Origin of the sequence: Psychromonas sp. Urea-02u-13, assembly GCF_002835995.1 — a bacterium.
In the GTDB taxonomy this organism is placed as follows: Bacteria; Pseudomonadota; Gammaproteobacteria; order Enterobacterales; family Psychromonadaceae; genus Psychromonas.
The window spans coordinates 1-57,671 of sequence record NZ_PJBZ01000070.1 but is presented as its reverse complement, the minus strand read 5'-3'; the positions used below and the strand labels follow the sequence as shown (position 1 = coordinate 57,671).

Sequence of the window (57,671 nt, the reverse complement as noted above, 5' to 3'; positions counted from 1 at the left end):
ACTCTAATTTTAGCCTACTGCTTAGCTAAAGGTAATTTTATAATCAATATTACTTGCGAGCCTTCACACTTTTATGGGAATTTAAAATCAAAAAAGGCCACTAAAAATGGCCTTTGAATTTTTCTTGTTTATCTTTTATCTATGCCCTGCTACTTGGAGATACGGACTAAAAAGCAAAAACAACATCAAACCATAATTCATTATCGTCATTCCAATGTGCGCCAACGGCAAAGGCACCAGAAATTTGCGCCCCAACATCTAAGGTTGTATCCCATTCATTTACGTCATAGCCTTTCATTGCATAGGTATAAGTTGGGGTAATACCAACCCAAAAGATATGATTTATTTTGTAGCGTGTTGTTGCTTCGAACTGGATGTAAGTCGTTGTATTATCAACATATTCACCCCATAACATGCCTAAATTAAGTTTTGGGTAAACGATAAGTTTACTTTCCATCAAAGGTATTTTCGCAAATACACCGACCACAGAATCATTCGTATCGGTTAAATCCCAAAGGTCCCTTCCCCAGCTTGTCTCAACAGTAAAACCAGAGTTTGTCACCGCATTTAACAACAAGTAATTCACATTGTAATAATCAAGGTCGTTCATCGCTTCAACGGTAATTTTATGCTTATACTGGCCGTTTAAATAGCCACCATAACTCGCACTAACGTCAACGCCTTCACTGCCACCACCCACGTTCACATTCGAATAAACAGCAAGAGGATCACTCAGGTCATGCCATACTTCTCCATTCTCTCCCTGCTGATTAGCGAATAATGAACTAGAAACGAGGGCAAGTAATGCAATAGAACTTTTTTTAGCAAACGTTTTAATAAACATTTTTTATTTCCAGATAAAGAGATTAAATAGACGTTTACCGCGTTTAATTAGCGTGTATTGACCAAACAAAGCATCTGCTTTTTGCACTAACATTTCGCTATCCGTCGCTTTTACACCATTGATGCTCACTGCACCATTTTGAGTAAATTCACGTGCCATTTTATTTGATTTTGCAAGCTCACAGCTGGTCAATAATTCAACCAAGCTTTTTTCAGACTCTGTTACTTGTGTTGATGGTAAACCATCCTGTGCAAGTTGTTTAAGATCTGATTCACTTAATGCGCTTAAATCACCAGAGAACAAAGCTTCTGTAATACGCTCAGAAGAAGCTAATCCTTCTTCGCCGTGCACTAAACGAGTGACTTCTTTCGCTAAAATAGCTTGACCTTCAGGACGCCCTTTTATCGCTTTATCTTTTGCTTCAATCGCTTCAATTTCACTAATAGAAAGGAAAGTAAAGAAACGTAAGAATTTGTAAACATCTGCGTCTAATGTAGTGATCCAAAATTGGAAAAAGGCATAAGGAGACGTTTTTGTTGCATCAAGCCAAATCGTACCTGATTCTGTTTTACCAAATTTAGTGCCGTCTGCTTTTGTTACTAGTGGCAGTGTTAAACCAAATACTTTTTGTTGGTTCATGCGACGAGTAAGGTCAATACCACCGGTGATATTACCCCATTGATCAGAGCCACCAATTTGTAGAGAACAGCCATTCATTTTATTAAGCGCTGCAAAATCATAAGACTGTAGCAACATATAGCTAAATTCAGTAAAAGAGATACCCGCGCCTTCACGGTCGATTCGTTGTTTAACAGACTCTTTTTGAATCATAGCGTTAACACTAAAGTGTTTACCGACGTCACGCAAAAATGAAATGGCATCCATCTCACCAATCCAATCAAGGTTATTAACCACTTCAGCCGCATTTTCTTGCTCGCCGAATTCAATAAAGGCACTGACTTGCGCTTTTATTTTAGCCACCCAGTTTTCAACAACATCATCAGTATTAAGTTTACGTTCAGCCGCTTTAAAACTCGGATCGCCAATCAGTCCTGTTGCACCGCCAACTAAAGCCAATGGCTTATGACCCGCTTCTTGGAAACGTTTAAGCGTTAATAGGGGTACTAGGCTACCTATATGTAAGCTATCCGCTGTTGGATCAAAACCACAATATAGCGTCTGACAACCACTTGATAAATGTTCGTGTAACTCTTCATCGGCTGTTGTTTGTGCAACAAGTCCGCGCGCTTTTAAATCTTCAAGTAAAGCATTCATGCTTATGTTCCCTAATCATTAAACTATTTCATAAATATGCTGTCGATTTTACACAGTTAATAGAAACAAAAAAACCATTCCGTGAAGAAGTTGTGCCGATTGTGCTAACATTAGGCTTTTATAATGAAATTACAGAGAGTTAAGCAATGAAAATAGGCATTATCGGGGCAATGGATGAAGAAGTCAGCATCCTAAAAGCAAAATTGGAAAATATACAAACAACAAATATTGCAGGTTGTGAATTTTACCAAGGCCAACTTAATGGCAAAGAAGTTATTTTAACTAAATCAGGTATTGGTAAAGTTGCAGCAGCAGTCGCAACAACATTATTATTAGAGCGTTTCCAACCAGATACCATTATTAACACAGGATCTGCAGGCGGTTACGATACAAGCTTAAATGTTGGCGACATTGTTATCTCTACCGAAGTACGTTTTCACGATGTGGATTTAACTGCTTTTGGATATGAAATTGGTCAAATGGCGCAACTGCCAGCAGCCTTTGAAGCCGATAAAGCATTAATTGCTGTTGCCCAAGATGCAGCACAAACGATAGAAGACCTTAATATTATTCAAGGCCTTATCTGTACCGGTGATATCTTTATGGCAGATCCGAAAAAAGCAGAAATTGCACGTAACAACTTCCCAACAATGGCTGCATGTGAAATGGAAGCAGCGGCCATTGCACAGGTTTGTCATCAATTTAAAGTGCCTTTTGTCATCATTCGCTCTTTGTCAGATATTGCAGGTAAAAAATCAGAACTTTCATTTGAACAATACCTACCGATTGCAGCTAAAAATGCCTCAGTACTGGTAGAAGCTATTGTTGATAGATTAAGTTAAGTGGACTCTTTGATAAGCTTTATAGAGCAGTACAGCGTCTACTTTTCAATAGTAACCGTTGCCCTGCTCTCATTCTTTGTGTCCCTACCCAAAGACCTTAATCCGCTTTCAGCCGTTGAACTTATTTTTAAGCAGATTGCAGTCAAAGTTAATTTGGACACTCGCAGTGATGGTTATAAACGCTTAGCGAGCCTGTTATCCATTAGCCTTATTTACTTCCCCACTATTCTTATTGTCAGCCAATTGTACAATATTGTGTTTCAACCTATCACTATCGATATAGTCATGCTTTTTGTCTTACTTTCATGGCATGATAAAAAGCTAGTTTATTTACAAGTCAGTAATGCCTTAAAGCGTAATAACTTAGCCCAAGCAAAATTCAAGCTAGATGCGATTACCGAGCGAGAAACAAAACCGTTATCATTAATGGGTGTTAATAAAGCGACGATTGAATCCATGGTTTTACAACTGTGTGCATCTTGGTTTGCCGTTCTTTTTTGGTATATGGTTGCAGGTATTTATGCGGCTATTTTCTACCGCACGGTACAAATTTGTGCGCAGCAATGGAACGCTAAAAACAATGCATTTAAGGCATTAACAACATTTCCTAGCCTTTTTTACAGCATTATGTTGTTCCCCGTCCATTTGTTAGTCAGTTTTACCTTTTCTCTCTACGACAAACCATTACAAAATCTGCCTAAGAAATTCAAACAAAGCATACATTGGCACCATTTTTCTTCTGGGTTGATGTTATCTAGCTTTGCATTAAGTATGCAGTTTGAGCTCGGTGGTGTACGCCTTTATAAAGATCAAAAGATAACCTATGCAACCTTGGGTAATACTAGCGCACCAGAGATAGAACAAATCGATCTCTCATTACAACGCCTCAGTTTAAGTGCCTGGTTCTGGTTATTCTGTTTTAGCGGCTATACCTTCTTCCCCTTATTACGTGAATTTATGCAGATCTGATCCCTTCAATCTGCCTGTTAAATTGGCTTAATTCACAAATAATCAACACAACCTCTTTACTGTTTAAATAAACAGTATTAGACTGTTTATTTAAACAGTCTTTTTGAGGTGTGAAAAATTATGCTTAATCAATTAACCGTGCAACATTTTGCCATTGTTCAATTTTTAGAATTAGAATTTAGTCACGGTATGACCACAATCACTGGTGAAACTGGCGCTGGTAAATCAATTGCCATTGATGCACTTGGTTTATGCCTCGGTTCACGAGCAGATGCAAACATGGTTAGAGTCGGTACCGACAAAGCAGAAATTAGTGCTCGTTTTACCTTAACCGATACCCCACACGCAAAACAATGGTTAGTGAATAACGATCTTGAAAGTGACGACGATATAAACGACTGTTTATTACGTCGCACAGTCAATAAAGAGGGTCGCTCACGTGCTTACATTAACGGCACACCAGTCCCTGTTTCACAACTCAAAAGCCTGGGCCAATTGTTAGTGAACATTCACGGTCAGCACGCACACCAAAGCCTGCTTAAAAGCGAAATCCAACTGTCCATTATTGACGAATATGCTGCACATCATCAGCTATTACAAAAAGTAAAAGATACTTATCAAGGTTGGCACTTTTTAAATAAACAGTTAAAACAGCAACAGTTAAATCAACAAGAAAAACAAGCACGTAAGCAACTGCTGGAATATCAAATACAAGAACTCGATGAATTCACATTAGCGGAAGAGGAGTTTGAACAGATTGAAGTTGAACACAAACGCTTAGCAAACGGTGGCGCACTATTAGAAAGTTGCCAGTTAACGTTGAATCATCTTAGCGAAGGTGAACAGACAGATGCGTTGACATTGTTACGTAGTAGTATCAGTGCACTTGAAGCACAAGTTGAAAATGATAAAAACTTAGAAAACATTATCGCTACACTACAAGAATCACTGATTCAAATAGAAGACGCGAGTTATGAATTACGTAATTTCAGCGAAAACCTAGAACTTGACCCTGAAAAATTTCAACAGTTAGAATCACGTATGAGTGATGCCCTTTCGCTGGCGAGAAAACATCAAGTTCAACCCGAATTTCTGTACTCGCATCATCAAAAACTAAGCAAAGAATTTAAACAACTTAACAGTGGCGAATTACAAATTGAGCAACTTAGCGCGGATTTAGAAGTCGCAGAAAATAGCTATTATCAACATGCTAAAAAATTGAGCCATAGTCGTAATCGTTACGCAAAAGAGCTAAGTAAAAAAATAACCTCCAGTATTCAAAAATTGAATATGCAAGATGGTATTTTCCATATTCAGCTAGTTGAAAACAGTCATCATGCGCTAAGCCCATTAGGCCTTGATAATATTGAATTTCAAGTTAAAACCAATGCAGGTCAAACACTACAAAGTTTAGCCAAAGTCGCCTCTGGTGGTGAGTTGTCGCGTATTGGATTGGCAATGCAGGTTATTATCAGCCAACGTGTTGCGACCCCTACGCTTATATTTGATGAAGTCGATGTGGGTATTAGTGGCGCAACTGCTGCTGTCGTTGGAAAGTTATTACGTAGTTTGGGTGAACAAACACAAATATTTTGTGTGACACATCTTCCTCAGGTTGCCGGTAATGGTCATCAACAAATGTTTGTCGCCAAGCAAAGTAATGGTAAAAACACCAATACAACTATGGTTAAATTAAGCGAGAAAGACCGCCTTAATGAATTAGCACGATTAGTCGGTGGTGATAACATTACAGCGCATACGCTAGCCAATGCAAAAGAGCTGTTAGTGAATACGGTTTCGTAAAAAGTAATCATTTATTAGTCTTCAGTGACAAGATATTCTTTTTAAAGTCACTTTTAAAAGAATATCTTGTGCTAATAAACCTCAGTAAATACAGTAGTCACCTCAGTAGTTAATACTATTATGTTGTAAGGCATGAGTACTCATGTTTCGAGATTTTCTTTAATCATCTGCGGCTTTTTTTTCAACTAACCTAGCAATACTCATTAAACACTTACTATTTGAATTCAAGGTGTAAAGAAATAAAGCCAAAGTAGATTATAAAATGCCTTTGTTAATTCCTCCGTTAAAACCCTCAACTGACATTAAACAGTTATCCTCCTTTCAACATTCATCACGCAGATAACACTCGTCAAGACTGAGAACAGATGTAATCAGGTTGCTATTACTACCCGCCCCATTCATTTAACGACCTGAATTTACACAGGAAAAAGAAGCTGCTTATAAAACATTTCGTTTCGGGGTGAAGAGTTTGTTATTTTGGTGAAATATTACGATGCTATCGATGTAATGTAGGCGTTCGAGCGTAGTAGAGTTGTTATCGCGACACATCAATATGCAAAAATAGCTTCATTAACTATCAGTATAGGAGGCACTGAAATTACCACACAAACAGATCCTAGAAACGTTATTGAAGCTACTGATTGTGCGTTATATTATGCCAAGCAACAGGGCAGAAACCAATCTCATATCTACTAAAAGTTAATACTAGAAAATAAAATCAGTGCGCCGAATGACAGTTTTAGTGATTCAGAGGTTGACTTTTTTTGAACTGAATTACAAAAAAAGTCGATAGCCATACCGTCATAGAGCACAATCAATTATGATAGAGCCATGTGAACGCTCACATGACTTCAAGCAATAGGCTTCAGGCAATAACAAAGCAACGACCATCACCAACAGGCAGATATAACTAACATGAAATTGCGCTTTTTTTATCTCTTATTCCCCCTCATTTTTACGGGCTGTGCCCTTCCTCCTGATCCAGAGTTGCAGATCAATAATTCATGGGAGTCACACAAAAACCAACTTGAGCAATTAACCGATTGGTCTCTTTCTGGAAAATTGGGTATTTTCTCACCCGAGGGTCGAGAGTCGGTCAATATAAATTGGCAACAGTCTAAAAATGGCTTTCATATTCGCCTTAATGGCCCGCTGGGTATCAATGTATTAGACATACAAAAGGTAGATAACAACAACGTCATTATTGATGGTGAAAAGTACCATTCAAATAACCCAGAGCAATTAATTGCAGAGCTATCTGGCATGGTGTTACCAATAGAACAATTACAACAATGGATAAAAGGTAACCCAAGTGGTGCAAGTTATCAGTTAGACGATAACCACCAACTGAGCAGTTTATTAGGCGGACAAACAAGCACTGGCTTGTGGTTAATAAATTATGCGGATTATCGCACCATTGAGCAGATAAATTTACCTCATAAGCTGCAGTTAACACGTGGTGATTTACGCTTAAAATTCAAAATATCAAACTGGCAAATACCTATACAAAGACCTGTGCAAACACCTTCACAACAATAAATAAAATAAGAAGTAAATTATGTTAAAAACTGACGCTATCCGATGGCCCGCGCCCGCTAAATTGAATCTCTTTCTCTATATCAACGGCCAACGTGAAGATGGTTACCACGAATTACAAACTCTTTTTCAGTTTATTGATTTATGTGATTATTTAACCATGACAGCCAATACGTCAGGTGAAATAGTTATCAGCCCAGACATTGAAGGTTTGCCAATGCAAGATAACCTTATCTTCAAAGCAGCCACAATGTTAAAGCAATATGGTGATGTAAATTTAGGCGTAAATATCCACCTTGAAAAAAACCTACCGATGGGAGGAGGCCTTGGAGGCGGATCGTCAGATGCAGCGACCACATTACTAGCATTAAATTATCACTGGGATCTCAATTTAACAAGAACACAACTGGCACAAATTGGGTTGTCTTTAGGCGCTGATTTACCTATATTTATCGCCGGTAAAGCATCCATTGCAGAGGGTGTAGGAGAACAACTCACAAGTGTCTCGCCCCTAGAGAATCACTACTTAGTAGCGACACCTGATTGCCATATATCGACACCCGCGGTGTTCCAAAATACGGACCTTATTCGTAACACACCTAAGCGCTCTTTAGCACACTTAATGCATCAAGATTGGCTCAATAATTGCGAACCTGTCGTAAAAAATAGTTATCCTAAGGTTGCCAAGGTTATCGACTGGTTGGTAGAATACGCACCGACTCGATTGACTGGCACTGGTGCATGTGTTTTTAGCACATTCCCCACAGCCCAAGAAGCACAAGTTGTATTAGATAAGAGCCCTTCATGGTTAACTGCTTTTTCCTGCAAAGGATTAAACACTTCTCCCGTTAATGCGCTTTTATCGACGTTAGAATAATATTGTGGTTGATTTAACGGTCAGCTACTCATGTTAATAAGCATGTTGCTTTTTAACATCAAATCCCAGGATTACAGAGGTCCTCAAAGTGCCAAATATGAAACTATTTGCAGGTAACGCGACACCAGAATTAGCTCAGAAAATTGCTGACCGTCTTTTCATCAAACTAGGAAGCGCTGAAGTTGGCCGTTTTAGTGATGGCGAGATACACGTACAAATTAATGAAAATGTACGTGGCGATGATATTTTCATCGTGCAATCAACGTGTGCACCAACCAATGATAACTTAATGGAATTAATCGTAATGATTGATGCAATGCGTCGCGCTTCAGCTGGCCGCATTACTGCTGTTATCCCTTACTTTGGTTATGCTCGTCAAGATCGCCGTGTTCGTTCAAGTCGTGTTCCAATTACTGCAAAAGTTGTTGCTGACTTCTTGTCTAATGTAGGTGTTGATCGTGTATTAACGGTAGACTTACACGCAGAGCAAATTCAAGGTTTCTTTGATGTGCCTGTTGATAACGTATTTGGTAGCTCAGTACTACTTGAAGATATGTTAGAGAAAAAATTAGATAATCCAATGATTGTTTCGCCTGATATTGGCGGTGTTGTACGTGCACGTGCTCACGCAAAATTATTAGATGATGCTGATCTTGCTATTATCGACAAACGTCGCCCTAAAGCGAACGTTGCACAAGTAATGCACTTAATTGGTGATGTTGAAGGTCGCCATTGTATTATCGTAGATGACATGATTGATACCGGTGGTACTTTATGTCAAGCAGCCGTTGCACTAAAAGAACGTGGTGCCCTTTCTGTTTATGCTTATGCTACGCACGCAGTATTTTCTGGAAAAGCAGCTGAAAACATCAAAAACTCTGCCATTGATGAATTCATTGTTACCGATTCAATTCCGCTTTCAGCAGAGATTGCTGCAACCGGTAAAGTTAAGCAACTTACTTTAAGTGGTATGTTGGCTGAAGCGATTCGTCGTGTCAGTAACGAAGAGTCAATTTCAGCAATGTTTCATTACTAAATTGATAAGCACTGATTAGTGAGTGCTTAAAAAATTAAAACGCCTTTTTAGGCGTTTTTTTTTGCTTTTCATTTGTACAAATATGTTGGGTGCGTTATTATGGCGCGCCTTTTTTATACGCTCATTTACGAGCCAAAAGGTGATTTTGTCTGGTCGCAAGATAAAATCTATTTTTTTTGAGGAAGCAACTTTCGCTTTCTCGCTATTGGAGTTACACAATGTCTATTAAATTAGTTGCACAAACACGTACAGACCTAGGGAAAGGTTCGAGCCGCCGCCTTCGTCACGCAGACCTAGTACCAGCAATCGTATACGGTGCAGGCAAAGAGCCAGTATCACTTACTTTTGAACAAAAAGAATTACGTAAAGTTGAATGTGTTGAAGCGTTTTACTCTTCAATCCTTGACCTACAAATTGACGGTGCTTCTGAGCCAGTTTTACTTAAAGCTGTTCAACGTCACGCGTTCAAAGAGCAAATCCAACATTTAGATCTTCTACGTGTTGATGCTGCTAAGAAACTTCATACAACTGTTCCACTTCACTTCATCAACGAAGATGCATCTGAAGCAGTTAAAAGTGGCGGTGTTGTTTCACGTATCGCTAACGATGTTGAAGTTGCTTGTCTACCTAAAGACCTACCGTCTTTTGTTGAAGTTGATCTAGCTGCAGTTGAGCTTGGTGCTACTGTTCATATTTCTGACCTAGTATTCCCTGCTGGCGTTGAATCTGTTGAACTATCTAAAGGTACTGCACATGACCTTCCTCTTGTAACTATTGCACTTGCTAAGAAAGCAGCAGTAGAAGAAGAAGCAGCAGTAGTAGAAGCAGCAGCTGAATAATAATCGTGTCAACAACGATTAAACTGCTTGTGGGCCTGGCTAATCCAGGCCCAGAATACGTACAAACAAGACACAATGCCGGTCAATGGTTTTTAAACCAACTCGCCTCACAAGAAAATATCCAACTCAAAGCAGAAGCAAAATTTTATGGTTTAACTGGCCGTATTCAATTTGCTGGTAACGATCTGCGACTTCTTGTTCCAACTACCTTTATGAACCTTAGTGGCAAATCAGTTGCAGCTATGGCGAATTTTTATCGCATAAAACCCGAAGAGATACTTGTCGCACATGACGAACTTGATCTTTCTCCCGGTGTCGCGAAGTTTAAATTAGGTGGTGGTCATGGTGGGCATAATGGCTTGCGTGATATTATTAGCCAACTTGGTAATAATAAGAATTTCTATCGTTTGCGTATTGGTATTGGTCACCCCGGTGACAAAAATAGAGTCAGTGGTTTTGTACTAGGCAAAGCACCTAGATCGGAACAAGATCTCATTGACCAAAGTATTGATGAAGCAGCACGTTGTATGCCTATTTTAGGCCAAGACGGGTTAGCTATAGCGATGAATCGCTTGCACAGTTTTAAAGCACAATAAAATTAAATAGAGTGTATCTACTTGTCCCCCATTAACATGGGTGCTGTTTGGCGGTTTAAATAAGCTTAAATCGCGATCAATTGAGTAGTTACAATAGAGTCAACAAATCAAAGGGTATATAACATGGGTTTCAAATGTGGCATCGTAGGATTACCAAATGTAGGTAAATCTACTCTCTTTAACGCACTTACTAAAGCGGGCATTGAAGCTGCAAACTTCCCGTTTTGTACTATTGAACCAAATACAGGCATTGTTCCTGTTCCTGATCCTCGCCTTGATAAGCTTTCTGAAATAGTAAAGCCAGAGCGTGTTATCCCAACAACGATGGAGTTTGTTGATATTGCAGGCCTTGTTGAAGGTGCATCAAAGGGTGAAGGACTAGGTAATAAATTCCTTGCAAATATTCGCGAAACCGATGCAATTGGCCATGTAGTACGTTGTTTCCATGATGATAATATCGTACACGTATCGGGTAAAATAGACCCACAAGATGATATCGATATCATCAATACTGAACTTGCACTTGCTGATTTAGAAAGCTGCGATCGTAGTATCTTACGTATTGCTAAAAAAGCAAAAGGCGGCGATAAAGACGCTAAGTTTGAACTACCTGTATTAGAGAAAGTAAAGGTACATCTTGAAGCTGATGGCATGGTACGTGGCCTAGATTTAGATACTGACGAGAAAGCGGCGATTGCTTACTTAAACTTCTTAACAGGTAAACCTACGATGTATATTGCTAACGTTGCTGAAGATGGCTTCGAAGACAATGAATATCTTGATGTTGTACGTGCGATTGCAGAGAAAGAAAATGCGGTTGTAGTACCTGTATGTGCTTCTATTGAATCAGAAATTTCTGAGCTTGATGAAGAAGACAAAGCAGACTTCTTAGAAGCAATTGGCCAAGATGAGCCAGGTTTAAACCGTGTTATTTACAGCGGTTACCAACTTCTACATCTACAAACGTACTTTACTGCGGGTGTTAAAGAAGTACGCGCATGGACAGTTTCGATTGGCGCAACAGCACCACAAGCAGCCGGTGTTATTCACAGTGATTTTGAACGTGGTTTTATCCGTGCAGAAACGGTTAGTTATGCTGATTTCGTTGAGTTTGGTGGTGAATCTGGCGCAAAAGAAGCGGGTAAATTACGCTCTGAAGGTAAGAAATATATTACTCAAGACGGTGATGTCATTCACTTCCGTTTTAACGTGTAACTCTTTTTTGTTATACGCAGTATGAAAAAGGCAACCAATCGGTTGCCTTTTTGCTTTATGATGACATTTCAATACGATTACGGCCATTCTCTTTAGCTGCATATAGCGCTTCGTCGGCACGTTTTAATAAACGCTCAAAAGTCGCATCTTCAGCAACCAGTTTTGCCATACCAATACTCACCGTTACCCCGATACCATGCGGATTAAGCTGCTCTATTTTAGTTCGAATCCGCTCTGCTTTAACCAAGGCATTTTTTAAATCACAGGGGTCAAACATAACAACAAACTCTTCGCCGCCAAAGCGAGCCGCAATATCTTCACTACGATTATCAGATACTAGTGTTGAAGCAACCAATTTAAGAATTTCATCACCCATCGGATGCCCATGGGTATCATTAATATTCTTGAAGTGATCGATATCTATCATCAATACCCATAAATTATATTTATGGCGTAACGCACGAGCGACCTTTTTAGTCGCCATATCAATTAAATAATGACGATTATAAAGCCCGGTTAATTGATCAAAAAAGGCCATTTTATTTAATTTGTCACGCTGTAGCTTTAAGGTGATATGTGTTTTTACACGTGCAATAACAATGGCAGGACGAATAGGTTTGGTAATATAATCCACAGCACCTAGTAGCAACCCTTTCTCTTCGTCTTTATCACCGAGCAAACCCGTTACAAAAATAACCGGTATATCTGCGGTATCATCACTTGATTTCAATTTTTGGCAGACTTCATAACCATTCATACCCGGCATTTCAACATCCAATAGGATAAGGTCTGGTTTGGGCTCTGCTTGTGCGATTTGTAAACATTGCAAACCGTTAGTGGCCACCTTGATACGATGATCGTCTTTTACACAGGCGGCTAACACTTGTAAATTGGTCGGAGAGTCATCAACAATTAGAATTAGTGCTTTATCTGACATTTAACTATTTCCTTTATTTATCTGCTCTAATTGAACAATAATTTTTTCAGTAAGTTGTTGTGCGCTAGCAAGGTCGAAGAGCATAATCATCTGTTGTAATTCTTTTAGCCATTCATTAATTTGATGACCAAAAGTACTTTCGATAAGCGGGTTTAGCTCTTCACTTTCAATATAATCACTCTCTGCCAGGCGTAAATTTAAAGCACATAAGAATGCAATGGCCTGTTCAATTGAGAGACTTTCTTCGCATGAATTTTGTTCCATAGTATTAACGATATATTGGTTAAACTCATCCTTTAATTCATGATAACTGAGTGATAATTCATCAAACAAACTGAGATATGCTTGCTCTGCTGACCTTTTATCTTCTGACTTAGCCAACGCTTCAAGTTGAGCACAATAATAACTTAGTTTTAACCCACTTAAATTGGCCGATGCGCCTTTAATGGTGTGTGCTAATAATGCAATTTCTTTATCATCACCTTGCTGCACCGCATCAGAAAGTTGCTCTATTTTCGATGGAATCTCTTCGATAAAAGTATTAATTAAAGAAATTAACAATGACTCTTTATTCACCAATCGCTGTAGCGCTTCCGCTTGATGCCAACAGATTAAATCCCCTTCGCTAGCGAGGCTAACCTTTTTATCGGCGACAGGGGTGACTGAAACAGGTGCGACAATACCTAATTTCTCGGCATCAAGTGCTAACCATTGGTACAGTTTACTTTCCAGTAAAGCGGGGTCAATCGGTTTACCGATATAATCATCCATACCAGACTGTAAACATTTCTCGCGATCGCCTTCCATCGCATTTGCCGTCATGGCAATAATCGGAATGCTTTTATAATGATCTCCAGCATCGCCGTGGCGAATATTATAAGTCGTTTGATATCCATCCATCACAGGCATTTGGCAATCCATGTAGATAACATCATAAGGTTTGTCTTTTGAACTATTATTTAGAATATCAAGCGCTTGCTGACCATCTTCAGCGATATCTGCGCTAAACCCAAACTCTTGTAATATGCCTAAAGCGACCATTTGATTTACTTTATTATCCTCAACCAATAATATTTTCACGGCGGTTTTATCAAATACAGGATCTTCAATTAGCACACTTTTCTGAACTAACGATGCCAAATAATCATGTGTAACTAACGGCATGGCTTCGCTGAATGTTTCGCCATTATCAACAACCACACTTAATGCTTTGAATAGGTCTGAAGTGGTTGCAGGTTTAGGGAAATAAGCGTTAAAACCCAATTTGGCAAAAAAGTTCGGCTCATTTTGAATCGAAATGGATGTCATCATCACTAGCTTCATCTCATCAAAACGACTGTCAGCACGCAGTATTTTACCTAATTCTGCGCCATCCATTTCGGGCATTTGCATATCCAATAAAGCGACATCGAAATTGCTTTCTGGGGATGACCAACACTCAGAGCAAAGTTGTAATGCCTGCTTTCCACTTGTCGCTTCTGTTACGGTCGCCCCCCAATGCTCTAATTGGCCACGAAGTACTTCTAAATTAGTTAAGTTATCATCCACAATGAGTAAATTTAATTTACTAATATCAATCCTTGGTAAAACACGCTGAGATTGTTGGCTGGTTTTTAAATTTGCACTAAAACTGAACGTGCTGCCTTTACCTAATTGACTCGTGGCCCGCACATCTCCGCCCATCAATTGTGATAATTTTTTACAAATAGCAAGGCCTAACCCTGTACCACCATATTTTCTAGTAGTGGATGCATCGACTTGCGTAAAAGTGTCAAATAAATCATTTATTTTCCCCTCTGCAATGCCAATACCAGAGTCTTCAACATCACATTGTAAAACTAACAACCCTTCTTCTTTTTCCTCTAACCATGCGGTAATTTTCACTTCACCCTGCTCAGTAAACTTAATCGCATTACTGATTAAATTTGTCGCTATTTGACGTAGTCGCCCAGGGTCTCCTTTTACCATAGAGTCGTCTATCGCAGTCACATCAAGAATTATCTCAACCCCTTTTTCTTGTGCTCGTAATGCCATTGCTTCTGAAAGCTCTCCTAGCATCTCTCTTAAATTAAAATCGATAATATCAAGTTCCATTTTCCCCGCTTCAACTTTGGAGAAATCTAAAATGTCGTTGATTAAGACCAATAATGATTCTGCACTGGATTTGGCTAATTCCGCTTTATGCTTTTGATCTTTATTAAGCTCACTATTAAGTAACAGCCCTAACATACCCAGTACGCCATTCATTGGCGTGCGAATTTCATGGCTCATACTGGCTAAAAAATCGCCTTTTAACTGACTGTTTTGTAATGCGGTTTCGGTTGCACTTTTTAACAGTTTATTCGCTTTATCACGTAAAATAGCATTAGTGAAGATAGCAGCGCCTTCCGCTAATAGTTGAGTTTTTTCACCATCAAGTACACTGTTTACCTCAGTGAACAGTAAAATAATCCCGACTAAATTATTATTGTCGCCTTCAATCCCATCAAGTTCACTGGTTAACGGCAAAATAAAATGGCCGTGCTCACCATGCTCTTCGCAGCCTTTCTCATTGCAAAAGTCATTAACTACAAGACCATTAGAGTGCAAACTTTGATGGCATAACGCTAATAACTTCTCTTCATCTGCTAACTGATGCGTAGAAAAGTGGCCTTGCTTAGCAATAAGCTCAAAAGATTGGTTTTCATTATTAAAGGTATATATGCAAGCTTTTGGAATAAGATTAAATTTCGGTAACTCAAAAAGATGTAACAAACCGTCTGACAGCTGTTTCTGTAGTGAATTTTCACGGGAAAATGAACTGCTGATAGCCAATTTAATCGCGGCTATTTTTAAACCCATTTGTTGTTGCTGTTCAAATACCTTTTGTTTGCTCACATCCGTGCGAATAGCAATATATTGTTGCACCACTCCTTTGTCATCTTTATAAGGCGTAATAGTAGTTTCGACCCAATATAACTCGCCATTTTGATTACGATTACAGATAACACCATGCCAAACTAAACCGCTACTAATGGTTTTATACATTTCAATAAAAAAACTTTTAGGATGCGTGCCAGAATTTAATAATCGATGATTTGAGCCAATTAACTTCTCATGATTATAACCACTAATCTCGCAGAACTTATCATTAACAAAAACAATGGTGCCCGCTATATCAGTAATCGCCACAATGGCATGTTGATCAAGTGCGTATTGCTGACTCGATAATTCACTTAATGCATCACGAAGCTGCTGGTTGCTCTTACTTATCTCTAATTCTGTTTTCTGTTGCTTTGTTAACATATTATTAAATGAATTTGCCAGCTGGCCTATTTCATTATTTACAACAATATCAACTTGTTGATTATCTTTTCCTAGGGCAACATTCTGGCTCGCTTCAGAGAGTTTTTGCAGAGGAGTGGTAATACGTTTCACCAGGAAAAAGACAATACCGCCAATAATAACAATAGAGAAGAGCAGCATAATGAGCGTCGCTTTTGCCATTTTGTTGCTTGCTTCAAAAATTTCGGCGCTATCTATTTCACTGATCAGTAGCCAATCAATATTATGAATAACCACTAACTGGTGAATACCAAATACTTTATTTCCCGCAGGGCCTTGGTATTCAAAAATCACTTCATTAGCGACTTGGTTTTGTGCCTCGCTATGATGCCCTGAATACCAGCGTTTAAATTGTTCTGTTTTTATTTCTTGTGTTAACACTGTGGCCAAGTCATTCAACACAGGGGTGCGTAATAAACCATCGTCAGCAACAAAATAGTGTCTCTGGGAGGAGTTAACATCATCTTGGTGGATCATTCTTTCAAAGATACTATCGAGACGTAACTGCATCGCATAAATCCCGATGATATCGCCTGCATCATCAAATACTGGTGCGGTTAAAAAACCTGAAATGAGTTCTTTAGAAGCACTATAACGCTCTAAATCCGAAAAAAGTGTCTTTCCATCATTAAGTGTCTCAAAAGCCACTTGAGCAAACTTACTATCTGATAATGCTCCGTTAATTAAGTTATCGCCTAAATACAGCTTGTTTTTGACCGTAAACAAAATATTTCCTTGTTTATCAATTAAAAAAAGATCATAGATATAATCATAGCTATTGCTTAAATTAACTAAATCATCTTGTAAGCCTTCTGTTTTAATTAACCAATCATCGCTCTTTACATAGTTTTTTAAGGTCTCTTCACTGTTCCCCCACCCTGTGCTTATTTGCTCAAGTAACTGACTCGTGACTTGTCCCCGAGCCTGTACGTTAATATCAACAAAGCGGTATGAAAACCAATTATTAATAAATTGATAACTCGCCTCTGAACTTTGATATAGCTTGTCTTCAGTCACAGTCAACAAACTTTGCTTCGCTTGCTGATAATTCACTAAAGAAGTGATACTCATGGGTACCAATGACAGTAACAAAAACCAAAACATTAAATTATTAAACAATGATTTTGACTTTTTAAATTTATTTTTAATTTCCAAAGGGTTAACTCTCTTGAATAATTATAAAAAAAGTGCGAGAAAATGATGACGGGCAACACCGTGCTTTGTAGACAATATGGCTTGCTTGGAAAGATAAGAATGACGCACTTTGTCGTTTTTATTAAAAGAAAAAAGGAAAGTGTGAACAAAGAAATTTAATAAAAAAAGTGATTTACAGAGTAACAATAATGATTTGAGAGGTTATATTGCATTTAATAGTCCAAAGCTTATTTCGTTAAAAGTAAGCTTAGACTATTATTTGATTATTATGCGCTGAAGTAACTGATTTATTGAAGTTAAATTATTTAAGCGTTTTTGTTGTGCTGGTATATTTAGTCTTCTAATAAACGATAAACTGATAACCCAATTAGCGACTGCATCTTTTCTTGACCTACTTTATCAGAAAAACCATCAAAGCCTTTTTTCGCCAGTGTTTTTCCCAATGTATCACTTGAAATAGCACCAATAAAAAACTTTAAGCAGTTCCTGAATTGTAAATTTTCAAGCGCGATGAGCCAACTTTCAGTAATTGATTTTTCAGTTGAAAAATCTAATTGCCCAGCAACGAATTGTGCAACTTGCCCCTGAAAAGCGCTCATCATGGCATCTTTATTTGGCACAATGCGCTGTACACCCCCACGAGAGAGTCCAGTATGTTTAGCAATTGAGCCGTAGCTTATTGCTTCCCATCCTTTTTCCATGAAGATATCAACAATCGCTTGATGAATGCGTTTCTCTGTTAATAACGCTTGTTTTTGAGTACTTTTAGCCATTTTTTATCACTTCCATTTGATAATTGCAGATAATTTAATCGGTACAAATTTCAATTTGCACCCCTTTTTCTTTTAATAATTGCAAAATTTTATTCTCTGAGTGTGAATCTGTCACTAGTAAATTGAGTTTATTACTGTCACATACTTTATATGTGCCCATTTTACCTAGTTTCAACGATGATCCTAAGACAATAACTTGCTCTGATTGTTCAATAATTGTTGATAAAGTTTCTGCTTCATCTAATTGATTGATGCTTAGCCCTTTATTGGGGTGCAATGCACACACGCCTAAAAAGCAGCTGTCAAAATGAATCTTGCGTAACATGGCATTGGTAGTAGCACCTAATGCCATCACCGCAGACTTTAGTATTTTACCACCTAATAAAATAAGCTCAATGTTATCATGATACATTAATTTACTGGCGACCAAAGGACTCGGTGTTACAACGGTAAAATTAAAATGTGTCGGCAAGTTCATTGCGAGCTGTAAACAAGTCGTGCCCGAATCAATTAAAATAGTCTGATTAGGTTTTATAAATTTAATAGCGGCTAAGGCAATACGCTTTTTGAGCGGGTCAACTTCGTCTTGTCGTTCACGATAAGCTTCCGATTCTTGCTGCAATGGCAAAGCACCACCATGCACTCGGCGTAATAACTTATCTTCATCAAGCTGTTTGAGGTCACGCCTAATGGTATCTTCAGAAACAGTTAATGCTTGGCTCAACTCTGTCGCGTAAACGCGCCCCTGTTGGCAAAGTAGGTCTAAAATCTTATTATGTCTTTCTTGCTGTAGCATCATTAACCTTTCTTATATTGTTGATCAAGTACACTATACCCTGCGCCCGCTTTTTTATGTACATGGATTTGGTGATTAATACGCTCTTTTAGTGCATCAACATGCGAAATGATGCCAATTAGTTTACCTGTCGAGTTCAAACGTTCTAAAGCATCCAGCGCCATGGCTAAGGTATTTTCATCTAATGTGCCAAAACCTTCGTCTAAAAATAACGATTCTATCTGGGTTTTATGACTCACTAAATTCGATAATGCCAGCGCTAACCCTAAGCTCACCAAGAAACTCTCACCACCAGAAAGTGTTTTTACATCACGCACACTGTTTGCTTGCCAACAGTCAATCACTTGAAGTGCGAGTTCTTCATCAACATTTCTTTTTAATAAATAACGCTGGTCTAAGTTAGCCATCTCTCTATTTGCGAGATGGATTAAGTTGTCCAGTGTTAAGCCCTGTGCAAACTTTCTAAATTTACTGCCATCAGCTTGCCCAATCAGTTTATTTAACAGATCCCAGTGCTCAGCCGTTTCTTTAAAGTCATTTTGCTTCGTCTGTAAATCTTGTTGTTTTTGCTTATTATTATTATCAGTTTGTAGCAATGTCTTGTTAGTAATCAGTGCTTCATTAACTTCAGACAGCTGAATTTGTAATTGCGCTAGTTTCTCTAATAACTGTTCATTGTCTAACTCACTCGATTTTTTTTCATTGTGTAGGCGATTCTGTAGTTCAATGCCTTCTAACTGTGTTTTCCGGGTCAGTAATTGATCATTTAACAGGGCTAACCTTGCTTGTAAATCGCTAAGATCTTGGTGTGATAAACACGCATTTTCGAAGGCTAATTGAGTTACAAATTGGCTTGCTGATAATTTAATCTCGAAGGCCTGTCGCGCATGGGTGACATGACTCGTCATCTTTTGCTGGGCGCTGTTAAGGGAGTTCAGTACCGCTTGAATGCCTTCCTCTTCAAGCTTGAGTGCCGTCACCTTACTTTGAGCGCTTTCTGCATTATGATTCACAACTTGCAGCAGTTGATCATAACCTTGCTGTAATTGCGCACTGCTTTTTTCTGAAAACAAATGAATACGCTGAGATTGCAACGCACTTTTACCCGATTGCAGTGTCTCAATGCCTTTCTCTGAATCCTCAAATGCTTGCTGTAAATGACTTAACGCTTGTAACTGAAGTTGCTCTTGTTGCATTAATTGTACTAATGTTTCATTACTGGTTTTCTGACTCAGAATCAGACGACTGACACACTCAATCGCTAACTTTTGTTCACTAAGCCATTGTGTTGGCGCTAATAAAATATGGGTTAATACAAAATATTCAGGTAATACCTGACTCACTTTGTCTTTTAAGCTATCAAGGTCATTGGTGATCGTGGTTAATTGCTCAGTGTTCTGCTGTATCGTGTTTTTCTGCAGGCTGGATTGATTATTAGCATCATTTATCTGCACTTGTTGCTCAGATAATTGTTGGAGCAAAATTTCTTTCTCTTGCAACAACGGCGCACTTTGTTGTTCATTAAATTGCAGCAGCTGTAGCTGTTGACTAATAAGGGTTATCTGCTTATCGACTGTCTGCGCTTGCTCAGTTAATAACGCGACACTCGTGGTGATATAAGTCAGCTGTAATAACTGACTATAAGTATTATTACACCATTGCCCCTCTAACTCAGACTTCTCTGCTTGTTGCTGCAAACACACATTTTTCAAGTCATTGACCTGCGTAATGAGTGATTTAATCACTGCATTTAATTCTGCATATTCAGTTTTTTTAAGGTATAAATCGTTACTTTTTTGATTTAAACGCGACTCTGTCCCTTCAATATCGAGGGGTTGGTGCTCATCAATCGCAGGATGCTGTAGCGAACCACAAAGAGGACAAGGTTTATCAACTTCAAGTTGTAATTGTAAGTCCTGCACGCTACGCAGTAGGTTATCTTGTTTAAGCAATGTTTTTAAATCTTGCTCCTCTAGGGCTAACTGTTTGCCCTGTTTTTCAAGCTCTGCTAGTTCCAATTGAGACGTGCTTAACACCCCCTCCTTCTCGCTCATGGTCTTTTGAGAGAATGCGTTGTCGGCATTTAACTTATCAAGTGAGCGAGTCAATTGCATCAAACTCAATAAAGCCGCTTTATTATTATTTAATAAGGCTAACTGCTCATTTGCATCGGGTCCTAGCAAGGTTAATAACTGCGTTTTCTCTGATTGATAACGCACTAAGTCGGTATCTATGCGGCTAAGTTTCTGAGTAGACTGCTCGCTAGCCTGCTGTAATTGTAATTGCGATTTCTCATTGATGGCTAACTGCGATTCGAAATCACCTATTTTATGAAGCAAAACAGCGTGTTTTTCTGACTCGCGCTGGTAAGCAATCAAAAGGTGTTCAATCATTGCGATATGTTCGTTATCAATAGCAAGAGACTGTTTTTCCGCTATTTGTGCCTCAATCGTTTGTAATGCAACTTGTTGCTCTTGTAACTGTTGTTTAGTGGCAATCAGTCCACTGTTCGCTTGTGTGAGTTGCACCTTCTTCAATTGATGAGCAGGTTGCTTCGCTATTATCTCTTTTTCAAATGTACCTATCTCTTTATCCATCGGTATTAATTGTTCAGTTAATACCTGCATCTGCTGTTTATGGCTCTGCTGAGCTTGCTGCTGGCTAATAGATAATAACGACGACTCACTTTGCGCCACAGTGAGCTGTGATTGTAATAAAGCAAAAACATGATTACGCTCTACTATTTGCTCTTGGTTTGCATCCGCTGATTTCTGTTGTTCATTTAAATGCACAAAGTCAGGTAAAATTAACTGTGCCTGCTGTGCTGCTGTGATTTTATTATTATCAGGCTCAAAGTCAGTAAGCGCTTGTGTGGATTTTTGAGTTTCTGAGTTAGCATCAAGTAATATGTTTTTAAGCCTAACGGCTTCAAGGTGCCACTGTAATGCTTGCTCGAACGTTTTTATTTCATCGCGTTTAATATCAGTTTGTTGCTGTAAAGTATGGGTATCTTCCTTTAATTGCATTAACGCTTCATCATCTAACACATCTAATAAGGCAGACTGGCTAGTCAACAAGGTTAACTCAGCTTGTATGGCTTTATTACGCTCAAAAATATGCTTTGATATTTGCGCATATATTTCAGTGCCGGTCAGCTCTTCTAATAGCTCGGCTCTGTCTTTAGGACTGGCATTTAAAAAAGCGGCAAAACCGCCCTGTGCTAACAGCATCGACTTTGTGAAACGTGAGAAATCCAGCCCGGTTAGACTAATGACTTGCTTCAATACTTCACTGCTTTTAGTGCAAAGGATGATATCCCCTTCAATCTCCGCTAATTCACAAATTGGCGCTTGAAGTTTGCCATCACTCTTTTTACGTGCTCGACTTTGTGCCCAAGAAACACGGTAACCCTTGCCTTTGACGCTAAATTCAACTTCCGCGGAGCACTCTCCGGTACCACGAGTCATCAATTCATTTTTACTTTGCGTTAATTTATCAAGGCGTGGTGTTTGCTGATAGAGTGCTAAACAGATTGCATCCAATAAGGTACTTTTACCGGCACCTGTATGCCCGGTGATAACAAAAAGGCCGTTATCGATAAATTCTTGGCCTTGAAAATCAATTTTCCATTCGCCTTTTAAGGAATTTAAGTTTTCAAATTGAAGAGAAAGTATTTTCATGATTGTTGCTCCAATTCTTCAACGCTTTGCGCAAAGAGTAGTTTTAAGTGCTTCTGTTGCGCCTCACTAATATATTCTGCATCTGCACATTCTAAACGGTACTGAAAAAGGTCTTGCGGCTTTAGCGCGTCTAATGTTTCTATTTGCTCAGTTTGCCATTGGCTATGTTCATCTATTTTAGGCATGCTGATTTTTAAAATTTCTACCGCACTGCCCTCTACAAACGTGTTCAACAGGGCTTGTACATCACTTCGGTAAAATGACTCTTGTACTTTAACTTCTACCCAAACAGATTCAGCGCTTTCAATCAAGGTGGTTAATACCCCCTGAATGGCTTCCATATCTCCTTTGATCACTTGTAGTTTTTGGAAGTTTGGAATAACGACTTCGGACGTCGTGAGCTCCCTTTGAGCATTAAACTCAACAATAATCACACTTTTTTCATGGTTCGATTCATCAAAACTCAGTGCAAGAGGAGAACCGCTGTAACGGATGTGCTCACTTTTCTGCACTTTTTGAGAACGATGTAAGTGCCCAAGTGCAATATAATCAAACTGAGGAAATAGCTGTGCAGGGAAAGCCGTCAGTGTGCCTATATAGATATCACGTACTGACTCAGAGACAGAACAACCCACTGCGGTTAAATGTCCCGTTGCGAGAAGTGGTGTTTTATCCTCTGTTTTTTGTGCGTTGGCTAATTGATAAATATCTTGATAGGTTTGTGCAATGCCCTGCTGCAAGCTCATCTGCTTTTGTGCAGCAGAACTCCCCGACTCACTCATCATGACATCGGTTGCTCTTAAAAATGGCAACGCACAAATAATGGCTTCATTATTATGTTTATCGCTGACGGTAATCATGTGATCAGTTAAGTCTTCACTTAAACCTGCCAATACAGAGACGTTTAATGCTTTTAATAAACTTTTACTTTCATTTAATACCGCAACGCTGTCGTGATTACCTGACACAATAACCAAATGTGCGCAGTTTACTTTTTGTAATTTAACAATGAAATCACTATACAATTTACGCGCGTAAGAAGCTGGCGATGCAGTATCAAAAATATCCCCTGCCACCATCACTACATCGATAGATTCTCTATCAACGATTTCAATTAACCAGTTTAAAAAAGCAAGGTGTTCTGCTTCGCGACTTTTCATCATGAAATGCTGACCAAGGTGCCAATCTGACGTGTGTAGTATTCTCATTTAAATTCTCATCTGTTAACTGAATCAATAGTTTAACAATTCCATTGTTAGAAAACCCTTTTTAGTTATTTAAAAGAATACTGTTTAGATAATTAGCAGTTTTAGATCGAAATAAGAGCAACTTGTTTGACAAATAAGCAAACACAATAAAAACCACATTTTTTATTAAAAAACAGTTGACGAGTGTGGGCGAACTCAGCATAATGCGCCACATCGAGACAACGACTGGTTAGACAGAAACGAGTTAAGATAAAGCAAAATGGCTACATAGCTCAGTTGGTTAGAGCACATCACTCATAATGATGGGGTCCCTAGTTCAAATCTAGGTGTAGCCACCATTTGCTTTTGCGGAAGTGGCGGAATTGGTAGACGCGCTAGATTTAGGTTCTAGTATCGTAAGATGTGAGAGTTCAAGTCTCTCTTTCCGCACCATTCTTAACCTAGTTAAGAAGCCATAGCGAAGACAACGCTTAATAATTACAATTGAGATATCACCTAATTGGTAAGATATCGTGAGATTTCAACATAGGATCTCGGGATTTCGAATCACGATTCTCAGCGAAGACAACGCTAAATTACAGTTGGGATATCGCCAAGCGGTAAGGCACCGGGTTTTGATCTCGGGATTCAGAGGTTCAAATCCTCTTATCCCAGCCACATTCTTTAATTTGTTTGCAATATAACGAGTTAAAAAATACTTGAAGAAGTTTAAACTTAGCGGGTATCGCTTAAAACTATAAAAAGCGAAGAAAACGCTTAACAATAACAACTGGGATATCGCCAAGCGGTAAGGCACCGGGTTTTGATCTCGGGATTCAGAGGTTCAAATCCTCTTATCCCAGCCATGCGGAAGTGGCGGAATTGGTAGACGCGCTAGATTTAGGTTCTAGTATCGTAAGATGTGAGAGTTCAAGTCTCTCTTTCCGCACCATTACTTTCTTACGAAAGTAATAAATCAACCAGCCTCTGCTGGTTTTTTTATACCTAACTTTTATAGTTAGTGCACGATGGCTACATAGCTCAGTTGGTTAGAGCACATCACTCATAATGATGGGGTCCCTAGTTCAAATCTAGGTGTAGCCACCATTACTTTTTAATTAAAGTAATGAAATATCTAGCAATAGCTGGTTATTAGAAATGACTTAACAGTCAAAAGCAAAAATGGCTACATAGCTCAGTTGGTTAGAGCACATCACTCATAATGATGGGGTCCCTAGTTCAAATCTAGGTGTAGCCACCATTTGCTTATTGCGGAAGTGGCGGAATTGGTAGACGCGCTAGATTTAGGTTCTAGTATCGTAAGATGTGAGAGTTCAAGTCTCTCTTTCCGCACCATTCTTAACTTAGTTAAGAAGCCAGCGAAAATAACGCTTAAAAATTAAAATTGAGATATCACTAAGCGATACTCAAGGCGAAGATAACGTCTAATCATTACAGTTGGGATATCGCCAAGCGGTAAGGCACCGGGTTTTGATCTCGGGATTCAGAGGTTCAAATCCTCTTATCCCAGCCACATTGTTTAATTTGTTTGAAATATAACGAGTTAAAAAATACTTGAAGAAGTTTAAACTCAGCGAAGACAACGCTTAATAAATACAATGAGATATCACCTATTGGTAAGGTATCGCGAGATTTTAACATAGGATCTCGGGATTTCGAATCACGATTCTCAAAGCGAAGACAACGCTAAATAAATACAGTTGGGATATCGCCAAGCGGTAAGGCACCGGGTTTTGATCTCGGGATTCAGAGGTTCAAATCCTCTTATCCCAGCCACATTTTTAAAATTCATTTACAACACAATGAATTTTTGAATACTTGAAGAAGTTTAAACTTAGCGTAGACAACGCTTAATAATCACAGTTGGGATATCGCCAAGCGGTAAGGCACCGGGTTTTGATCTCGGGATTCAGAGGTTCAAATCCTCTTATCCCAGCCACATTTTTTAATTAGTTTTTGACTGATTAATAAATACTTGGAGAAGTATAAACTTAGCGGGTATCGCTTAAAATTACAGTTGGGATATCGCCAAGCGGTAATGCACCGCTAGATTTTAATATAGGATCTCGGCATTCAAGACTTAGGTCTTTTTATCCCAGCCATGCGGAAGTGGCGGAATTGGTAGACGCGCTAGATTTAGGTTCTAGTATCGTAAGATGTGAGAGTTCAAGTCTCTCTTTCCGCACCATTACTCTTTTACGAGAGTAAATAAATTAACCAGCTAATGCTGGTTTTTTTATGCATAAAATTTAAGAAAGTAAAAAAACTAAGTAAGCTGACCACGAAGTAAGGCTTTTAACCTTCTTTTTCTTCGTGCCTTCGTGGTTAATTGCTTTTGAAGTTGTTTAAGCAGATAGTCTTTTATTTAGATAAATAAGACAAACCCACTGACCAAAGCTACCCACCAAACCACTGCGTTACACAGAGAACACGAAGTAAGATTTTTAACCTTCTTTTTCTTCGTATCTTCCTGGTGAATTGCTTTTGAGCTTATTTAAGTACGACGACTAAACTGGTCTGGTTATATTTATAATGCACTTATCGTGCTACTGCGCATCATCACTCTTTTGCAAGCGTAAAAAAACCAGCTGTTAGCTGGTTAATTTATACCTAATATTTTCGGTAACTACATTTAGAGAGTAAAAATCACATCTCTATTTAGTTAATTGTTTTAATACCGCGCTGGTTATTTTATCCAGAGCGACCACTTGATCAACGCCCCCTACTTTCACCGCTTCTTTAGGCATGCCATAAACAATACAACTTTCTTCGTCTTGACCAAAATTAAAAGCCCCTGCTTGTTTCATCTTTAACATTCCCAGAGCGCCATCTTTACCCATACCAGTCAGTATAACACCCACAGCCTGTTTTCCCACACAGATAGCCACGGAATCAAAAAGCACATCAACTGAGGGACGATGCCGATTGACAGGTTCCTCTTGATTTAGCTGCGTGTAATAGTTATCACCTCTTTTAGATAACAGCATATGGTTTGCACCAGGTGCAATGTAAGCACAACCCGGTTTAATGAGTTCGTTATGTGTTGCTTCTTTTACCTGGATAACACAATTATTATTTAACCTAGCTGCAAATGATGCAGTGAACCCAGCGGGCATATGCTGCGTGATTACAATCGGAGGGCAATCTTCTGGCATGCTCAATAAAAAATGATTTATCGCTTCAGTACCGCCTGTTGATGCTCCAACAGCAATCACTTTTTGAGCGCTTATCACTGAGTTACCGATGCGTGCTCTTTTCTCTGCGCGTGGAATATTACTGACAACTTTAACTTGTTTAATTTTTGCCACAGAGGCAGCGCGTATTTTATCAGCAATTAACTCACCGTAGGCGCGCATCTCTTGCATCTGGTCCATTTTAGGTTTGGTAATAAAATCTACGGCGCCTAAGCTGAGTGCTTGGATAGTAACCGCTGAACTTTTATCCGTTAATGTAGAAATCATCAATACCGGCATCGGTCTGAGTTTCATTAATTTCTCAAGGAAGTCGAGACCATTCATTTTAGGCATCTCAACGTCTAATGTTAATACATCAGGGTTTAGTGATTTGATCATCGTTCGCGCAATCAATGGATCAGGTGCACTGCCCACAACCTCCATGTCCACTTGCGCATCAATAACTTCAGTTAAAATACGTCTAATAAGTGCGGAGTCATCAACAATTAAAACCTTAATCGTCATATCGTATTTCCTTTGAATTTAAATCATCATTAATCAAATAGCTCAATTTCACCTTCAATGTCAGTTTTATTCACTTTACTGAAGTAGCGATCTTCCTGTTTCTCGATTTCATGATCATAAGTATCAGTTAGTTTTCGTACCATCACTTTACCAGTTTGTGGAAAAAAACAAATTTTTCTAGGGTATATATCCCCCAAATCAGAAGCAATAATAGGCAGTGATTCGTTCCGTAAATAATCAACAATAAAAGTACTGTTATCTTTACCAATATCAAGGCTAGTAAAACTGTGCATTACTTTGCCACCACCAAATACTTTAGCCACTAAATCCTCACGCTTACCACCCAACTGAATAATATGGTTAATTAAGATCTCCATCGCATAGTTGCCATAACGTGCTGACTTATTAAAATCTAAACTGGCTTTGCCGGGTAGCATAAAGTGATTTAGCCCTCCAATACCCCGTTTTTTGTCCCAAATACAGGCAGAAACACAAGAGCCTAACACCGTCATCAATAATGTATTCTTAGTGCTGATGTAATACTCACCAGGTAATACTCTTACGGCATCACATTTGAATTTTTTATCAAAATATGTGGTTGTGGCTAAATGCTCTCTGTCCATTTTATTTCCTTAACAACGCACATAGACGGTTTGTTTATCGAGCTTAAAAATACGACTGGCTTCAGGGAAACTCTCAGAATGCCCCACAAATAACAAGCCACCTTTATTTAAATGTTTTGAAAAATCCTCAAGTAATTTATATTGTGTCGCTTTATCAAAATAGATCATGACATTACGGCAAAAAATAAAGTCAAACTTTCCTTTCATTGGCCAATTTGATAATAAATTTAACTGATTAAAGGTGATCAGGGATTTTAATTCCGGTCGAATCATCACTTGTCCGGCTTGTGCGCCATTGCCCTTTAAAAAGAAATGTTCTTTTTGTAAAGAAGATAATTTATCAATGGTATCAAACTGATATATTCCTTTTTCAGCTTTTGCTAGTACCTGTGTATCCAAATCCGTCGCTAATATTTTAACCGGTGGATTTAACTTGCCAAATGCACTCGCGACTGTCATTGCAATGCTATAAGGCTCCTCTCCTGTTGAACTTGCTGCACACCAAATCTTAATGGGTTTGTCTGTACTCGCACGTGCATAATTATCTTTTAAATGGCGAGATAATCGCGTGAAATGATGATTTTCACGGAAAAAAGACGTTAAGTTGGTGGTCAGTGCATTAATAAACTCTTCCCACTCTGGATGGTCAGTATTATCAAGTAATTGCAGGTAAGTATCAAAACGGTGAATTTTATGTTTACGCAAGCGTTTCGCTAAGCGGCTGTACACTAAATCATTTTTTTGTTCACTGAGTGAAATGCCTGCGTGTTCATAAATTAACTTTTGTACATGGGCAAAATCATTAGCTGTAAAAACAAATTCTCGATCACTAGACATAGGTGAATCCTGTGAAACATTACCCCCTCTCGTATTAGAGGGGGTTAATGATTAAAATTCAGACCACTCATCACCAGCAATTGCTTTAGCTTTGCTGAAGGAAGCACCTGCTTTACTGCTTTCAATGGCACGAGAGTTCTTATTCATCGCAGATGATGCGCTACCAACACCGGTGTTAAATACGCTGACTGAGACACTTAAGTTACCCGCTTGCTCTTCTAATGATTCAGCGGCTGCTGCTGCTTGCTCAACTAACGCTGCGTTTTGCTGTGTCACTTCATCCATTTGTGTGATCGCCTGACTCACCTGATCAATACCCGCACTTTGCTCCTCAGATGCAGTGGCAATTTCAGCCATAATATCGGTCACACTCTTAACTGCATTAACAATTTCATCCATGGTATTACCCGCTTCGTCAACGAGTTTTGCGCCGACTTCTACTTTATCAACCGAATCTCCAATGAGCGTTTTAATCTCTTTAGCGGCAGCGGCCGAACGTTGTGCCAGGCTACGCACTTCTGATGCCACCACGGCGAAACCTCGACCTTGCTCTCCAGCACGCGCAGCTTCTACTGCAGCGTTTAAAGCGAGGATATTAGTTTGGAAAGCAATGCCATCAATCACCGAGATAATATCGACAATTTCTCGCGAGCTATCATTAATATCACTCATTGTTTTCACTACTTTACCAACAACATCGCCCCCCTTAATCGCGATTTCTGATGCGCCGTTAGCCAGTAGATTCGCTTCTTTTGCATTCTCAGCATTTTGTTTTACGGTGGTTGTTAACTCTTCCATGCTTGATGCGGTTTCTTCAAGACTAGAGGCTTGCTCTTCGGTACGTTGTGAAAGATCACTGTTACCCATCGCAATCTCTTTGGAAGCCGTATTAATGGTATCGGTTGCTTCTTGAATCTGTAATACAATCTCTTTTAGCTTATCGGCCGTTAAATTAGAATCATCTTTTAGCTGCCCAAAAGTACCTTCATAATCATTGGTAATACGGTCTGTCAGATCCCCTTTTGAGAGTGCTGATAACATACGTACCACTTCTGTTAAGCCTGTTTCACTGGTTTCCATCAAGCTATTAATTGCTTCACTTAACTGCGTGAAGAATTTGTTTTTGCCTTCTAATTCCATACGACGAGTAAAGTCACCAGCAATCGCACCGTTAACCACACTCTCAACCTCTTTTTCAACCGCAACTTCTGAGGTTCTATCCGTCCATTCAACCACTGAGCCTAAACGTGTGCCTTCATCATTAATAATTGGGTTTGCGACCAATAAGAAAGTACGTCCGCCAACAATAATTTCAGCTTGGAATTCAGAGGTAAAGGTAGCGAGCAGTTTTTTCTGATGCTCAGGATTTTTATGGAATTGATCAATATTACCGCCGAGTAATTTATCAACATCAAAGTTGGGTAAGTCTTTACGTAAGTCTTCCTGCGCATTTTGCAACATCGGCACAATTGAATCATTCATATAAATGATATTACGGTTGTTATCAGCAATCATTACGTTGGTACGCACACTGTCTAAGCCAATTTTGATACGTGTTGCGTCATTAGCGGTACGTTTCATATTTTCGACTTCGAAACCTAACTTTATCTGCATCATTTTCAGCAATATTAATACTTCGCTTATTTCATCTTCGGTATCAATTTCTATATCAAAGGCATAGTTACCTTGGCATAATTCTCGTAAGTAGCCCTGCGCTCTACCCGTCGGGATTAGCAATAAATTACTCAATTTACGCACAAAAACAAAACCAATAATCAGTACCAGAAAACCAATAATAAACATGATGGTAGTTTCATTGCCAATCTCTTTCTGATTATCATCATGCAGTTTTATATTGCTTGCTAGGTGTTCAGAAAGTGTCGCTTTAGCTGTTAAGGGCATCGATTGAAGTTGCTCAATCTCTTGCGCTGTTAACTGTCCATTTTTTGCGATAGAGTCTTTCAAATCGTGCAAGATGAGGTTTACTTTTTGTTCTTGTTTAAGGTTATCTATATACTCGCCATAAATAGTTTCTAATACTTCATTAGTATGTGAATTAACAACAAAACCACCCCCTAAACTAATCAATATTGCAGCGACTGCTAAAATGTACAACATGTTTAGACGTTGTTTAAAGTTTATCTTTTTGAAAAAAGCGAGCTTCTCAGTCCATTTTGACGTAACAACCGCCCCATGAACAATTTTCATGTTGCCTTGTTTACCCTGTTTAAATAGATTGTAAATACCCGATATAGTGTCGATATCACTACGTGAAGCCGCTTGACGTACTGACATGTAACCAGTAATTTGACCATTTTCAATAATCGGTGTGGCATTTGCTTTCACCCAATAAAAATCACCATTTTTACATCTGTTTTTTACAAAACCGGTCCAAGGTTTACCCGCTTTTAGGTCGCGCCATAAATCTTCAAAGGCTTCAGCAGGCATATCTGGATGACGCACAATATTCTGTGGTTGCCCCATCAATTCAGACTCAACAAAGCCACTAATACGTAAAAAATCATCGTTGATATAAGTGATATTCCCTTGCATGTCCGTATTAGAAACAATTAAATCTTTATCTGTTAAAATATATTCGTTATTCGTTATTGGCGTGTTATTTCGCATAGTAGATACCTTTAAACTCGATAAAATTAATGATTTATAAAATGGTGTAATATACGTATTTGTTACTCAACTAATGCTTCCACTAATGCCATCTCTTTACTGGTCATTAAATTTTCTATATCAATTAAAATCAACATCCTTTCGTCAACCACCCCTAATCCTTTGAGATATTGAGTATCGAGTGCCGAACCAAACTCAGGTGCCTCTTTAATTTGTGACTCATTCAGCGAGATAACATCGGAAACGCCGTCAACTACCATGCCTACAACACGATTAGCGACATTCAAAATAATCACTACGGTCATTTCATCGTAAGTCACATCACCTAAGCTGAATTTGATACGCATATCTACAATCGGCACGATAATACCGCGTAGATTGATCACCCCTTTTATAAACTCGGGCATATTAGCGATAGTCGTTACCGCGTCATATCCACGAATTTCCTGTACCGTAAGAATATCAATACCGTATTCTTCTAAACCAAGCGTAAAGGTTAAATAGCCATTATCATCACTGTTACTCATCTCGGCGATAAAACTGCTTGCAGCCTCATTTTCATTATCTTTCATCATCTTCTCCACTTAAATTAATCACTTGCACTAACAAGGCCTGCAACATCCAAAATGAGAGCAACGGTGCCATCACCCATAATCGTCGCCCCTGATATACACGGCACAGTATGAAAATTGGTCTCTAAACTTTTCAGCACGACTTGTTGTTGCCCTTCTAACTGGTCTACCAATAGCGCTATTTTTTTATTGTTACTCTCAAGCAATACTAAAATTCCATCGTTTGCTTGCTTAATATCCGTGTCGATATTAAACAACTCATGCAAAGCAAGCAGTGGAATATAATCCCCGCGCACTTTCACCACGGTACCTTTACCACTAATACTTTTAATATCATCAACCTGAGGCTGTAATGATTCTGAGATAAAGGTTAATGGGATGATGAATATCTGCCCGGCGACTGAAATAGACATACCATCTAAAATGGCTAACGTCAGCGGTAAACGTATTGAGATAGTTGAACCAATGCCCGCTTCAGAATGGATATCAACCTGTCCGCCCATACCGTGAATATTACGTTTCACGACATCCATACCAACACCACGACCCGATACATCAGTGACTTTATCTGCGGTTGAAAAACCAGCTGAAAAGATAAGCTGATAAACCTCAGAGTCAGACATACTGTCGTTAACATCCAATCCTCTTTCTAAGGCTTTTTCGAGAATTTTTTCGCGGTTTAGTCCTGCACCATCATCAGTGATATTGATGACGACATTGCCACCTTCATAAAAGGCAAGCAGTGTAATAGTGCCGACTTCAGGTTTGCCATTCGCAAGACGCTCTTCTGGCATTTCAATACCATGATCGATACTGTTACGAATAAGATGAGTCAATGGATCTGCCAGCTGTTCCACTAAACCTTTATCAAGTTCAGTCTCATCACCGACCATGCGTAGCTCTATTTTTTTGTTTAATTTACTCGAAAGGTCACGGACAACACGCGGAAAACGACCAAATACAAAGCTAATCGGCATCATGCGAATCGACATAACAGATTCTTGCAGATCACGTGTATTACGCTCTAACTGAGTGAGACGATTTAATAAAACATCGTGTTCAGAGGGATCAAGCTCATTGGATATTTGCATTAACATAGCTTGGGTAATAACCAGTTCACCCACTTGATTAATCAGTTGATCCACTTTTTCGGTATTAACACGAATGGATGTTTCTGTTGTGTTTGCAGTTTTACTTGTGGCGCGTTTATTAACCGTTTTTGTAGCGCTTACCTTTTTAGATGCCTTGCTTTTTATTGTACTTTTAGCAGCAGCAACTTTAGCCGTTGGTGGCTCTTCATCTTCAAATAGTCCAAAACCTTCTTCTTCAACGGGGGCAACATTCTCAGGTTTAGTTTCTGGTGTTGGAGATTCTTCAAAGAAACCAAAGCTTTCCTCTACTTTTTCCTCAACATCAGAAGACGGCGATTCATTTTCCGATGATTCATTAAAGAAGCCAAAATCAGCTTCTTTTTGATCGTCCTCGGCAACAGGTTCTTCATCAAAGAAACCAAAGCTATCGTCCTGTACCTGACTGATGCCGTTAATAATGATTGATTCTGGCTCTGCTACAAATGAGATATTATCAATAATTTCATCATCGCTAACAGCGCAATCAGATAAGACGACTTGCCACTTTGTGAACTGTTCAGCATCTTCAGATTGTGAGGTTAATTGACCGAATTTTGCCAACTCTTCCAGTAGATGACTGACATCTTCATCCTTTAAAACCAGAAATGAAATGTTCTTTTCTGCTTGGAGGGCACCAGAATCAACTTCGCTAGCACTACAAGGCGTGGGGGTTTCTTCGCTAGAGAGTCTGTCTAATAATGTGCACACCGCTTTAATTCTTTCACTGTCTACCGCTTCCCCGCCATCTTGATGTACTGTTTTTTGTTCCCCTAAAATGTCGCCTGCCTTTAGAAAGGCATCTATCATTTCAGTGGTCAGGGTTAGCTCTTCTTTACGCAGTTTATCCAATAGCGTTTCGAGGATATGCGTCACTTCTGTCATATCATCAAAGCCAAAAATACCCGCTCCCCCTTTGATGGAATGAGCGGCCCGAAATATTGCATTCAAATCTTCCAAATTTGGAGAAGCTACCTCTATATCGAGCAGCAAGGCTTCCATATTGGTTAAATGTTCAGAGACTTCTTCAAAGAAAACAGCGTTAAACTGTTGCATATCTATCGACATATCAACTACCTGTTCTGAAATGGATACTCAAGGGGCGAACTAACCTAGCACTTTCGATGTTAATTCCAACAATTTTGCAGGGTTAAAAGGTTTAACCATCCAACCTGTTGCACCAGCTGCTTTACCTTTTGCTTTCATATCAGCGCCGGCTTCAGTGGTTAACATAACGATAGGTGTACGTTGATAACTCGGTAAACCACGCAATGATTTCACTAACGTAAGACCATCCATGCGGGGCATATTTTGATCTGTTAACACAAAGTCATAACTCGCTTTTTTACACATATCTAGCCCTTCTTGGCCATCTTTTGCCAATGAGACTTGATACTTTGCAGAGAGTAAGGTCACTTGCACCATTTGACGAATTGAAACAGAATCATCAACTACTAAAATATGTTTTGCCATGTTAAATTCCCTCGACTTCATTACACAAAATAATTAAAAGAACTCTACTTCACCACTATCCATACTTGATGATGAAACAGGGTTATGTAACCGTTGATCTTTTTTCTCTTTAAACGTTTTCAATACATCATCTACCTCAATAGCAATATTAACGCCTGGTATTTTTTCTACTTCACACATCACGTCACTTAAGTGTGAAACACCATCTAAAGTAAACTGTAAACTTTGGATGCTAATATCACCGAACTGCAAACCGCGCATCGCGTCATGCACGGCCTCAAGAAGCTCAGAAGCTAAGCCATCAAGATTTTGTGTCATTTTAAGGTCGTTATCTGCTTTATGGGTAAGCTGAGATATCGCCGCATTCACTTCATCTTTTGAATCATGTACATAATCCACATCTTGCACGGCTATATTTTTTACTTCTTTTGATAAGTCGGCAATCAAGGTATTAATGGCCGATAGTTGTTGTTGAATATTGTGACTCACTTTTGAAGAACTATCGGAGAGTGAGCGAACCTCGCCAGCAACCACAGCGAAACCACGGCCAGCGTCACCTGCACGTGCAGCTTCAATAGCCGCATTAAGTGCTAATAAATTCGTTTGTGAAGCGATTTGCTCAATGCCTTGCAAAGCATTCATTACGCCAGGCATCTGCGCACTAATATGATCTACTTTTTCAAGCAGGTAGATAGACTCATTACCCATGTTCGTGGCGATTTCAACAAAGTGATTAAGTGTTTTAGAGGTTTTTTCAGCAAAGTCACGCATATCCATTTCTACGCATGAACCTTCGTCTGAGACCTCTGCACTGAGCAGTGTATGTATGTGGGTTTGTTGCTGATTTAATAACTCTTGGATAGCCATAAACGCATTGGTTAGGGTGTTAATTGCGCCTTCTTGTGTTCCTATCAGATCAGCTAAATCAGATTTACTCTCTTGTAAGCTACTACTGCAGAGTGATGCGAGGCCTTTAGTACTGGTTAATATTTTATCGCAGCTTTCGATTTGATGACTATTGGAATTAAAGCAATTTTCACCTTGCAATGGTAATTGATCCACGGTTTTGAGGTAACCCGTTAAAATAATCATAACGGCTAATATAAAAATAATGACAAGTTCTGCGGGGATATATTGTAAGGCAAGCAACGAGATAATAAGAAGCACTGAAATATAAATCATTCTTTTCAGCTTTACATTTTTCACCATCTTTAACAGCCTTGTTTTATTTAACAATGAGTTAACTGTAGACAGGTTTCTTGAAAGTTAATATTTTATTTTTTATTGATTCCTTTTAATTGAAGCAGGTCACTAAATTCACAACTTATTGACCTTACTCAAGGTCAATTGCTCGAATTGCTTGTTTTAAAAAGTTTGAGTGCGCTTGAAATTTAGCGGCATCTTTCGCCTTTTTAGTGGCATGTAATTGACTTTCAACCCCTACTAATTCTTGAAATAACCAGCCTCTAATCATTGAATAATAACGGCTGTCCGTACCATATAAACGAATAGTTTTCAGGGCTTGTTCATCTCTAGTCGTTAATGCTAGTTGCAGTGTTTGAACCACTTCTCCGACTTGAGAAGCCGTACTACGCGTCTCTTCGACACCTCCGTTGCTTGCAAACAACTGATTTGAAATGATAATAACAAAAAACGCAGAGATTATTTTTTTGCTTAACGTCATGTAATTTCCTGAAGTTTCATTATATAAAAAGGGATAACGCTTAGTTTACCGCTTTCCTAATTTATGCGCGATATATAAACAAAATAAACACAGAGAATGTTCTCAAGATGGTGTAAAAAAACAAACGTTAGCGCAACAAAAAATATCATCGTAGCTATAACCCTCTAATTTCACTGCGATCAGTTGTCACTAAAACATCACACAAAAACCGTTGGTATTAGTAATAAATAATGCCCCACTTCAGGGGGTAAAACAATGAGCTCTCACGGCATCAAATACGGGTCGATACATTAGTTATGAACCTTGTTTACTGCCGATTAGATAGATCTCGTCTGCGTTAAAAAGCAGTCGTGCATTGAGGGTTGGCCATAATAAAAACAAATCAGATGATTAAATAATCGTTTTATTATTTCTCTGTGAAATTTCGGACTAATGCTTAGTAAACCCTTCATTAAGTGTTAAATTAGCGCAGAATTTATTGAATGAGACGGTCTGATGATTATCAAAAAAGAATGGCGAATTTTAACCGTAGGTGATGGCGATCTGTCTTTCTCCTATTCACTGTATAAACATCATCAGCCACGTAATATGACCGCCACGGTATACGACTCACTAGAGACGATGACCAACAAATACGCTGATAATGCTTATCTTAAGCTTGTAGATAATGATGTTTCTTTACTGTTTGGTTTTGATGTTACCGATGAAAGCAGTTGGTCAACACTGGCTAAGCAGCAGTTTGATGTGGTTATTTTTCAGTTTCCATTATTACCTGCATTTCGCTCTTTTGATGAGTATAAAGGCCATGGCGAAGCAGTGAGCATTAATACACTTAATCGTGCTTTATTACGCACCTTTTTGAAAAATGCTTTTCGTTATTTTTTAGATCCAAATGGCGAACAACTGTGCTTTATTACTTCAAAGGATGTAAAGCCCTACCGAGAGTGGAATATCGAGAACGCATTACATCAACATACCAATATCCATTTCCAAGGATCTTCACTTTTTGATATTAACCATTTTCCTGATTATAAAGTACGTAACGTCGATAGAGATAAACATGTACGCGATACGCAGGGAAGGACTTATGTGTGGAGTTTACAAGAAAACCATTCATTAAAAATGGAATTAGACGCGGCGGTTTATCAGGATGCTGATTGTTGTACTATTTGCCGAGCGGGGCCTTTCACCACCAGCCTCGACAATAATGAACACAATGCCAGTAAAAAGCACCAACAGATGATGCAATTTGAGGCACAGTGGTTAGCTAAAATAACAGCGGAATAATACCCATGCGTTTATTTAGCGGCTTGAATAGCTTCAAAAGCAGCGAGTTGCTCAGCGGTTGCTGGAAGCTGATGATTCACTTTCCATTGCTCGTAAGGCATACTATAAACTAACTCTCTGGCTTGATCAGAATCAAGATCAACATTTAATGCGCCAGCTTCTGCCATCATCCACTTTGATAAGCAGTTACGGCAGAAACCAGCTAAATTCATTAATTCGATATTTTGTACATCCTTGCGACTATCAAGATGTGTTAATAAACGACGAAATGCAGCTGCTTCTATTTGTGTTTGTTGTTCTGGGCTCATAGCTTTTCCTAAAAGAGTTAAAATAACAATATGTTAGCATCTATTTTTAAATGAACATCTATAATTTTTCTTAACACTTATTATACGGATTTTTTATGCAATCAACCTCTAGTCAATCACAAGGTTTATTACTTTTTAAGTTATCAGCATTGCAAAGTTTTGCGCTTGGTACACTTAAAATTCAAGAAATCGTGCCCTACCAGCCTTTAACACAATTGCCCAATGCCGATAGTAATATCATCGGGGCAACCAGTATTCGAGGTCAAACGCTCTCCATTATCGATATGGCAGCTGCCGTTGGTTACCCACCGATTAGTGAAGCAGAAAAGCCAAACTGTGTGATTATTATTACCGATTGTAGCCGTCAACACGTGGGATTTTTAGTCCGTAAAATAGAGCGCATTATAGAGTGTAATTGGAAAAACATTGATCCCCCACCCAGTTCATTAGGCCATAAAACCTACATTACTGGCATTACACGTTTTGAAGAGAAGCTTATTCAATTATTAGATATTGAACTGCTACTGTCACAAATATTCCCAGATAATGACGATCATTCTGTTGAGATAACCGGTGTTCAAAAAGGCCTGTTACAAAATGAAAGCATTCTATTAGTAGATGACTCCGCTGTCGCGCGTAAACAACTCGAGAACGCATTAACACGTATCGATGTGCCATTTAGAGTCTGTAAGAACGGCAATGATGCATTACAGGTGATGCAGGAATGCGCAGCTAAAGATGATCCTATTAGCATTTTAGTCAGTGATATTGAAATGCCAGGTTTAGATGGTTACGAACTGACCTTTGAAGTGCGCAGTATCAAAGAGATTGCGAATACATATATCATTCTTCATACCTCGCTTTCCAGTGAAATGAGTGTTGATAGAGCACAACAAGTTGGCGCTAATGACGCATTAACTAAATTTGTTGCCCAAGCGCTCATTGATGCCATGCTAAAAGGCGTTTCAAAGGCATAAAAAAAGGCTTGAAATATTCAAGCCCTTAAACACTCTATTTTCTAAAAAATAATGCTGTTGCCACTAATACATTATTTGTTTTTAATTTTATCTTCCCAGAACGTTGCCTTTTTAATGCCCAATTTTAGCGGGTCAAAGGTATACACTTCTTTTTTCTCTTTACGCTGTGCTTCATAATCTTTTAATGCTTTAAGCGCAGGTCTTCCCATAAAGAAGATAATTAATAAACCCACAATATTTAACCATGCCATGAGACCAACCCCAACATCACCAAGTCCCCATGCTAAATTAGCGGTTTTAATGGTGCCGTAGAATGTTGCAATCATCAGTGCCAGTTTAAGTATGAAGGTAAAGTTAGGCATTTTTAAGGTGCGACGAATGTAAGCAACATTGGTTTCAGCAATATAATAATAAGCCAAAATAGTCGTAAACGAGAAGAAGAATAACGCCAGTGCAATAAACGGTTTACCGACACCCGGTAAGACTTTTTCAACGGCCATCTGTGTAAATGCAGGGCTGTTAGCGGCAATGTCTGCAGCGACATTTTGCACTAAAAAGGTTTCACCCGCGCCATGTACGTTATAAGCGCCAGTAATTAAAATAACAAACGCAGTCGCTGAACAAACAAACAAGGTGTCGATATAAACCGAGAATGCTTGTACTAACCCTTGCTGTGCAGGATGTTCAACTTCAGCGGCAGCTGCAGCATGAGGACCAGTACCTTGACCCGCTTCATTTGAATAAACACCACGCTTAACCCCCCAACCGATTGCAGCACCAAAACCTGCCATCGGCGTAAATGCATCACCAATAATCATGGCAAAAATACCAGGAAGCTCGGTAATATGTAAGGCAATAATCACACAGGCGATGATCATATAAGCCAATGCCATAAACGGCACAACATATTGCGTAAAACTCGCGATACGCTTCACACCACCAAAAATGATAAAACCGAGTAATAATACAATACCCGCTGCAGTGGCTATTTTGGTTGCGCTAATAATGCCAATGCCCGTATCTATCATCTCCCCCGAACCAAAGGCCAGTTCCACGGCGTTACCGATACTGTTTGATTGAATACCCGGTAATAACAAGCCGCAGGCAGCAATGGTTGCCAGTGCAAAAATAATGGCATACCATTTTTGGCCGGTAACTTTTTCAATATAATACGCGGGACCACCACGGTATTGTCCGTCATCCACCTCTTTATAGATTTGTGCTAACGTCGATTCTGTATATGCCGTTGCGGCACCTAAAAATGCAACCACCCACATCCAAAAAACAGCGCCTGGACCACCAAAACCGATAGCGGCAGCCACACCAGCAATATTACCCGTCCCCACACGACCGGACAGTGAAACTGCTAATGCTTGAAATGAGGAAATACCGTGTTCAGATTTTTTCCCCGACAACAATAATCGCCACATTTCACGAAATAAGCGCACCTGCACAAAACGTGTTTGAATTGAGTAAAAAAGGCCCGCCGCTAAACATAGATAGATCAGCGCAGGACTCCAAATAATTCCATTTAAAAAATCAACAACAGATTGCAAGGTCATACTCCAAATAATATTTTTAAAACATAGTTTTAAAAGGTATCACTGCCACTCATAAGAAGCAAAGATGAGTCTCTTTTTTACTTGTTAGCGCACGGTTTGTTGAGCACGTTTAAAATCTGGCATTTATGTCGCTCACCTTCAGAGCAGCAATGCACGACTTCAAGTAGCTCTGCAGCTAAGAGTTGTAATTGCGTTATTTTCTGTAATACGTCTTGTAAGTGTTTGTTTGCTATCTCATGTGCTTCGTAGGGCGCGTGTTGCTGGCAGGTTTGCAAATGAATCAGTTGGCGTATCTCTTCAAGGCTAAAACCTAATGCGCGGCAATGCCTAACAAAATTGAGGCGCTGCAAGTGCACGTCGTTATAACGACGTTGATTACCCTCACTGCGCTCTGCCACGGGTAAAATATCAATCTCTTCGTAATAACGAATCGTCGGAATTTTACACGATGTTATTTTAGCTAATTGCCCAATGCTATATATCGCCATTTTGATTTCCCTTTTAAAACATTTAACACGTTAGTGATTGATACCTTGGCCACACTTACTATTTGAATCTAAGCTTTAAATCATGGCCTATAAAACTTTTTACAAATAACACTTGAACCTCTAGTCACTAGAGGTTTTATACTTACTTTAATGTAATTATTTAATTAAGGAAAGAAAATGGCCGGATGTTGTGGTGGACACTCACACTTTGATGGGATGAGTGAAAAATATAAACGTATATTATGGTATGTCATTGCAATTAATGGTGTCATGTTTTTTGTTGAGATGATCGCGGGTATTGGCGCACAATCACAGGCATTACAAGCCGACGCATTAGACTTTTTAGGTGATACGCTTACCTACGGCATCAGTTTATGGGCCATCGGCAAGTCTCTTCAACTGCGCAGTAACGTTGCCCTCTTTAAAGGTTATAGTTTGCTATTAATGGCATTGTGGGTATTTGGCTCTACTCTGTATCGTTTCTTCTTTTTAAATATGCCTGATGCAACAACCATGGGCGCGATTGCTCTACTTGCGTTTGCAGCCAATGTCATCAGCGTATTACTGTTAATGCGCTATAAAGACGGTGATGCAAATGTGCGTTCAGTTTGGTTATGCAGCCGTAATGACGCTATCGGCAATTTAGTCGTACTGGTCGCTGCATCCGGTGTTTGGTATACCGATAGCGCAGTACCAGACTTATTAGTCGCATTTGTACTCGCTAGCTTATTTTTAAGCTCTGCAATACAAATCATCAAACAAGCAAAATTAGAAAAGTCGCAGCAACAGACAGTGAGTAGCACTGACAATCATTAGCGGAGCGCTTTGAATTAATAGGTTTTTCCTGCGTAATACTTAAGCATCGAATGAATGTCATTACGTTAAGTGGAAAAACCTTGCTTCTTACCCAAGCAAGGGATAATTTGTAAGGCAATGATTTTTATTCCCTAAACTCCTGCTAGGAAAATTTATGAAGCATTGCCTATACTCTTTTCGCCGTTGTCCTTATGCAATGCGCGCTCGACTTGCCATCGCCTATAGTGGTCAGAGTGTACAATTACGCGAGATCATCTTAAAAGAGAAACCCGCTGAAATGCTTGCGCTCTCTTCTAAAGGCACAGTACCGGTATTAGCCTTGCAAAGTGATGAAGTATTAGATGAAAGCTTAGACATTATGGGCTGGGCACTTTCATTGAATGATCCCGACCAGTGGTTATCAGGCAATATTCATGCGATGTTAGCCTTGATTGATGAAAATGACTTTGAGTTTAAAGGCTGGCTTGACCGTTACAAATACGCAGATCGCTTTCCTGAGTACGAGGAAAGCTATTATCGTGAACAATGTGAAGATTTTTTAATACAGTTAGAACAGCGTTTGGCTAACAGTGATTATCTGTTTTCTGAAAAATTGAGTCTTGCTGATATCGCTATTTTTCCCTTTATTCGTCAGTTTGCAGCCGTTGATCAAACATGGTTTCAACAAGCTCCCTACCCTCATCTACAAAAATGGCTCGACTCGCTTATCAATGCTTCATTGTTTAAATCGATAATGCAAAAGTATCCAACTTGGCTAACCAGCCAAACAGAGCATACCTTTCCATAACATCAAATTTTTTGAACAAACTATTCTCTTTCTATCTGTTTGATTATTCTATAACTTGATTACAATATAGAAAATTAATTAACAGTGAATTAACAATCAATTAACAAAGGCGGAAAAATGTCTCAATCTGTATCACAATATAGCCGTGTTGCAAAAATCATCCATTGGCTTTCTGCCGTGACTATTTTTACGTTATTTGCGCTTGGTTATTGGATGGTTGATTTAACCTATTACAGTGAATGGTACAAAATAGGCCCGCATTGGCATAAGTCGGTAGGATTAACACTTTTTACACTGACAGTGCTACGTATTATTTACAAAAAATTTCAACAGTCACCCGCTATTGAAGGGGCAACTTGGGAAAAGCTGGGCGCAAAAATCGCTCATATAGTGATGTATATCTTGCTTTTTGCGACCTTTATTTCAGGTTATATGATTTCAACCGCTGACGGTCGAGGCATCGAGGTTTTTAACTTCTTTACTCTGCCGGGGTTAGGTTCTTTTATTGAAAATCAAGAAGATATAGCTGGTGATGTACATTTTTATCTCACCTATACTCTGATTGCTTTAGCCTTGTTACATGCAGCAGCTGCACTTAAACACCACTTTATTAATAAAGACAATACACTTAAAAAAATGATCTAATACGATTATTAATTATGAATAAAAAGGAATTACAATGAAAAAAATATTACTTCTTACGACACTTGCATCTGTGTTTGCATTACCAACAATGGCTAATGCTGCAGATTATAAAATCGATACAAACGGTGCACATGCGTCGGTAAACTTTAAAGTAAGCCATTTAGGTTATAGCTTTATTCAAGGTCGATTTAATACTTTTTCTGGTGACTTTAGCTTTGATGAAAAAAATATAGAAGCATCAAAAGTATCTGTTAGCATCGATACAAGCAGCTTAGATTCAAATCATGCAGAGCGTGATAAACATCTTAAAAGCGATGATTTCATCAATGCAGGAAAATTCTCAACCTCTACTTTTGTCAGTAATAAAGTGGTTAAAAAAGCAGATGGTGGCTTAGCAATCAGCGGTGACTTAACATTACACGGCGTGACTAAGAACATTACCCTAGACGCACAGTTTATTGGTGAAGGGACAGATCCATGGGGTGGTTACCGTGCAGGTTTTGAAGCAACAACACGCTTAGAATTAAAAGACTTTGGTATCAAAGTAATGGGTGCATCAAGTTATGTTGATATGAACCTTCAAGTTGAAGGTGTTAAACAGTAAATAAACCATTGCGCTAGGGTAAACTTAGCGCAACTTACTCTCCGTTAGCTATAAATTACGCTTTACTTCCCTTTTCTATCCCACGTTAGTTCTCTCTTGACGCAAATTTGATACCATGGTTCATCGATTACAATAGAGATAACGTTAGATATTATGCAATGGTTAAACTTTTTTTCAATTAAGCAAAAACTCGCCAGTTTACTCTTCTTTCTCCTAATCTCCGTTAGTTACCTCGTTATTAGTACTATCAGTGATGCCAATCAACACAAACAAAACAACATGAAAATTGAGGTTGCACAACAACAGCATTTAGTCGTTGAGCAATTTATTAATGCTTTTTTCTTTGCTCGACAACAGACCATTATTAGCGGTGAAAAAACCAGTACCAACGAAATAAAAAAGAACCAATTTCTTTTTGAACAAAACCTAAAAGCGATGCTTTATGGCGGTAAAACGTATATCGATTTCTCGATGAAAAACAGTCTTTATCATGAAGCAATCAGCAATGAAATAATTAGAGAAGAGATTAAAAGCAGCCAAAAGCTGTGGAAAGACTTACAAAGCGCAAGCCAAAACCTACCATTAGAAATAATTAATATTGAACAACTCACTATTTTCCACCATTTAAGCAATCGATTGCGTGAAAAACTAAACACCATAGTCACTTCACTGACCTTACAACGTGATAAAAATGAGCGACAAGGCTTGTTAATCTTACAACTTAGTTGGTTATTTATTCTGATTATGGGGTCAATTTTTGCTTGGTTAATCGCACGTAACATTATTCAACCTTTAGAAGGCATTGCTAACGTCGCATCGCGCATACGCTTAGGTGACTTACAATCATACCCCATTGCAGAAACCCATCATGATGAACTTGGCACCTTACTTTATCAGGCCGATGAAATGCGCCTTGTTTTGAGTGAAGTGATGCTGAGTATTCAACAGCATAATCAACAAATTGTGCACTCCTCAGCGCAGGCAAAACAGTTATCTGAAGAGATGAATAGTTTGCATCATTTACAATATAACGAGCATACAAATGTACTCGGTCAATTAAACACCCTAGAGCAACAAAATACGGCACAGCTTAACTTGCTTGCACAACATGCTGACTTCAACGTTATCAATCGACAAACAATTGCACACCATCAACAATCATTACAAATGGCTATCGATAGCATAAAAGCACTGCAACAATGCAATAATATCAATACAGAAAGCCTTACTACTGTGAGCCTAGATGCTCAGCAACTTTATGATGTATTAGAAAATATCGAAACAATCGCGATTAAAACACAAGCATTAGCAAGTAAAGCCACCATAGATGCAACCCATGCAGGCAAAGCGAGTGAACAGTTCACCCTAGTGGCAAACCAAGTGGCGCATTACTCGGCAATAACGGCCACTGATATCGCGGCTATCTCCCCCCTTGTTACACAGTTTAAAGAGCAACTTAACCACTTAGCCGTTTCTGTTTCTGAAACCGACAAGCAGCTAAGTCAATCACAGCAACAGTTTTTACAAGGCACACACCTTGTTAACGCTTTATATCAACAGCTCGACTCACAGCAGCAACATTCGCTTAACTTAACGCAACAAAATGAGCTGCAGGCCTTACAAATACGCACAACCCATACCGTGCTTGAAAAAACCTTATCTTTATTAAAAGAAAGTGGTGAAAAAACCGAGGCGAGTAATTTATTTGTAAGAGATTTAAACAAGATATCAGTGCAACTTGAACAGCTATCGCATGACTTTAAGCTTGATGAGAAAGAAAATAGAACACGCAGAGGCAACGATAAACGCCTTTATCCACGCATCGCTAATCAATTAACCATCACGCTTCAACAGGCAGAAAATACTTTACAGGGGTTAACACAGGATTTAAGTCTCACGGGTTTGCAGTTAAAATCAATGAAGTCCGTGGTCTTTGATCAACAAACAGCGGTTACTTTTATTATTGATTTACCCAGTCGAGAAGCAGACAGTCAAATTAGACGCTTTAACTTACTAGGTGATGTTGTTCACTATGAACAACAAGGTGATATTTTTTATTATGGCGTACATTTCCGTCCCCTTAGCGAACAGCAGAAAAGTACGCTACAGGAAATATTTGATTACTTTGATAAGAAATCAGAATTTAAACACGCAGCTTTTTAGAAAAAATATTGTAACTACTCAGCACCCAGCTAAAACGTGTGCTTTTGATACAAAAATAGACAGTAACGGCTCAGAACTAAGCTATTTATGCTTAGTTCAAGGCGAAAAAGCGCAGTTTAGTCGTTTAAATACTTCGTACATCCTGTACTACGCCCTTCGGGCCAACCTACGGATGTTCAAATTTATTCCCGATAAATTTATGAGCATTTTCAACACGGTTATCGCAAGATAACTGAAGCTTTACCTGAACAGACCTTAAATAGCGACGCCCTGAGTAGTTACAAAATATTAACCACGTAATTGCAGCGTAACCAAGACAATACCATGATCGGTACTTTGACCATCTCTTTCAAAAATAGGATTGATTAGGTGGCGATCATAGGTTTCATAATGGCTCACCGAAAATGTACTTTTATTGTATTTAGCATCAAACTCACAGGAGACAAGTATGTGATCCAATACAGAGCTTGTTTCACCAAAGTAATGAGTAGGTTCACGTAATTGCCCGGCAAAGTTATCGCTGTCTTGAAATAGATTCCACACATCCTGTAAACAATACTTTTCTAAGAATGCATTTTTATCAATTTGAGAAACAAACCTAAGATTATCCGTGACTAGTTGGGTTAATACACCGTCACTTAAACTGTTGTTAAAGTCACCCATTAATAACATCGGTTTAGCCGTTTCAGCTTTACGTTTTATCATCTCAACCATCAATAGCGTTGCTTCGCTACCACGTTGTATTGTAGAGCCCCATCCGCCAGCAACATTCGCTTTTAACGATTCAATAATGTTTTCTTCACCGGATAACTGCGCTTCTTCAGCATGTTCAAAAAGTGCTCTCTTAGACTTGAAATGCACGACATAACAGTCACACTCACCGATATGTGGCAAGTCGATCGTTGCACGTAATATTTTTCGGCTAAAAGAAAAGTCCTCAGCCAGCCCCATTTCACCTGCAAGAGTTTGATCAAATTCAACGGCATAAACATCGGTAATAGGATAACGCGAGGCAATCGCAACGACCGGGGAATAACAAATAAAGTCATCAACCACAGTACATTCATCAACCACAGCGAAATAATCATATCCCGCGGCTTTAACCAGTTCCTTGAGCGATTCAGGGCTAAATACCTCTTGAAAACCAATGACATCGGCTTGGGATTCATTGAGGTAATCAGTGATCCACTTTTGCTTTTTTTGCCATTGTTCAGCACTTAAAATACGATCGAATTCGTAACACGCAAAAGGTGGCTCAAGGTAGTTCAAGAGGTTAAAAGTAGCTATTTTTAATATGCTATTTGCGATTTCCAATGTCATTTTCTTCTAGGGAGTATCAGTGATGTGGAGTTTAACCCACTCGGCGCAATAATAACTATCTAAATAACGATCGCCACGATCACAGAGCAACGTCACAATCGATCCCTTTTCTCCCTTCGCCTGCATTTCTCGCGCAAGTTGTAATACACCCACCATATTAGTGCCTGTGCTCGGGCCAACTTTGCGTCCCAAAATGGTTTCTAACCACAACATCGCATCCACTGATTCACTATCGGGAACTTTAATCATTCGATCGATTAAAGAAGCAATAAAGGATGGTTCAACACGCGGGCGACCAATACCCTCTATTCGGCTACTTTGAGAGGAACATAATGCTTTATTACCGGTTTTATAATATTCATTAAACACAGAATGTTGCGGGTCGGTCACGACTAAATCGCAGCTCAATTGGTTATAACGGATATAGCGACCAATCGTTGCACTAGTGCCGCCTGTACCAGCGCTTACAACCACATATTTAGGAACAGGATATGCTTCGAGCGACATCTGCTTAAAAATAGATTCTGCAATATTATTATTACCACGCCAATCGGTCGCACGCTCCGCATAGGTAAATTGGTCCATATAGTAACCATTAAGCTCTTTTGCTAAGTGTTCCGATTGTGCGTAAATCATGTCGGTAGACTCAACGAGGTGGCATTCTCCACCATAGTTTTTAATCAATGTTATTTTTTCAGGGCTGATACTTTTAGCCATCACGGCAATAAATCTAAGCCCTAATAAACGCGAGAAATAGGCTTCTGAAATAGCAGTACTGCCTGAAGAGGCTTCAATAATTGTAGTGTTCTCATTAATATTGCCATTACACAAGGCATACAAAAAGAGCGAGCGCGCCAGACGATGCTTTAAACTACCCGTTGGATGCGTACTTTCATCTTTTAAGTAGATATCGATGCCTGAAAATTCCGGTAAGGCAACCTTAATCAAATGTGTATCTGCACTGCGTTGATAATCGGCTTTAATCAGTGCAATCGCATCATTAACCCACGCTCTTTCATTATTCATATTGATCTATTCCTTTTGATAGTTTTACTAAGTATAAATAACAACACAGAGAATTTTTATCTTATATTACTTAAAATCATTGATTAAATAGAAAAATTTCCTTAAATTTAGGCGTATAAGTAGAAATTTAATCTGATCGGAGTTTCATGTGGATAAAATAGACAAGCATATTTTGAAATTATTACAGCAAGATTGCTCATTACCTTTGCAGCAACTGGCCGATAAATTAAATTTAACAACAACTCCCTGCTGGAATAGAATTAAGCGCTTAGAAAATCAAGGCATGATAAAACAACGGGTTGCTTTATTAGATGCAGATAAAGTCGGTTTAGAGCTGATTGCTTTTGTGCAGATTAAAACTCAACAGCACTCTGAAGCTTGGTTCGAGCATTTTGTATTACAGGTAAAGGGCTTTTCACAGGTGATGGAGTTTTACCGTATGGCAGGCGAATATGATTACATGCTCAAGGTATTAGTGAAAGATATGCGTAGTTATGATCAGTTTTACAAAACTTTAGTCAACAATGTCAGTGGTTTAACCGATGTGAACTCTAGTTTTGCCATGGAGCAACTTAAATATACTACCGAATTACCACTCTAATAAAACAACACTATGTCTGTTTTATTAGAGATAAAGTAATGACAGCGACTATTTAGCAGCTAAAGCCGGCGTAGAAAAGGTAATACCAGACCAACCATTAAGCATAAACTGACGGATGTTTTGATGATCATCATTTTGAGGATGCTGTAATACATCGTTACGGTAATAAATACCAAAACACGCTAAGGTTTGTTGCTCTGTTAGCTTTTGTAATGAGGCAAAAGAAAACAGCTTACATGAACCTGAGTTTTGACCCGCTTCATTTTCCTGTTTCCCATTGCTAAATGCACTTTCTGAGAAATGGTAGTTTGCTTCAATCGTCGCCATGGTCTCTGTAAATTCAACCGATTCAGGTACTGTTTTTAATTTATCTAAAAAAGTGTTTATTAACATCGTATTTCCCTATTGTTTTTGTCTTGTTTTAATATTGCTATCTAATCAAAATAGATAGTATTGTCCTTTGGTAGGTTTTCAGCACTAACCTCATCACCTTTGATACGTTTCTCTTCGTCAGCCCACTCACCTAAATCGATAAGTTGACAACGCTTACTACAAAACGGACGGTGTAGGCTTTCTTTTACCCATTCCACTTCTTTTTTACAAGTAGGACAATTTACTTTCATTTTTATTCCTCTGCTTATCTAACAGCAAATCTGTTTAAAATTTATATTTTCAGAGAGATGATTTTCTATATCAGTACTCATGAAACGAATAGAGTATCTATCTTTATGGCCACTTATCATGGGATAAACCGCAAATGAAGTATCAAGTTCAATACTGACAAAGCAGCTATTTTCAACAACACCTTGATAAAAACCATTCACAGCAACTTTTTTTGAGGACGTTCCCTGTGAGCGTTTAATTTTTAAAAATAGAATCAGCGCTTTTTGTAATCCATCGAAATGGGCTAACCATACATCGGCGTCTTTACTTTGCTTTTTAGGACCTTCCGCAAGCCAAAAATGATATTGTGGTAAATCAAAATTACAGCTCCCGCTTGGAATACAAAAGCGTTGTTTTAATGACGTTAAAAAACGGTTTGTTTTAAAATAACGCAATTGTTTAGGCATTGCGATCACCGCTTCGATTAGGCGCTCAATTTCTGTTAACAAATCAGAGACTGCTTGTTGATCAACTTCATCGTGCTGTAGCCATGCTTTGGTTTGTAGCGCGAGTTCGCGTAAATCTTTAATTAAATCATGTCGGATATCACAGCGTTCACTCAGCTCTAATAACTCAAATAATGCTTTAAAGAACACAGTGGCATCACTTTCATGCGTGAACTGTTTACTTTTTATTAGCTGTAAGAAGAGAAATTCAAAACGTAAATAACTACGCATTTTTTCATTTAACGGGTATTCAAAAGTGATCATATTAGTCATTTTTATCTCATTCCTTCGATTACTGGCTATTGTAACGCCCGAAGTTGTTTATCTAAAGCTATTACCGAACTTTCTAACTGTTGCAGTGAAATATCGCCGTTATCAATAACAAAATCGGCTTTTTCTAAACGTTGTACCCGGCCAATTTGGCTTGCCATAATGGATTTTATGGTATCACGACAACTATTATCGCGCGCGCTTGCACGCTCTATCTGTAGACTTTCATTAATATCCACCACAATCACATAATCGCAATAAGCAGTTAAGTTATTCTCAAACAATAAAGGCGCTTCTAATAATACATATTCACCTTTTGCTGCTTTCAACTGCATTAACATCTGCTTTCGAATAATGGGGTGTAATAAGTTATTTAACCAGTCTTTTTTACTTTCATCGTTGAAAATAATCTCACGCAGTTTAGACCGATTTAACTCGCCCTTATCGAGAATATCCAAGCCAAAATAATCACTGATTTTTGCCAGACTTGGCTGTCCTTTTTTGACCACCAAACGCGCAACAACATCAGCATCAACCACTTCAATGCCCAGTTGACTAAAAAATCTTGAAACGGTTGATTTACCGCTGCCTATTCCGCCCGTTAACCCTATGATTAAACTCATCGACTTTCCTTAAATTTGTTTTAACCATTTTATAAGAGTTATGTTATTAAATCTTAACTTCATGCTAAAATTAATTTTTATTATTTTTTAGACAGCGTGGAAACAAAATCATGGTTGAAGAAGAAATTGCACAAAGTGTTAAAATTGCTCTGCATGAAGATTTAAATGGTTTATCACCATCAGAGGGTGATATTACCGCCAATTTAATCCCTGAAGATAAACAAGCCAAAGCGATTGTTATTACCCGTGAAGATGCAATTTTTTGTGGGCAAGCATGGACGCAGGAAGTATTTAGACAACTCGGTGATAGTGTAACAATCACTTGGTACGTCAAAGACGGTGATTTTGTTAAAGCGAACAGCACTTTATTTTCCCTTGAAGGCTGTGCTCGCACGTTACTGACTGGCGAACGCAGTGCGCTTAACTTTATTCAAACACTTTCTGGTATCTCGACACGTGTAAAACAATACATGGACTTAATTCGCGATACCAACTGTAAACTTCTTGATACACGTAAAACATTACCTGGTTTACGTAATGCCTCTAAATACGCGGTATTATGTGGTGGTGGTTTCAATCATCGCTTAGGTTTGTTTGATGCTTACCTTATTAAAGAAAACCATATTTTAGCCTGTGGCGGTATTAAACAAGCGATTGATATGGCAAACCAGCAACATCCAGAACGTTGGGTGGAAGTGGAAGTTGAAAGTATTGATGAGCTAAAACAAGCCCTTGATGCGGGTGCACAACGTGTCATGTTAGATAACTTTACCGTGCCAATGATGATTGAAGCGGTAGAGATAAACCGCAACAATGAACATACGGCGGATTTAGAAGTTTCTGGTAATGTCACGACCAGTACCATTTTAAGTTATGCAAGCACAGGTGTTGATTACATTTCTGTCGGCGCATTAACAAAACATGTTAATGCCGTTGACTTATCAATGCGATTTGTTGATTAGCAGCAATTGTAATTGGTATACGTTTGCAGACTTTATAAAACGCCCTAGACTGAGTACAGACTAGGGAGTTTTTATGCCATTTATCTTATTATTTGTACTTTTTTTTACACCTTTATTACACGCTAATAACCCACCGATACAACTCGCTACAAAATATCACCAAGACATTATTGTTAACCATTACTGGGTCAGTGAAAAACTCGATGGCGTGCGCGCGTATTGGAATGGACAACATCTCATTTCACGCCAAGGCAATGTATTCCCCGCCCCTAAGTGGTTCACTAAAGACTTTCCTAATATCGCCCTTGATGGTGAATTATGGATAGCAAGAGGGACATTTGAGCAAGTATCAGGCATTGTGCGTACACAAAAAGGGGGCGAGCAAGACTGGAAAAAAATCTCGTTTATGATTTTTGACTTACCTAGTTCTTTAGCCGCTTTTACACAGCGCTTAACGATAATGGAAAAATTCGTTAATAACAGCCCTTCCCCTTATTTAAAGATGATTCATCAGCAAAAATTCACCAGTCACCAGGCATTACAAATAAAACTGGATAAGGTCATCGAAGGTGGAGGAGAAGGTTTGATGCTTCACCATATCAACGCCTATTACCAAGTGAAACGTAATCAAGACTTAATGAAACTGAAGCGTTATGACGATGCAGAAGCCGTCGTGTTAGGTTACACCGCAGGCAAAGGTAAACATAAAGGAAGAATGGGCGCCTTGTTAGTTAAAAATGCACAAGGCGTTAGCTTTAAAATAGGCACGGGTTTTACCGATGAGGAGCGAGATAATCCTCCTGCGATAGGCACGACTATTACCTACCAATACATTGGTTTCACCAAAAATGGCGTCCCGCGTTTTACCTCTTATTTACGTCTTCGGGTTATAAACGCGCCTTAATCAATAAACCCAGAATGATATGGCAGGCATGATTAAGGGGTTTAACTGAGTCTTGTGTATTGCCCATTGCAGATAGCTGTTGGTAATAAACTCTATATTCAACAATCACTTCAGCGGTCATCGTCTCTGTCAGTTCCGCACACAGACAGATCTCTGTTAATAGAGGTACAATTTTTTGAAATGCATCATGATGTTCAGAAAAGTAGATAATATTGCTCATATCGCCTCCTTTTCTTATAGTTTAGCAATCACCGTTTTATTTGCTTCAGGAAAATCATAACTCTCTAATGCTTTATGAGATACCCATTTAATCGGTTGACCCTCTTTTCCAAATGCCTCTCCCGTAAATTTTGTGACAAGATAAAAATGTAGATTTAATTGCTTGTCGCCATAATCGAAGAACAGCTTCTCAAAAAGTGTATAGTCAGTAGCAACTAACCCAACCTCTTCATGCAATTCACGTAACATTGCCTCTTCAGGAGTTTCATTTTCTTCTACTTTTCCGCCAGGGAACTCCCACTTACCGCCTTGATGACTGTCTGATGGTCTTAATGCGATTAAGTAGCTTTGATCATTTTTTTTAACAATCGCAATACTAATATTAATAATTTTCATAGAATCTCGTTATCTCACTTTTTAAGCAAAAAAAATGGCTCAAAAGAACCATTTTTTCTGTCGGTCATTAATCTTTAAACGCTTAATTTACCGTGGCATTGCTTGAACTTTTTACCTGAACCACATGGGCAAGGCTCATTACGTCCAACTTTTCGCTCTTCACGAACAAACGGGTCATCGTGATCGTTTGATACTGCTTCACCATTTGAAGCACCAGCGTGTTGCATTTCTAGTTTCGCTTTTTCATCTGCAAGACGACGCTGTTCTGCGATTGCTTCCACTTCTTCTTTGCTTTGAACTTGTACCTTAGAAAGAATCGTCACAACATCCTGTTTTAAGTTGTCTAACATCTCTAGGAACATCTCGTAAGATTCACGCTTATATTCTTGCTTTGGATCTTTCTGCGCGTAACCACGTAGATGAATACCTTGACGCAAATGATCCATTGACGCTAAGTGTTCTTTCCAGAGAGTGTCAATAGTTTGCAACATGACTGATTTTTCAAAACCTGAAATAATCTCAGTACCCACTTGTTCTTTTTTAGCGGCATAAGATTCTTTAGCATGCGTTAAAATATTATCGCGAATCGTTTCTTCTTGAAGATTGGCATCATCGATTAACCATTGCTGAACCGGTAATTCGATTAAGAATTCAGATTTTAGTTTGCGCTCTAACGCTTCTAAATCCCACTGTTCTGTTAATGATTGTTGTGGTACGTATTGATCAACACAATCGTTAAACACGTCATCCCAGATTCCATCAATCGTTTCTGTAATCTCTTCACTGTCCATGACACCGTTACGTTGCTGATAAACAACTTTACGTTGATCATTCGCCACGTCATCAAAATCAAGTAATGATTTACGCATATCAAAGTTACGGCCTTCAACTTTACGTTGTGCATTTTCAATCGCACGTGTCACCCAAGGATGCTCTATCGCTTCGCCATCTTCCATGCCTAATTTTTTCATCATGTTAGATACTTTTTCAGATGCAAAAATACGCATCAAAGAATCTTCCATTGATAAGTAAAAACGACTTTCACCTGCATCACCTTGACGACCAGCACGACCACGTAGCTGATTATCAATACGACGAGATTCATGGCGTTCAGTACCGATGATATATAAACCACCGGCCTCTAGTACCATTTTATGCTCTGATTGCCATGTTAACGTTTCAGCTTCTTTTTGAGCGTCAGTCAGGGCACCTAATTTTTCAAGACGCGCTTGTAGATTACCGCCTAACACAATATCTGTACCACGACCGGCCATATTGGTTGCGATAGTCACTGAGCCTAATGCACCGGCTTGTGCAATAATATCCGCTTCTTTTTCATGGAATTTCGCATTTAAAACACTGTGTTTTATTTTTGCTTCAGTCATTAATTTTGATAAAAGCTCAGAGTTTTCAATCGATACTGTACCAATTAGCACAGGTTGACGACGTTCAAGGCGATCTTGGATATCTTTAATAATTGCTTGGTATTTTTCTTTTTCAGTTAAATAAACAAGATCACCACCATCAAGGCGAGCCATGGGTTTATTGGTTGGAAGTACAATTGTTTCTAAGCTGTAAATAGATTGGAACTCAAAGGCTTCAGTATCCGCAGTACCTGTCATGCCCGATAGTTTGTCGTATAAACGGAAGAAGTTTTGGAACGTAATTGAAGCAAGCGTTTGGTTTTCATTTTGAATTTCAACGCCCTCTTTTGCTTCAACCGCTTGATGTAAACCTTCAGACCAGCGACGACCCGGCATTGTACGCCCAGTGTGCTCATCAACAATAACCACTTCACCTTGCTCTGTCACAATGTATTCAACATCTTTTTCAAATAAGGTATGTGCGCGAAGTGCCGCATTTGCATGGTGTAACAGGCTAATGCTTGATGCTGAATATAACGATTGATCCTGTGCTAATAGACCACGATCTTGTAGAATTTGTTCTACTTTCTCTTGTCCACGCTCAGTCAAAAGAACTTGTTTGCTCTTTTCATCAATCGTGTAATCGCCTTCTCCTACGTACTCTTCAGTGTCTTCTTGATCCTGAAGTAATAACATTGGAATAACCGTATTTAGCTCGTTGTAAAGTTGTGCATCACCATCAGTAGGACCCGAGATGATTAACGGTGTACGTGCTTCATCAATTAAGATTGAATCAACTTCATCGACAATTGCATAGTGTAATGGTTTCATTACACGCTGTGATGCTTCAAACGCCATGTTGTCACGTAGGTAATCAAAACCAAACTCATTATTAGTACCGTAAGTAATATCGGCTTGATATGCATCGCGCTTTGCTTCACCTTGCATACCAGATAAATTAATACCTACCGTTAGGCCTAAGAATTCAAATAATTGTGCGTTCCATTCTGCATCACGTTTTGCAAGGTAATCATTCACAGTAATAACGTGTACGCCCTTACCCGTTAGTGCATTTAGGTAAGCGGGTAATGTTGCCGTTAATGTTTTACCTTCACCCGTACGCATTTCTGCAATTTTATTTTCATTTAAAATGATGCCACCGATTAACTGCACATCAAAATGACGCATACCAAAAACACGAATCGATGCGCTACGTACAACAGCAAAAGCTTCTACAAGAATCGAATCTAAATCTTCGCCAGACTCAACACGCTGTTTAAATTCAGCGGTTTTAGCTTTTAATTCAATATCAGAAAGCGACTCCATTTGAGGCTCTAGCTTATTAATCTCATCAACGACCTTACGAAGTTTCTTTAAGTAACGGTCGTTACGACTGCCTATTATTTTTGTTATTAGCTGTGTGATCATTTTACTTTTCTCATTGTTTAAAATTAAATTTTTTACCGAGCCTAACCCGCTATGCGATGGATATAATAATCGGGATCTACCTGCCGACCATTTTTTAATACTTCATAATGAATATGTGGTCCTGTTGAGCGTCCTGAACTGCCCATTACCGCAACCTGTTGCCCTTTGCTCACAATCTCGCCTACTTTAACGGTTAGTTCAATAGCATGAGCATAACGTGTTACTAACCCATTACCATGATGTAACTCAACCATCAGTCCGTAACCCCCTCTTTTTCCGGATTCGATGACAACACCGGCTGCCGTTGCAACTAATGGCATACCTGTAGGACCTGCAATATCAACACCTTTATGACTTCTTAGTTTCCCTGAAAAAGGGTCTTTACGTGTACCGTAAAGCGATGAAATCCAAGAGCCCTTGCCTCTTACTGGTCTACCAGAAATGAATGACTCATCTAGCAGATGGCGATTGTTAAGTGCAATTTCAAGGCGTGTGAGTTGTTTTTCTTTTTTTATAAGACGTAGGTCAATGTTTTCAATAGTCTGGAGTAAAAGTGAGGACTGGAAAGTATCATTAGAGGCCACTTTTTCTACTTTCCCTGTCGCTGGTATTGTTTCAAAATCAAACTCCTCTTTTGGCAGTTTTGATTTTTCAACGAGGCGTTCACCCAACATATTCAAACGACTAACTTTAGCCTCTAATTCTCCTAATTTACTGCTCAGTACAATCAGCTTTTCATCGCTCTGTATTTTAATAAGCTGCAAGTATTTATCTTTGCTTATATCATGCTCATTAAGCGCAGTAATTTTAAATTGTGCCAGTTGATTTTTATAGTGTGATTGAATAAACCAAGTACTAGTCGTGAAGAGAATAATAAACAAAAAAGGAATTAACAAAAACCTGTTTTTTGTTAAAGAAAAAGTATGATCTTTTTCCTCTCTTGAATAGATTACCGTTATACTCATAATATGAATTCACTGTTGATAATATAAATGAATAGAAGACGCCAGCCCAAACCTGTTGCGCAGTTGCTCAAAAAAAGCGGACTGCAGTATGACCTGCCCCTATTCACGAAGTTGGATAGTTTACTACAAAGCTTTTTGAAACAACATAATATCAAAGGCTGTCGTGTAGGAAATTTACAAAATGGGAGCTTGCTTATAGAAATTCCCAACGCAAATTGGATGATGCGCTTACAATTTATGCGTAATGACTTACTTAGCATATTACGCCAGGCTTCACCGGGTTTATTAAAAATAAATATTAAAGTGAACCCGCGCCTCGAAATAGATAAAAGTGTTGTTAGTAAAGCTAAAAAAAGACCTAAGATACGCGCAACTAAAATGTCAGAAGATGTAGCCGATAGCTTTTTAGCCATGGCGGATGATGCCGACCCCGCACTTAAAAAAGCACTACAATCACTGGCCCTCTTCTCACAAAAAAAGAGCTAACGAGACTATTTTTC

Annotated in this window: 51 protein-coding genes and 12 tRNA genes; 33 read left to right on the top strand and 30 right to left on the bottom strand. The window is 38.8% G+C overall.

Going from position 1 to position 57,671, the window contains the following annotated elements:
* Positions 1-166: 166 nt before the first annotated feature.
* Positions 167-844 (bottom strand): hypothetical protein, encoded by a 678-nt coding sequence (locus CXF74_RS13950; RefSeq protein ID WP_101083140.1) that lies wholly within the window; start codon positions 842-844, stop codon positions 167-169.
* Between the two features lie 3 nt (positions 845-847).
* Positions 848-2,119: a tyrosine--tRNA ligase gene (gene tyrS / locus CXF74_RS13945; protein ID WP_101083139.1), complete on the bottom strand. Its 1,272-nt coding sequence runs from the start codon at positions 2,117-2,119 to the stop codon at positions 848-850.
* Positions 2,120-2,265: 146 nt separating this feature from the next.
* Between tyrS and mtnN the strand changes: the two genes are divergently transcribed.
* The 10 genes from mtnN to ychF all read left to right on the top strand — a co-directional run bounded on the left by mtnN (position 2,266) and on the right by ychF (position 11,832).
* Entirely contained in the window at positions 2,266-2,961 is a 696-nt protein-coding gene (mtnN, locus tag CXF74_RS13940) for a 5'-methylthioadenosine/S-adenosylhomocysteine nucleosidase (protein ID WP_101083138.1), read from the top strand.
* Positions 2,962-3,930: a cobalamin biosynthesis protein gene (locus CXF74_RS13935; protein WP_101083137.1), complete on the top strand. Its 969-nt coding sequence runs from the start codon at positions 2,962-2,964 to the stop codon at positions 3,928-3,930.
* A gap of 120 nt (positions 3,931-4,050) precedes the next feature.
* Entirely contained in the window at positions 4,051-5,733 is a 1,683-nt protein-coding gene (gene recN / locus CXF74_RS13930; RefSeq protein ID WP_101083136.1) for a DNA repair protein RecN, read from the top strand.
* A gap of 537 nt (positions 5,734-6,270) precedes the next feature.
* Complete coding sequence (locus CXF74_RS23115; RefSeq protein ID WP_157822408.1) at positions 6,271-6,429, top strand: diguanylate cyclase domain-containing protein; 159 nt, start codon at positions 6,271-6,273, stop codon at positions 6,427-6,429.
* A 219-nt stretch (positions 6,430-6,648) separates the two neighbouring features.
* Entirely contained in the window at positions 6,649-7,272 is a 624-nt protein-coding gene (lolB, locus tag CXF74_RS13925) for a lipoprotein insertase outer membrane protein LolB (RefSeq protein WP_101083135.1), read from the top strand.
* A 19-nt stretch (positions 7,273-7,291) separates the two neighbouring features.
* Entirely contained in the window at positions 7,292-8,146 is an 855-nt protein-coding gene (ispE, locus tag CXF74_RS13920) for a 4-(cytidine 5'-diphospho)-2-C-methyl-D-erythritol kinase (RefSeq protein ID WP_101083134.1), read from the top strand.
* Positions 8,147-8,234: 88 nt separating this feature from the next.
* Positions 8,235-9,182, top strand: a complete 948-nt coding sequence (locus CXF74_RS13915) for a ribose-phosphate pyrophosphokinase (RefSeq protein ID WP_101083133.1) — start codon at positions 8,235-8,237, stop codon at positions 9,180-9,182.
* Positions 9,183-9,400: 218 nt separating this feature from the next.
* Entirely contained in the window at positions 9,401-10,021 is a 621-nt protein-coding gene (locus CXF74_RS13910; protein WP_101083132.1) for a 50S ribosomal protein L25/general stress protein Ctc, read from the top strand.
* Positions 10,022-10,026: 5 nt separating this feature from the next.
* Positions 10,027-10,617 (top strand): aminoacyl-tRNA hydrolase, encoded by a 591-nt coding sequence (gene pth / locus CXF74_RS13905; protein ID WP_101083131.1) that lies wholly within the window; start codon positions 10,027-10,029, stop codon positions 10,615-10,617.
* A gap of 123 nt (positions 10,618-10,740) precedes the next feature.
* Positions 10,741-11,832 (top strand): redox-regulated ATPase YchF, encoded by a 1,092-nt coding sequence (ychF, locus tag CXF74_RS13900; RefSeq protein WP_101083130.1) that lies wholly within the window; start codon positions 10,741-10,743, stop codon positions 11,830-11,832.
* Between the two features lie 55 nt (positions 11,833-11,887).
* On the opposite strand, the gene CXF74_RS13895 is transcribed toward ychF, so the two are convergent.
* From CXF74_RS13895 to sbcD, 6 genes are all read right to left on the bottom strand, one after another.
* Positions 11,888-12,769, bottom strand: coding sequence for a GGDEF domain-containing response regulator (locus CXF74_RS13895; protein ID WP_101083129.1), 882 nt, complete (start codon positions 12,767-12,769; stop codon positions 11,888-11,890).
* The gene (locus CXF74_RS13890; protein ID WP_198552859.1) at positions 12,770-17,164 is read right to left on the bottom strand and encodes a response regulator; all 4,395 of its coding nucleotides are present in this window, start codon (positions 17,162-17,164) and stop codon (positions 12,770-12,772) included.
* A 416-nt stretch (positions 17,165-17,580) separates the two neighbouring features.
* On the bottom strand, positions 17,581-18,021 hold the full coding sequence (locus CXF74_RS13885; protein ID WP_101083127.1) for a TetR/AcrR family transcriptional regulator: 441 nt from the start codon (positions 18,019-18,021) through the stop codon (positions 17,581-17,583).
* A gap of 34 nt (positions 18,022-18,055) precedes the next feature.
* Positions 18,056-18,820 carry a DeoR/GlpR family DNA-binding transcription regulator gene (locus CXF74_RS13880; RefSeq protein ID WP_232772525.1) on the bottom strand — a complete coding sequence of 255 codons (765 nt, stop codon included), beginning with the start codon at positions 18,818-18,820 and terminating at the stop codon, positions 18,056-18,058.
* Entirely contained in the window at positions 18,820-22,497 is a 3,678-nt protein-coding gene (locus tag CXF74_RS13875; RefSeq protein WP_101083126.1) for an AAA family ATPase, read from the bottom strand. Before CXF74_RS13875 ends, CXF74_RS13880 begins: the two co-directional genes overlap by 1 nt.
* Positions 22,494-23,705 (bottom strand): exonuclease subunit SbcD, encoded by a 1,212-nt coding sequence (gene sbcD / locus CXF74_RS13870; protein ID WP_101083125.1) that lies wholly within the window; start codon positions 23,703-23,705, stop codon positions 22,494-22,496. Before sbcD ends, CXF74_RS13875 begins: the two co-directional genes overlap by 4 nt.
* 261 nt (positions 23,706-23,966) lie before the next feature.
* On the opposite strand from sbcD, the gene CXF74_RS13865 reads away from it, so the two are divergent.
* The 12 genes from CXF74_RS13865 (at position 23,967) to CXF74_RS13810 (ending at position 25,893) form a co-directional block, all read left to right on the top strand.
* Positions 23,967-24,043: transfer RNA gene (locus CXF74_RS13865), tRNA-Met, on the top strand.
* 9 nt (positions 24,044-24,052) lie between these two features.
* Positions 24,053-24,137, top strand: a tRNA-Leu gene (locus CXF74_RS13860).
* 150 nt (positions 24,138-24,287) lie between these two features.
* Positions 24,288-24,362: transfer RNA gene (locus tag CXF74_RS13855), tRNA-Gln, on the top strand.
* A 113-nt stretch (positions 24,363-24,475) separates the two neighbouring features.
* A tRNA-Gln gene (locus CXF74_RS13850) sits at positions 24,476-24,550 on the top strand.
* 1 nt (position 24,551) lies between these two features.
* Positions 24,552-24,636: transfer RNA gene (locus CXF74_RS13845), tRNA-Leu, on the top strand.
* 78 nt (positions 24,637-24,714) lie between these two features.
* A tRNA-Met gene (locus CXF74_RS13840) sits at positions 24,715-24,791 on the top strand.
* A gap of 77 nt (positions 24,792-24,868) precedes the next feature.
* Positions 24,869-24,945 (top strand) — tRNA-Met (locus CXF74_RS13835).
* 10 nt (positions 24,946-24,955) lie between these two features.
* A tRNA-Leu gene (locus CXF74_RS13830) sits at positions 24,956-25,040 on the top strand.
* A gap of 103 nt (positions 25,041-25,143) precedes the next feature.
* A tRNA-Gln gene (locus CXF74_RS13825) sits at positions 25,144-25,218 on the top strand.
* A gap of 188 nt (positions 25,219-25,406) precedes the next feature.
* Positions 25,407-25,481, top strand: a tRNA-Gln gene (locus CXF74_RS13820).
* 88 nt (positions 25,482-25,569) lie between these two features.
* A tRNA-Gln gene (locus tag CXF74_RS13815) sits at positions 25,570-25,644 on the top strand.
* 164 nt (positions 25,645-25,808) lie between these two features.
* Positions 25,809-25,893: transfer RNA gene (locus CXF74_RS13810), tRNA-Leu, on the top strand.
* A gap of 466 nt (positions 25,894-26,359) precedes the next feature.
* Here CXF74_RS13810 and CXF74_RS13805 read toward each other — a convergent pair.
* The 9 genes from CXF74_RS13805 to CXF74_RS13760 all read right to left on the bottom strand — a co-directional run bounded on the left by CXF74_RS13805 (position 26,360) and on the right by CXF74_RS13760 (position 36,347).
* Positions 26,360-27,403 (bottom strand): protein-glutamate methylesterase/protein-glutamine glutaminase, encoded by a 1,044-nt coding sequence (locus tag CXF74_RS13805; protein ID WP_101083124.1) that lies wholly within the window; start codon positions 27,401-27,403, stop codon positions 26,360-26,362.
* Positions 27,404-27,432: 29 nt separating this feature from the next.
* A complete protein-coding gene (gene cheD, locus CXF74_RS13800; protein ID WP_101083123.1) occupies positions 27,433-28,026 on the bottom strand; it encodes a chemoreceptor glutamine deamidase CheD in 594 nt (197 codons plus the stop codon).
* Between the two features lie 9 nt (positions 28,027-28,035).
* Positions 28,036-28,863 (bottom strand): CheR family methyltransferase, encoded by an 828-nt coding sequence (locus CXF74_RS13795; protein ID WP_101083122.1) that lies wholly within the window; start codon positions 28,861-28,863, stop codon positions 28,036-28,038.
* Between the two features lie 51 nt (positions 28,864-28,914).
* A complete protein-coding gene (locus tag CXF74_RS23110; RefSeq protein WP_198552858.1) occupies positions 28,915-31,491 on the bottom strand; it encodes a methyl-accepting chemotaxis protein in 2,577 nt (858 codons plus the stop codon).
* A 62-nt stretch (positions 31,492-31,553) separates the two neighbouring features.
* Complete coding sequence (locus CXF74_RS13780; protein ID WP_101083121.1) at positions 31,554-32,063, bottom strand: chemotaxis protein CheW; 510 nt, start codon at positions 32,061-32,063, stop codon at positions 31,554-31,556.
* A gap of 17 nt (positions 32,064-32,080) precedes the next feature.
* On the bottom strand, positions 32,081-34,258 hold the full coding sequence (locus tag CXF74_RS13775; RefSeq protein WP_101083120.1) for a chemotaxis protein CheW: 2,178 nt from the start codon (positions 34,256-34,258) through the stop codon (positions 32,081-32,083).
* 39 nt (positions 34,259-34,297) lie between these two features.
* Positions 34,298-34,663 (bottom strand): response regulator, encoded by a 366-nt coding sequence (locus CXF74_RS13770; RefSeq protein ID WP_101083119.1) that lies wholly within the window; start codon positions 34,661-34,663, stop codon positions 34,298-34,300.
* A 33-nt stretch (positions 34,664-34,696) separates the two neighbouring features.
* On the bottom strand, positions 34,697-35,872 hold the full coding sequence (locus tag CXF74_RS23105) for a methyl-accepting chemotaxis protein (RefSeq protein ID WP_101083118.1): 1,176 nt from the start codon (positions 35,870-35,872) through the stop codon (positions 34,697-34,699).
* Positions 35,873-35,996: 124 nt separating this feature from the next.
* On the bottom strand, positions 35,997-36,347 hold the full coding sequence (locus CXF74_RS13760) for a hypothetical protein (protein ID WP_101083117.1): 351 nt from the start codon (positions 36,345-36,347) through the stop codon (positions 35,997-35,999).
* A gap of 495 nt (positions 36,348-36,842) precedes the next feature.
* On the opposite strand from CXF74_RS13760, the gene CXF74_RS13755 reads away from it, so the two are divergent.
* Complete coding sequence (locus CXF74_RS13755; RefSeq protein ID WP_101083116.1) at positions 36,843-37,634, top strand: class I SAM-dependent methyltransferase; 792 nt, start codon at positions 36,843-36,845, stop codon at positions 37,632-37,634.
* 11 nt (positions 37,635-37,645) lie between these two features.
* Here the strand turns inward: CXF74_RS13755 and CXF74_RS13750 are convergent, their stop codons facing one another.
* Positions 37,646-37,942: a DUF1244 domain-containing protein gene (locus CXF74_RS13750; RefSeq protein WP_101083115.1), complete on the bottom strand. Its 297-nt coding sequence runs from the start codon at positions 37,940-37,942 to the stop codon at positions 37,646-37,648.
* Between the two features lie 95 nt (positions 37,943-38,037).
* Between CXF74_RS13750 and CXF74_RS13745 the strand changes: the two genes are divergently transcribed.
* Entirely contained in the window at positions 38,038-38,919 is an 882-nt protein-coding gene (locus tag CXF74_RS13745) for a chemotaxis protein (protein WP_101083114.1), read from the top strand.
* A gap of 71 nt (positions 38,920-38,990) precedes the next feature.
* Here the strand turns inward: CXF74_RS13745 and CXF74_RS13740 are convergent, their stop codons facing one another.
* Together CXF74_RS13740 and CXF74_RS13735 are read right to left on the bottom strand one after the other, a co-directional pair.
* Complete coding sequence (locus CXF74_RS13740) at positions 38,991-40,475, bottom strand: alanine/glycine:cation symporter family protein (protein ID WP_101083171.1); 1,485 nt, start codon at positions 40,473-40,475, stop codon at positions 38,991-38,993.
* 83 nt (positions 40,476-40,558) lie between these two features.
* Positions 40,559-40,969 (bottom strand): MerR family transcriptional regulator, encoded by a 411-nt coding sequence (locus tag CXF74_RS13735; RefSeq protein WP_101083113.1) that lies wholly within the window; start codon positions 40,967-40,969, stop codon positions 40,559-40,561.
* Positions 40,970-41,146: 177 nt separating this feature from the next.
* Between CXF74_RS13735 and CXF74_RS13730 the strand changes: the two genes are divergently transcribed.
* The 5 genes from CXF74_RS13730 to CXF74_RS13710 all read left to right on the top strand — a co-directional run bounded on the left by CXF74_RS13730 (position 41,147) and on the right by CXF74_RS13710 (position 45,984).
* Positions 41,147-41,785: a cation transporter gene (locus tag CXF74_RS13730; RefSeq protein WP_101083112.1), complete on the top strand. Its 639-nt coding sequence runs from the start codon at positions 41,147-41,149 to the stop codon at positions 41,783-41,785.
* A gap of 154 nt (positions 41,786-41,939) precedes the next feature.
* Positions 41,940-42,572, top strand: coding sequence for a glutathione S-transferase (locus CXF74_RS13725; RefSeq protein ID WP_101083111.1), 633 nt, complete (start codon positions 41,940-41,942; stop codon positions 42,570-42,572).
* Positions 42,573-42,689: 117 nt separating this feature from the next.
* Positions 42,690-43,217: a cytochrome b gene (locus CXF74_RS13720; RefSeq protein WP_101083110.1), complete on the top strand. Its 528-nt coding sequence runs from the start codon at positions 42,690-42,692 to the stop codon at positions 43,215-43,217.
* Between the two features lie 34 nt (positions 43,218-43,251).
* A complete protein-coding gene (locus tag CXF74_RS13715; protein WP_101083109.1) occupies positions 43,252-43,821 on the top strand; it encodes a YceI family protein in 570 nt (189 codons plus the stop codon).
* A gap of 153 nt (positions 43,822-43,974) precedes the next feature.
* Entirely contained in the window at positions 43,975-45,984 is a 2,010-nt protein-coding gene (locus CXF74_RS13710) for a methyl-accepting chemotaxis protein (RefSeq protein ID WP_101083108.1), read from the top strand.
* Between the two features lie 288 nt (positions 45,985-46,272).
* Here the strand turns inward: CXF74_RS13710 and CXF74_RS13705 are convergent, their stop codons facing one another.
* Positions 46,273-47,304, bottom strand: a complete 1,032-nt coding sequence (locus tag CXF74_RS13705) for an endonuclease/exonuclease/phosphatase family protein (protein WP_101083107.1) — start codon at positions 47,302-47,304, stop codon at positions 46,273-46,275.
* A gap of 6 nt (positions 47,305-47,310) precedes the next feature.
* The gene (locus CXF74_RS13700) at positions 47,311-48,330 is read right to left on the bottom strand and encodes a PLP-dependent cysteine synthase family protein (RefSeq protein WP_101083106.1); all 1,020 of its coding nucleotides are present in this window, start codon (positions 48,328-48,330) and stop codon (positions 47,311-47,313) included.
* A 148-nt stretch (positions 48,331-48,478) separates the two neighbouring features.
* On the opposite strand from CXF74_RS13700, the gene CXF74_RS13695 reads away from it, so the two are divergent.
* Positions 48,479-48,931, top strand: a complete 453-nt coding sequence (locus CXF74_RS13695) for an Lrp/AsnC family transcriptional regulator (RefSeq protein ID WP_101083105.1) — start codon at positions 48,479-48,481, stop codon at positions 48,929-48,931.
* 48 nt (positions 48,932-48,979) lie between these two features.
* Here CXF74_RS13695 and CXF74_RS13690 read toward each other — a convergent pair whose 3' ends face one another.
* From CXF74_RS13690 to coaE, 4 genes are read right to left on the bottom strand one after another with little or no spacing between them, the layout of a single operon-like run.
* Positions 48,980-49,324 carry a HopJ type III effector protein gene (locus tag CXF74_RS13690; RefSeq protein WP_101083104.1) on the bottom strand — a complete coding sequence of 115 codons (345 nt, stop codon included), beginning with the start codon at positions 49,322-49,324 and terminating at the stop codon, positions 48,980-48,982.
* Between the two features lie 41 nt (positions 49,325-49,365).
* Complete coding sequence (gene yacG, locus CXF74_RS13685) at positions 49,366-49,554, bottom strand: DNA gyrase inhibitor YacG (RefSeq protein WP_101083103.1); 189 nt, start codon at positions 49,552-49,554, stop codon at positions 49,366-49,368.
* Between the two features lie 18 nt (positions 49,555-49,572).
* Positions 49,573-50,313, bottom strand: coding sequence for a cell division protein ZapD (zapD, locus tag CXF74_RS13680; protein WP_232772524.1), 741 nt, complete (start codon positions 50,311-50,313; stop codon positions 49,573-49,575).
* A 26-nt stretch (positions 50,314-50,339) separates the two neighbouring features.
* Positions 50,340-50,933, bottom strand: coding sequence for a dephospho-CoA kinase (coaE, locus tag CXF74_RS13675; RefSeq protein WP_101083102.1), 594 nt, complete (start codon positions 50,931-50,933; stop codon positions 50,340-50,342).
* Between the two features lie 110 nt (positions 50,934-51,043).
* Between coaE and nadC the strand changes: the two genes are divergently transcribed.
* Positions 51,044-51,895 carry a carboxylating nicotinate-nucleotide diphosphorylase gene (gene nadC / locus CXF74_RS13670; RefSeq protein ID WP_101083101.1) on the top strand — a complete coding sequence of 284 codons (852 nt, stop codon included), beginning with the start codon at positions 51,044-51,046 and terminating at the stop codon, positions 51,893-51,895.
* 73 nt (positions 51,896-51,968) lie between these two features.
* Positions 51,969-52,799: a DNA ligase gene (locus CXF74_RS13665; protein ID WP_101083100.1), complete on the top strand. Its 831-nt coding sequence runs from the start codon at positions 51,969-51,971 to the stop codon at positions 52,797-52,799.
* Here CXF74_RS13665 and CXF74_RS13660 read toward each other — a convergent pair.
* The 4 genes from CXF74_RS13660 to CXF74_RS13645 all read right to left on the bottom strand — a co-directional run bounded on the left by CXF74_RS13660 (position 52,783) and on the right by CXF74_RS13645 (position 57,171).
* On the bottom strand, positions 52,783-53,019 hold the full coding sequence (locus CXF74_RS13660) for a hypothetical protein (RefSeq protein ID WP_101083099.1): 237 nt from the start codon (positions 53,017-53,019) through the stop codon (positions 52,783-52,785). The genes CXF74_RS13665 and CXF74_RS13660 overlap by 17 nt on opposite strands.
* A 14-nt stretch (positions 53,020-53,033) precedes the next feature.
* Complete coding sequence (gene mutT, locus CXF74_RS13655; protein ID WP_101083098.1) at positions 53,034-53,414, bottom strand: 8-oxo-dGTP diphosphatase MutT; 381 nt, start codon at positions 53,412-53,414, stop codon at positions 53,034-53,036.
* A gap of 74 nt (positions 53,415-53,488) precedes the next feature.
* The gene (secA, locus tag CXF74_RS13650; protein ID WP_101083097.1) at positions 53,489-56,206 is read right to left on the bottom strand and encodes a preprotein translocase subunit SecA; all 2,718 of its coding nucleotides are present in this window, start codon (positions 56,204-56,206) and stop codon (positions 53,489-53,491) included.
* Positions 56,207-56,247: 41 nt separating this feature from the next.
* On the bottom strand, positions 56,248-57,171 hold the full coding sequence (locus CXF74_RS13645; RefSeq protein ID WP_101083096.1) for a M23 family metallopeptidase: 924 nt from the start codon (positions 57,169-57,171) through the stop codon (positions 56,248-56,250).
* Between the two features lie 27 nt (positions 57,172-57,198).
* On the opposite strand from CXF74_RS13645, the gene CXF74_RS13640 reads away from it, so the two are divergent.
* On the top strand, positions 57,199-57,657 hold the full coding sequence (locus CXF74_RS13640) for a DUF721 domain-containing protein (protein WP_101083095.1): 459 nt from the start codon (positions 57,199-57,201) through the stop codon (positions 57,655-57,657).
* The last annotated feature ends 14 nt before the right edge of the window (positions 57,658-57,671 follow it).

Bases quoted from the DNA above. Each gene is read 5' to 3' on its own strand.
- CXF74_RS13950 (WP_101083140.1), bottom strand. From the start codon at position 844: ATGTTTATTAAAACGTTTGCTAAAAAAAGTTCTATTGCATTACTTGCC.
- tyrS (WP_101083139.1), bottom strand. From the start codon at position 2,119: ATGAATGCTTTACTTGAAGATTTAAAAGCGCGCGGACTTGTTGCACAA.
- mtnN (WP_101083138.1), top strand. From the start codon at position 2,266: ATGAAAATAGGCATTATCGGGGCAATGGATGAAGAAGTCAGCATCCTA.
- recN (WP_101083136.1), top strand. From the start codon at position 4,051: ATGCTTAATCAATTAACCGTGCAACATTTTGCCATTGTTCAATTTTTA.
- lolB (WP_101083135.1), top strand. From the start codon at position 6,649: ATGAAATTGCGCTTTTTTTATCTCTTATTCCCCCTCATTTTTACGGGC.
- ispE (WP_101083134.1), top strand. From the start codon at position 7,292: ATGTTAAAAACTGACGCTATCCGATGGCCCGCGCCCGCTAAATTGAAT.
- CXF74_RS13910 (WP_101083132.1), top strand. From the start codon at position 9,401: ATGTCTATTAAATTAGTTGCACAAACACGTACAGACCTAGGGAAAGGT.
- ychF (WP_101083130.1), top strand. From the start codon at position 10,741: ATGGGTTTCAAATGTGGCATCGTAGGATTACCAAATGTAGGTAAATCT.
- CXF74_RS13895 (WP_101083129.1), bottom strand. From the start codon at position 12,769: ATGTCAGATAAAGCACTAATTCTAATTGTTGATGACTCTCCGACCAAT.
- CXF74_RS13890 (WP_198552859.1), bottom strand. From the start codon at position 17,164: ATGAGTATCACTTCTTTAGTGAATTATCAGCAAGCGAAGCAAAGTTTG.
- CXF74_RS13885 (WP_101083127.1), bottom strand. From the start codon at position 18,021: ATGGCTAAAAGTACTCAAAAACAAGCGTTATTAACAGAGAAACGCATT.
- CXF74_RS13880 (WP_232772525.1), bottom strand. From the start codon at position 18,820: ATGATGCTACAGCAAGAAAGACATAATAAGATTTTAGACCTACTTTGC.
- CXF74_RS13875 (WP_101083126.1), bottom strand. From the start codon at position 22,497: ATGAAAATACTTTCTCTTCAATTTGAAAACTTAAATTCCTTAAAAGGC.
- sbcD (WP_101083125.1), bottom strand. From the start codon at position 23,705: ATGAGAATACTACACACGTCAGATTGGCACCTTGGTCAGCATTTCATG.
- CXF74_RS13805 (WP_101083124.1), bottom strand. From the start codon at position 27,403: ATGACGATTAAGGTTTTAATTGTTGATGACTCCGCACTTATTAGACGT.
- cheD (WP_101083123.1), bottom strand. From the start codon at position 28,026: ATGGACAGAGAGCATTTAGCCACAACCACATATTTTGATAAAAAATTC.
- CXF74_RS13795 (WP_101083122.1), bottom strand. From the start codon at position 28,863: ATGTCTAGTGATCGAGAATTTGTTTTTACAGCTAATGATTTTGCCCAT.
- CXF74_RS23110 (WP_198552858.1), bottom strand. From the start codon at position 31,491: ATGCGAAATAACACGCCAATAACGAATAACGAATATATTTTAACAGAT.
- CXF74_RS13780 (WP_101083121.1), bottom strand. From the start codon at position 32,063: ATGAAAGATAATGAAAATGAGGCTGCAAGCAGTTTTATCGCCGAGATG.
- CXF74_RS13775 (WP_101083120.1), bottom strand. From the start codon at position 34,258: ATGTCGATAGATATGCAACAGTTTAACGCTGTTTTCTTTGAAGAAGTC.
- CXF74_RS13770 (WP_101083119.1), bottom strand. From the start codon at position 34,663: ATGGCAAAACATATTTTAGTAGTTGATGATTCTGTTTCAATTCGTCAA.
- CXF74_RS23105 (WP_101083118.1), bottom strand. From the start codon at position 35,872: ATGGTGAAAAATGTAAAGCTGAAAAGAATGATTTATATTTCAGTGCTT.
- CXF74_RS13760 (WP_101083117.1), bottom strand. From the start codon at position 36,347: ATGACGTTAAGCAAAAAAATAATCTCTGCGTTTTTTGTTATTATCATT.
- CXF74_RS13755 (WP_101083116.1), top strand. From the start codon at position 36,843: ATGATTATCAAAAAAGAATGGCGAATTTTAACCGTAGGTGATGGCGAT.
- CXF74_RS13750 (WP_101083115.1), bottom strand. From the start codon at position 37,942: ATGAGCCCAGAACAACAAACACAAATAGAAGCAGCTGCATTTCGTCGT.
- CXF74_RS13745 (WP_101083114.1), top strand. From the start codon at position 38,038: ATGCAATCAACCTCTAGTCAATCACAAGGTTTATTACTTTTTAAGTTA.
- CXF74_RS13735 (WP_101083113.1), bottom strand. From the start codon at position 40,969: ATGGCGATATATAGCATTGGGCAATTAGCTAAAATAACATCGTGTAAA.
- CXF74_RS13730 (WP_101083112.1), top strand. From the start codon at position 41,147: ATGGCCGGATGTTGTGGTGGACACTCACACTTTGATGGGATGAGTGAA.
- CXF74_RS13725 (WP_101083111.1), top strand. From the start codon at position 41,940: ATGAAGCATTGCCTATACTCTTTTCGCCGTTGTCCTTATGCAATGCGC.
- CXF74_RS13720 (WP_101083110.1), top strand. From the start codon at position 42,690: ATGTCTCAATCTGTATCACAATATAGCCGTGTTGCAAAAATCATCCAT.
- CXF74_RS13715 (WP_101083109.1), top strand. From the start codon at position 43,252: ATGAAAAAAATATTACTTCTTACGACACTTGCATCTGTGTTTGCATTA.
- CXF74_RS13710 (WP_101083108.1), top strand. From the start codon at position 43,975: ATGCAATGGTTAAACTTTTTTTCAATTAAGCAAAAACTCGCCAGTTTA.
- CXF74_RS13705 (WP_101083107.1), bottom strand. From the start codon at position 47,304: ATGACATTGGAAATCGCAAATAGCATATTAAAAATAGCTACTTTTAAC.
- CXF74_RS13700 (WP_101083106.1), bottom strand. From the start codon at position 48,330: ATGAATAATGAAAGAGCGTGGGTTAATGATGCGATTGCACTGATTAAA.
- CXF74_RS13690 (WP_101083104.1), bottom strand. From the start codon at position 49,324: ATGTTAATAAACACTTTTTTAGATAAATTAAAAACAGTACCTGAATCG.
- yacG (WP_101083103.1), bottom strand. From the start codon at position 49,554: ATGAAAGTAAATTGTCCTACTTGTAAAAAAGAAGTGGAATGGGTAAAA.
- zapD (WP_232772524.1), bottom strand. From the start codon at position 50,313: ATGACTAATATGATCACTTTTGAATACCCGTTAAATGAAAAAATGCGT.
- coaE (WP_101083102.1), bottom strand. From the start codon at position 50,933: ATGAGTTTAATCATAGGGTTAACGGGCGGAATAGGCAGCGGTAAATCA.
- nadC (WP_101083101.1), top strand. From the start codon at position 51,044: ATGGTTGAAGAAGAAATTGCACAAAGTGTTAAAATTGCTCTGCATGAA.
- CXF74_RS13665 (WP_101083100.1), top strand. From the start codon at position 51,969: ATGCCATTTATCTTATTATTTGTACTTTTTTTTACACCTTTATTACAC.
- CXF74_RS13660 (WP_101083099.1), bottom strand. From the start codon at position 53,019: ATGAGCAATATTATCTACTTTTCTGAACATCATGATGCATTTCAAAAA.
- mutT (WP_101083098.1), bottom strand. From the start codon at position 53,414: ATGAAAATTATTAATATTAGTATTGCGATTGTTAAAAAAAATGATCAA.
- secA (WP_101083097.1), bottom strand. From the start codon at position 56,206: ATGATCACACAGCTAATAACAAAAATAATAGGCAGTCGTAACGACCGT.
- CXF74_RS13645 (WP_101083096.1), bottom strand. From the start codon at position 57,171: ATGAGTATAACGGTAATCTATTCAAGAGAGGAAAAAGATCATACTTTT.
- CXF74_RS13640 (WP_101083095.1), top strand. From the start codon at position 57,199: ATGAATAGAAGACGCCAGCCCAAACCTGTTGCGCAGTTGCTCAAAAAA.